A 53,255-nucleotide genomic window follows, 5' to 3' on the forward strand; every position below is an offset into this window, starting at 1 on the left:
ACGGTGAATGGCAGCTTGTGCTCCCACACGTGCTCAAGGCACCTCCGGCATTCAGCTTGCCATTCACCGCTCTCACTCCAGATTCTAATCCCCTCTCAAGACACAAGCGGCCTTGCGTCGCGATTGGGCTGCAAAGCAGCCCCAGCAATTTCTGCATCTGCGCTGAAACCCCGGGGCTGCTTTGCAGCCCAATCGCGACGCAAGGCCGCTCCCACAAGTACTGCGCATGCCTTCAAGGCAACGCCGGCCAACTGCCCCACCGTTGCCGCCTATTTTCCGTTGCGGGTGTGGCGTGCGAGCAGAATCTTGATGCATACAAGCAGCGGTGCCGCCACAGCAAACAGCACCACCACGGCATTGAACGCCATATCGAAGGCGATGACTGCCGACTGCCCCGATACAGCCCGCCCCAGCAAAGCCACCGAAGCGCGACCCGCAGCCACGGCATCCATGCCCTTGCTCCCCAGCATGGCAGTGATGCTGCCAAGCCGTTCGATGACGGCTGTCGCCCCACCGGTGACATAGGTACCGAGGACTGTCGCGTTGATGACCAGCTGATGGTCGATGAGCGTTTGCAGCCCAGCAACACCCATCAGCCCCCCTAGCTGGCGACCGACATTGAACAAGCCGATCCCGCTGGCCAGGTTCTCCGGCGCCAGCTCAGCAAACGCGATCAAGGTGATGGAGAGAAACAGGAAACCCAGGCCAAGACCGCGTAACAGCACGCCAGCCATCATGTCGTGCGCACCGCTTTCACTGGTCGAGCCCGACAACATCCACATGCCGAGCATGATCAGCAGGATGCCGAACGGCACCGTGGCGAATGGCGCGACGCCACGGGCCTGCATGAGATAAGCCGCCAGCAGCAGCGCACCGACGAACAGCGCACCGCTGGGCAACAGCAAAAAGCCCGCGTCCGTAGGCGTGAAGGCAAGCACTGACAGGGCAAAAGCCGGGATCAGGTATGCGCTGCCGAACAGCGCCGCCCCTGCGACGAAACTGACGATGAAGGCAAACGTGAAATCGCTGGATTTGAACAACGTGAAATCGAGCACACCTGGATTGCGCGCCAGCATCTGATGGCCAAGAAAAAACAGCAGTGCGGCAATGCCCAGCACCGCTCCCACGATAATGTGCGGTTCCTCGAACCAATCCCAGCGGCTGCCCTGGCTCAGCACATACGCAAGGCAGCAAAGACCAGTGAACGCCAACACCAGGCCGACGCCATCGGACCTTCGCGAGGTCGGCATGGCGATCTTGGGCAAGCCTGCAATCAGTAGACAACCCAATGCTGCAAGCGCCAATGGCACGACGCCGAAAAAGATCCAGGTCCAAGACTGACTGTCGATCAACCACCCTTGCAGGGCAGGCGCCAGAGTTGCGGGCGCAACGACCGCGCCCATGGCGAAAAAGGCCTGAAGAATGGGTTGCTGGCCTCGTGGGCAGACAATAAATATCAATACCTGCCCGCTCACCAACAACACGCCGCCCGCCAGCCCCTGGAACACGCGAAGCACGATCAACAGGTCCAGGTTCACCGTGAACGCGGTGACAGCGCAAGCCAGGCCCATGACGAAGGTCGCGGCCATGATCACATCGCGAGGCTGGAAGCGTGCCAGGAACCAGGACGCACTCATGAAGCCTATGAGTTTGCAGGCGGTGTAACCCACATCCAGCCAGGCAAATTCATCTGGCGTTGCATACGTGTCCCCCAGCATGTCGTTGCGGCCGAGCGCCAGCACACTGCTGGCAATGGCTTCGGTCAGGGCGGCGAGGATGATGCCGGCAATCAGCAACACGCCTTGAGCGGAGCGGCCATCAACGGGCACAACGACCTGGGGTTTGGGGACGGCGACATTCACGAGCCACCTCCGACCTCAACCTCGACCCGCGCCGAAAGCCCCGGCACGATGCGCCCAGGCAGCGGGTTCTGTGCCAGGCGGATCTTCACCGGCACCCGTTGCACTACCCGCACGAAGTTGCCCGTTGCATTGTCTAGCGGCAGCAAGCTGAACGCTGCCCCGCTGCCCGGTGCGAAACTGTCGACCACCCCTTCGAGCACGTCATCCGGATAACCGTCGATCATCACCTGTACCCGCTGCCCCGGCTGGATATGTTCGACCTGGGTTTCCTTGAAGTTTGCCACGATCCATACATTGTCGACCGGCACGACATCCAGCAATGTTCCACCCGGCGTAACGAACCGACCGACACGTACCTGCCGGTTGCCGACGATACCCGATACCGGGGCACGCACGACCGTGTGCTCCAACTCGATCCGGGCAAGGTCACGTGCGGCGTGCGCCTGGGCGATTGCCGCCACGGCCGACTCACGCTGGGCCATCAACACGGCAATACGCTGTTGCTGGGCGTCGAGCGTGGCCGACGCGGCTGCTACCGTCGCCTGGGCGCTGGTGCGGGCGGCGTCGGTCTGGTCGACCACCGACTGGCTGACAGCGCTGAACACGATCAACTTGCGGCTGCGCTCATGGGTTTTGTTAGCGAGGCTGCGCTGTGCGACCGCTGATTGCACGCCGGCCGCAGCCTCGCGAATCTGCGCGCGTTGCAACTGGGCTTCGGCCTCGATGTTGGCCAGGCCGGCTTCAGCCGCCTTGACGTTGGCCTCGGCTTGAGCCAACTGTGCCCGGTAGTCCCGGTCATCGATCCGAAACAGCACATCCCCCGCCTGTACGCGTTGATTGTCCTCGACTTCTACGGCAACCACGTAACCCGCCACTTTCGCAGCAAGCGAAGTGACATCCCCTCGTACATAGGCATTGTCGGTAAAGGTTGCGTTGCTCGACCGGGCAATGACCCAGCCAGCGACAAGGACTGCCAGAGCGACCAGGCACAGCAGAATTCCAATCCGCTTTCTGCTGTTGGGCCTCGCCACTAAAGCCCCGGTAGCCCCGGTGCTGTCGCCCGTAGCGACAGTATCCTCGAGCGTATTCATGTGCTGCAGTCCTGCTTTGTGCGCCTGGTGGTCGTCACCCGCCAGGCGCCGTGGATTGAGACGTCGCTCATTTCGCGCTGGGGGTGACCAGTTCCGTTTCGGTGCTGTCGAGCACGAACACAGCCATCAGCCGAGCGGGCTTGGTATCGCTGGCATTGGCGCTCACGGCGTGAAATGCGCCAGGTGCCTCATACCAGTTCTCCCCTGCTTTGTAGGTTTTCTCCGGCTCCCCATTGACGCTGCTACGCACCTCTCCCTCCAGCACGGTCGCGTAGATGAACGCAGACTTCGGATGGCGGTGGGACGGCGACGCCGCACCCGGGGCATAGTCGACGATCACACCTCGCATGCTCTTGCCAGGCACGTTCGGCAATGGGTGGTCAAACACGATCGAGACCTTGCTTGCCGGGCGCTCATCGGCCGACACCGAAGCGATGGAGAGGGCCGCGATCGCCGCGGCGCAGAGAATTCGAGTGAACATGGCGTACTCCTTGTGGAGAATGTTTCGATTGGGGGCAGATGCTTGGTCAGGACTGTGCGAGCCAATCCTCGAAGTGAACACGGCCGAGACGCGCGTCACTACCGGGCGTCAGCGACCTGTCATCAAGCTCGGCACCGAAGTAACGGGCGTGCACGTCAGGGACGACCTTGCGCGTATCGCCTGTCAGCCTCAGGAAGCGTCGGACCAGTTCGTCCAGTGGCATGGCCTCGGGGCCAGCCACTTCAAGCGTGCCGTTGGCCGGCGTTGCAAGCACCACATCGACCAGCGCTGCCGCCACGTCGACCGAGGCCATGGGTTGGATCAGCGCTGGCGAAAGCTGAACTTCGTCGCCGACGGTGGCCGCCTGGGCAATGCCGCCGACAAATTCGAAGAACTGCGTGGCACGCAGCAGGGTGTAAGGAATGGCAGACGCCTTTATCAGCGCCTCTTGTGCGACCTTGGCACGGAAGTAGCCGTTTTCCGGCAGGCGCTCGCAGCCGACGATCGACAGCGCGACATGGTGGCGAACACCAGCCGCAGCCTCGGCGGCCAACAGGTTGCGGGTGGCGGTCTGGAAAAACTCCAGCACGGCCTGGTCCTCCCAGGACGGTGCGTTGGCGACATCGACGACCACATCCGCACCGTCCATCACCGCTGCGAGCCCTTCACGAGTAATACTATTGACGCCTGTGCTGGGCGCTGCGGCTACGGCCTCATGGCCGCGCTCACGCAGGTCTTTGACAAGTTTTGAGCCAATGAGGCCTGTGCCTCCGATGACGACGATCTTCATGGGGTCTCTCCTCTTCTCGACCGCAACCATTGCCGTCGACGTAGGAGAACAATGCGCCCATGCCTGCTGTAAGTCCTTGCAGGGGGATTGGATTTACCTTCAGGAAGGCTTGGATTTGCGTCCAACCCGCACAGCGGGCGGCCCATGGGCCGTGCAGCCCGTATCACGCTGCCGTATCATCAACAGCGGACACTATTTAGCAATCGCCTCGGACACGATGCCTAAGGCGCTCGGCCAGAGGACAAGACGTTGCAATTCGTGTTTGAGGATTATGTGCTCGATCAACAGCGCCGGGAATTAACCTTGCGTGGGCAGGCCGTGACCATCGGTCCGCAAGTCTTCGACCTGCTGCTTCAACTGGTCAGCAATCATGATCGAGTGATGAGCAAGGATGAGTTGCTGCAAACAGTGTGGGGCGGGCGGGTCGTCTCCGAGTCGACAGTCACCAGCCATATCAATGCGGTTCGCAAGGCCATTGGCGACTCCGGAGAGGAGCAACGCCTGTTACGCACAGTCGCCCGCAAGGGGTACCGCTTCGTTGGCATGATCCAGGAGGTGAAGGAACTCGACTGGCCTCTCGTCGAAGCATCCGCAGCGGCGGAAAGCGAAAAAGCCAATGAGCCAGCCCTCGCGCTTCCGGACAAGCCGTCCATCACCGTCCTGCCCTTCCAGAACCTCAGCGGCGACCCTGAGCAGGACTATTTTGCCGACGGTGTTGTCGAAGACATCATCGTTGCCCTCTCCAGAATCCGTTGGTTGTTCGTGATCGCCCGCAATTCCAGCTTTGCCTTCAAGGACCGTCGCGTTGACATCAAGGATGTGGGCCGGGAGTTAGGCGTGCGTTATGTACTGGAAGGTAGCGTGCGCAAGGTCGGTAACCGGGTACGCATCACTGGCCAACTGATCGACGTCACCAGCGGCGCACACATTTGGGCAGAGCGCTTCGAAGGCATGCTGGACGACATTTTCGAGCTTCAGGACCAGGTTGCAGCAAGCGTGGTAGGCGCCATCGCGCCGCAGCTTGAGCGTGCGGAGATCGAACGCGCGAAGCGCAAGCCTACCGAAAGCCTATGCGCCTACGACTATTACCTGCGCGGCACCGCGAAGCTACATAACGGCACTCGCGAGGCAGTGGAAGAAGCGCTATCGCTATTCTACAAAGCCATTGAACTCGATGCAGAGTTCGCGTCGGCCTATGGCATGGCTGCGTGGTGCCATTTCTGGCGCAAACTGAATGGCTGGATGCTTGATCGCCCGCGGGAGATTGCCGAGGGCGCGCGCTTGGCGAGATTGGCGGTGACGCTCGGCCGCGATGATGCCGTGGCCCTGACGCGGCCCGGGCATGCATTGGGTCATCTGGCCGGAGATCTCGATGGCGGGATTGCCCTGCTCGACAGGGCACGGCTGCTTAACCCCAATCTCGCCCCTGCCTGGTACCTTGGGGGCATACTGCGGGCTCTACGCGGCGAGGTAGAAGTCGCGATAGAAAACCTGACCCATGCCGCCCGCTTGAGCCCTCTAGACCCAGAAATGTTCAGGATGCAGGTCGGGATGGCGCTTGCGCACTTTTTTGCCGAACGCTTCGACTGTGCGCTGAGCTGGGCTGAAAAGGCCTTGGGGAACCTGCCCAGCTTGCTTGCCGCGAGTGTATTGATTACAGCCAGCCATGCCCTCAGCGGGCGGCAGGACGAGGCTAGCCAGGCACTGGTACAGCTGCAACAGTTGGACCCAAACCTGCGGATATCCCAACTGAGAGACTGGCTACCCATCCAACGAGACGAAGACCTTGCCCGACTTGCTGACGGGCTTCGGCTGGCAGGTCTAGCGGAATAAAGGCGCCCGCCCCAAACGGCCTGAGGGCGCAGAACCGGGTTAATGATGAAGCCTAGCCAAGACTTGATGCCAGTCAGTCAAGACTGCTCCCACCCCTATTGCACTGAATTCAAGCCGTGCGCCCTATCTGTGAGAGTTGGCTTGACGGCGATGGCATCACGGAGGCGTGTGCCGAGCACTACGCCTTGTGTTTTGAGGCTATGCAGCAAGGCAGCGCCCTGGGATTCGATGGCAAGCTGTTCGATACCTGCAATTTCCGCGAGGGCGTTGAGGTGCTCGTGCCCGGTGAGCGACTGTTGTTGCAACGACACCACCAGGGCATAAGCCAAGGGGGCAAGGCGCGAGAAGTGGATGTTCAGATCTGCGCCGCGGCGGGCCAGTAATAACGTAGGCTCGACGGGTGCTTGCAGCGGTATGTGGTCGGGGCCGATATGGCTGACCGGCCAGGCATATGCCAATGGCACGGCGAGGCTGGACAGCACCGGTATGCCATCAAGTAAATCGCCCTCTGGATCATGAGGCAGCTCGGCACTGTCGCTGAGCAGTAGTACGCTCTCGATCCATTCGTAATGGGCCAACTCGGCAACCCAACCGGGCAGATCGACGCGGGCCTCCAGATAATTGACCCACTCCCCGGCCACCTCAGTGAACAGGGGGGTCTTGCAGCGATGGAAGGCGTAAAAATCTGAAGTAAGCGACTGCCATTGCTGCTTCGCCAAGCTGGCGCATAACACCGGGAATCCGCCGGCCAACAGCGATTGCACGTTACCCAGGAACAATTGCCGATACACCGCCAGACGCCGGGTTTCGATACCGGGTGGCGGCGCGTTGGCGCTCGGGTCGCGAATGTAGCGGGTCATGCATAATTGCTGCTCTCGCAAGGTCTCATCCATAACGCACCTCCTGCGATCGGGCAGTCGCTTGCACGTCACGAATGTATTGCACTTCACCGAGCAACTCGGCCAGTGGCGGGAAGTTGAAGTCGCGCTCCAGCAAGGTCGGCACCGGGCCCACGTGCTGATAAACGCTGGCCAACAGGCGCCAGACATCATCTTCCACAGCCGCACCATGCGTATCGATTTTCAGGTCCGGTGCTTCGTCGTAATGCCCGGCCACATGCACGCACACCACACGCTCGGCCGGCACGCGCGCAAGGAACGCAGCAGCGTCATAGCCATGGTTGCAAGCGTTGACGACCAGGTTGTTGACATCCAGCAGCAGGTCGCAGTCAGCCTCATCCAGCACCGCACGCAGGAAGTCGATCTCGCTCATCGCCTGGTACGGCGCCGCGTAATAGGAGATGTTTTCCACGGCGATGCGCCGACCCAAGGCGTCCTGTACCTCACGGATGCGTCCGGCGGTATGACGCACGGCCTCGTCGGTGAACGGCATGGGAATCAGATCATACAAATGACCGTCATCGGAGCAGTAGCTCAGGTGCTCGCTGAACAACGGTACATCGTACCGGCCGAGAAACGCGCGGATACGCTTTAGAAATACGTGATCCAACGGCTCGGGGCCACCAAGGGACAGTGACAGGCCGTGACAGGACAACGGGAAACGCTCGGCCAGGCGAGCCAGGTTTTCGCCATAGCTGCCACCAACGCCGATCCAGTTGTCCGGCGCACATTCGAGGAAATCCACTGCTCCTGCATCCATCTTCAGCAGCTCTGGCAGCAATGAACGACGCAAACCGAGCCCTGCGCCCTGCAGGGTAAGTAAAGTACTCATAGGTGCCCTCCCTAGGGCCATGTTCCCTCCCCGGCCAACGACACGGGGAGGACATCGGCGATGGTCAGTTCTTGGCCTGGCTCAACTTGCCGTACAGGTCGGAAGGGAATGGCTTGCCGTTTGCGTCGAATTGATTTTTGCGGAACTGATAGACCTCGCCCTCGGAAAGGAAACCGTCGTGATTGGCATCGATGGCCTCGAACTCGGCATTGGCCTTCGGGGCTACGGCCAGCAACTCTGTGCGCGAGACACGACCATCATGGTCGGCGTCAGTACGGGCGAAGGAGGCGTCGCCGCATTTGCCCTCACCGCACTTGCCTTCGGACTGGGTCGCTTTGGCTTGGGCGCCTTTGGCGCCGCACTTGCCCTCACCGCACTTACCTTCGGACTGGGTCGCTTTGGCCTGGGCGCCTTTGGCGCCGCACTTGCCCTCACCACATTTGCCCTCGCCGGCCTTTTCTGCGGAAGCGAGCTGGTAGCCTTGGGGGAGCGCTTCGACGGCAAAGGCTGCAGAGGTCATGTTGATACCACCGACCAAGGCTACAGTGAGCAGGCCGAGACGGGTCTTATTGGGGAACTGGAAACGAGACATAGTGCTTCTCCGGATATCAATACGATTGGGCCTCAGGGCCGAAAGAGCCAGGGAACGAGGCCCATGGGCCGTTTCGTTCGGGCCGGTTCATTTGGCCCCAGGCATGTATCCGAGAAGTATCCGGAGAGAGAGGCAATTGTAAGCAAAGGCCGAGAAGCGAGCAGCGAGATACAGAGGGATACATTCGACACACGGGAAACATCTGCCGCGACGGCCATATGACCCGGGGCATTACCGTATTGCCAGTAGCCTTGACTGACTGGCATTCGGCCTTGCCGGTAAAGCGATGCCCACTGTTCTCGGCTTACCTGTGCCTGAGCACCGGCAACCGCACCAACGACCACCCCGCTTCGGACTCCGCCAACGCCAGGCGAATACCATCGCGCGGCAAAGTGTTCAACAACGCATGCGCCAAGTCACCGACCATCCAATTGGCCGTGTTCGAGGCTATTACCCGCCCGTCCGCGGAAATCAGCACCGCCTCATGCTCCAGGCGCATGAGGCTGCGTACCAGCAGGCGCTCGACATTGTGCAACGACAGGTCCAGCCCGGCGACACCGATGAACCGGCCTTGCACCTCGATCGGCATGGTGAAGGTCAGCACGTACATGTTGGTGCCGTACAGGTCCACGTAAGGCCCTTCGACCACGCTCTTACCAGTCTTCATCGGCCGGCTGTACCAGGGCATTTCGGTGTAGTCGTAGTAGTTTTCGCGGCGCCGGTCGAAGTTCGGCCGTAGCGGCAGGGTCTTGCCGCCGTCGGCCAGGTACCACCATTCCAGGTGCATCTCGCGGTCGGCCAGGCCGTTGGGCTCGACGATGATGCCGCCGCCGCAGCCAAAGGCACCGGTGGTTAGCAACTGCTGGTCGATGGCCGGGCGCAGGGTCGCCAGGTCCTTGGCACTCGGCTGGCGGCCTTCGGCCAACACCCGCTCCCATAACGCTCGGGTTTCTTCCACCAGCTGGCGGACCTGGCCGAAGATGGTTCCCAGGGTGTGGTCCAGCTGCTGGGCACAGGCTGACAGCGGGTCGTTGTCGCTCAGGGCAAACATGGCATTACCTCACGCAGGTACAGCTTTGTTGTTATGTACGGCTCAGTCCTGCCCGTCGGCCAGCAGCTCCAGACGCAGGCTGATCAGGCGCTTGATGCCACGGCTGACATGGGCTTCGGCCAAGGCGCCCGCCAGCACCGCATCGCCAGCGACCAGCGCCTCCAGAATCGCCCGGTGCTCGTGCTCGACCACCGTCACGTCACCGCCGCCAGCGGCCTCCATCCACAGCAATTCGCCAACTTCCGACTGCAGGCGCATTTCTGCGCTGGTTAGCCGTAGCGACTGGGCGGCGGCGGCCACTTCGATATGAAAACGCGCATCGGCGCGGTGCCGGGCCAGGCGCGAACTGGCCTGGCTGAGGGTTTCGATATGCTGGGCGATGCGCGCCTGCTGCTCCGGCGAGCTGCGCTTGGCGGCCAGGCGCGCCGCAGTACCGGAAATTGCGGTCTGTTCATCACCCAGGTCACGCAGGTCGGGGCCGCTCATGTCGCGCAGGCGCTGCAGCAGCAATGCTTCGGGCAGCTCCACCGGAGTGCAGACAAAGCTGCCGCCATTGCGCCCACGGCGGGTCTCGATCAAGCCACGCTGGCGCAGCACCACCAGCGCTTCACGCAGGGTCACCGTGGCCACGCCCAATTGCAGGGCCAGTTCCGATTCACTGGGCAGTTGCTGCCCTTCAGCGAACATCCCCAGCTCGATCGCTTCCACCAGGCGGCGCGCCACTTCATCGGTCCGCCCTTCCTGGCGCAACCGGATGAAGGCGGTGTTACGAGCACTATTCAGGGCAGTCATTGCCTCTCCCTATCGAGCATTGCCAGGCTTGGCGCGGGCCTGGGCTAAAAGGTTCAGTTTCGCATCTTATAGTGAACGGGCCAGCGCCCGATACCGATTGACGGGCCATTCTACCGCCTGGAAGTGGCTTTTCGCAGTGGTTGGCAAACTAAAAATATTAAGATATGGTTTCATAGGTTTAGATTTCTACCAATAAGACCGACCAAGGAATCCGCCATGCAAACCAAACTCCTGATCAACGGCCAGTTGGTCGACGGGCAAGGCAGCCCGTACGCCGTGTACAACCCGTCCGAAGGCACCGTGCTGGTGAATATCGCCGAAGCCAGCGCTGCCCAGGTGGATGCCGCGGTGCAGGCCGCCGACCAGGCCTTCGCCGGCTGGTCGCAGACCGCACCCAAGGATCGCGCCCAGCTGCTGCTCAAGCTGGCCGACCGCATCGAAGCCGAAGCCGCCACCCTCGCCCGCCTGGAGTCGCAGAACTGTGGCAAGCCGTACCAGGCAGCACTGAACGACGAAATCCCGGCCATCGCCGACGTGTTCCGCTTCTTTGCCGGCGCCAGCCGTTGCCTGTCGGGCTCGGCCGGTGGCGAGTACCTGCCGGGCCACACCTCGATGATCCGCCGTGACCCACTCGGCGTGGTCGCCTCCATCGCGCCGTGGAACTACCCGCTGATGATGGTGGCCTGGAAACTCGCCCCCGCGCTGGCCGCCGGCAACTGCGTGGTGCTCAAGCCTTCCGAGCAAACCCCGATGACCGCCCTGGCGCTGGGCGAGATCATGGCCGAGCTGTTCCCTGCCGGCGTGGTCAACATCCTCTTCGGCCGCGGCCCGAGCGTTGGCGAGCCGCTGGTCAACCACCCTAAGGTGCGCCTGGTGTCGCTGACAGGTTCCGTGGCCACCGGTGCACGGATCATCGCCAGCACCGCCAGCAGTGTGAAGCGCACCCACATGGAACTGGGTGGCAAAGCCCCGGTACTGATCTTCGACGATGCCGACATCGACGCCGCGGTCGAGGGTATCCGTGCGTTCGGCTTCTACAACGCCGGCCAGGACTGCACCGCGGCTTGCCGCCTGTATGTCCAGCAAGGTGTCTACGAGCAGTTCGTGAGCAAACTGGGCGAAGCGGTGGCCAGCCTGCGCATGGGCCTGCAAGACGACCCGGAAACCGAACTCGGCCCGCTGATCACCCGCGAGCACCTGGAGCGCGTCGAAGGTTTCGTCGAACGCGCCAAGGCCCAGCCGCACATCCGCCTGGTCACCGGTGGCCATCGAGGCGCAGGCGACGGTTACTTCTTCGCGCCGACCGTGCTGGCCGATGCCCGCCAGGACGACGAGATCGTCCAGCGCGAAGTGTTCGGCCCGGTGGTCAGCGTCACCCCGTTCACCGACGAAGCCCAGGCCCTGGCCTACGCCAACGACTCCGACTACGGCCTCGCCTCTTCGGTGTGGACCCGCGACGTCGGCCGCGCCAACCGCCTCGCTGCGCGCCTGCAATATGGCTGCACCTGGGTCAACACGCATTTCATGCTGGTCAGCGAAATGCCCCACGGCGGCATGAAGCAGTCGGGCTATGGCAAGGACATGTCCATGTACGGCCTTGAGGACTACACCTGCGTGCGCCATGTGATGTTCAAGCACTGATTGTCGACTTTGGTCATAAAACATATAAAACCATAGGCAATATGGCATGGGTTCTGCTTTCACCCGTGCCCAAGCCTGAAACCAGCCGTCAACGTTACCTTCCGGCACAAGCCGGGGGTTCGGGCTTACGAGGTGTGTCACCATGCTTATCACCGGCATCAAAAGCCGCCCGGTCTATGACCAGCTGCGGCCCATGGCAGGCGGCCTGCGCCACCTGATCGCGGGCCAGGGCAGCGGCGGCGCGGCCATGCTGCGCCTGATCGCGGACATGTCCACTGCGCAGCGCGCGCACAGCACCCTGCTCTACTCCACCGAGTCGTTCTCCGGGCACGACCACCTGCAGGCCCTGCAAGCCGCAGAAGCGGCCGGGCTGGAAGTGTTCCCCAGCAACCAGGCGTTGATCGCCGCCCTGCGCGAACGGCTGGGCCTGGCCCACATGGGCACCCGCCTGTACCTCAGTGGCTCGGAAAGCTTCATCGGCACTGCCATGCAGGCCGCCAATGCGGTCGACCTGAACCGCGACGAAGTGCTGCGCGAGCACAGCGGCACCCTGGTCCGCCGCGTATGGTGCGCGCACTGCGACACCTACACCGAGAACGTCACCCAGCGCGTGTTCACCTGCCCCGGTTGCCAGCTCGACCTGGTGGTGCGCGACCACTATTCCCGCCGCCTGGCCGCCTTCCAGGGCATCAAGGCCGATGGCGAAGTCCCGGGCGAACTGCCAGCAGCCGAGGAGCTCGACACATGAATACCCATAACGGCACCCTCAGCGTGCGCGTCGCCCGTATCGAAGCGCTCACCCCGGAAATCACCCGCTTCACCCTGGTCGACCCGGCCGGCAAGCACCTGCCGGCGTTTTCCGGCGGCAGCCACGTGGTGGTGGTGGTCGAAGACGGCGACAAAACCCACCGCAACGCCTACTCGCTGATGAGCTCGCCCTACGACTCCAGCGCCTACCAGATCGCCGTACGCCGGGTCAGCGATGGCCGTGGCGGCTCGCGCTACCTGCATGACCGGGTAGCTGAAGGCGACCTGCTGCAGATCCTGCAGCCAGCCAACCTGTTCCCGCTGGCCAAGCATGCCCGCCAGCACGTGTTCATTGCCGGCGGTGTCGGCATTACCCCGGTGTACTCGCAACTGGAAGAGTTGCAGCTCAAGCAGTCCACCTTCGAGCTGCACCTGGCCGTGCGCGGCCCAGAACACACGGCCCTCGGCCTGGAACTACAGGCACGTTACGGCGAGCGCGTGCACCTTTACGTGCAAGGCGTGGATGCGCGCATGGACATCCGCCACATCCTCGAAGGCCGCCCACTGGGCAGCCACGTGTATGTCTGCGGCCCGGACAGCATGATCGACGACACCCTCGACAGCGCCCACGCCCTTGGCTGGACCGACAGCCACATCCACTACGAGCGTTTTGTCGAGCAGGGCTCCAGCGGCCAGCCATTCAGCGTCACCCTGGCGCGCCAGGGCGTAACCATCGAGGTGCCGGCCGAACAGTCGCTGCTCGAAGCCGCCGAACAGGCCGGCTACAAGGTGCCCTACCTGTGCCGCGGCGGAGCCTGCGGCTACTGCGAAACCGAAGTACTGGACATCGATGGCGAACTCGACCATCGCGATGACTGGCTCAGCGAGGAAGACAAACTGAGCAAGCGCAAATTCATGCCCTGCGTATCCCGCGCCAACTGCAGCCGCCTGGTCGTAGACCTCTGAGACAGGAAAACAACATGACCGTATTCAAGCCGATCGAGACCTACGCCGACGCAGGCCAGGGGCACACCTACAAGAACAGCCGCGAAGCCGTGCTGCGCCTGCCCTTCCCCTATCCGGAAGACCAGTACATGTACTCGATGAACGTCGAGCCGCACGTGCCGTTCGGCACTGGCGCACTGCGCGGGCAGTTCGACATCGACGAACACTACATCTCCGAATGCCACCACCGCGCGCACACCCTCGACAGCCAGCCGGGCGTGCACTACGCCGCCCTGCCGCACATGATGGAAGCCCAGTGGGACCTGCTGGAGCTGCTGATGGAGTCGTACTCGCGCGACTACCCCGAGCACTTCACCCTGGAGAAGAAAGGCAGCCAGTGGCACTGGATCAACCGCCCGCTGCAGATCGACCAGACCTTCACCTTTGGCGACGCCAGCACCCTGCCGATGGAGCCGATGGAATACATCACCCGTCAGGCCCAGGGCGAATTCATTCTCCTCGAAGAGCGTGACGACACGCTGGTGATGGGCGCCGGCATGGCTACCCAGCGCGCCGACTACTCGCTGCGCTTCAACCTCGGCATGAGTTTCATGGAGTTCCATGGCCCGGTGCCCAAGCTGCATGAGATGGGCATTCTGCAACGGGCGCTGAAGTTCCTTCTGCGCCTGCGCCCTGGCCACCCGGTACGTCGCACCAACTGGTCGATCACCGTCAACCCGCGCCTCGAAACCTCCGCCGAAACCCTGCCCGACTGGGCGCCGGAGCGCACCACCGTCACCGCCGAGAACGCCGGCCAACTGGTCAACCTGCGCATCGAGCTGCAGCCCCTGCACCGCCTGCCGCGCAGCAACGCCGTGCTGTTCCCGGTGCGCACCTACCTGGTCAGCCTGCAGGAACTGGCCGAGTTCGCGCCACAGTGGGCCAAGCGCATGCACCGGGTGATCCGCGACCTCGACCAGGAACTGGTCGACTACAAGGGCTTTACCCGCTACCGCGATGCCATGGTCAGCTGGTTGTCGCAGTACGACGACGGCACCCCGGTCGACGAAAGCCAGCAGTAACCCGTACCCTGCGCGCGCCGGCCACCGGCGCGCGCCTACCCAACGCTGTGCATGCCATTCAGGGGTTACCCCAATGAAAACAATAAAACACTGCTTGCCCGAGAGCTGGAACCTGGTGTTCTCCGCCGCCGCATCTGCCTACGGCGTCGGCCTGCTCGGGCTGTGGGCCTTGCCGTACCTGATCAGCGCCATCATTCACGATTTGCAACTCAACGAAGCCCAGGCCGGGCTGCTGATGTCGGCCGAGTTCGGCTTCACCATGCTCGCCTCACTGCTGGTCGCCCCGTTCATGGGCCGCGCACCACGGCGCACCTTGGCACTGGCCGGCACCCTGCTGGCGATTGCCGCCAACCTGCTCAGCGCCAACATCGACAGCCTCTATGCTCTCGCGGCAGTACGCTGTGTTGCGGGTATTGGCGCCGGTCTGGCGCTGGCGTGTGGCAACGCCGCCGTGTCCAGCGCCAAACACCCCGACCGGGTCGCCGGGCACATGAACGTGCTGTCGGTGGTGCTGATGATCGTGGTGATGTTGGGTTACGCCAAGGTCATGGCCAGCCATGGCCTGCACGGTTTGTATTACGCGATGGCGGCGACCATGGCCGTGATGCTGCTGGCGATCCCGGCGATGGCGCAACGCGCGCCGAATGCCGAGCCTTCACCGCAGGCGCCTGCCGGCAAGCAAGCGTCGGGCAATATATTGCTGAGCCTGCCTGCCGTCTGCATGATGCTGGCGATGTTCGTGTTCCAGGCCCGCGACACCATGGGCTGGGCCTTCGTCGAACGGATCGGCACCATGGTCGGCTACAGCGGCGATGAGCTGGGTGTGCTGCTGTCGTTCCAGTCGTTTGTGGGCCTGATCGGGCCGCTGATCGCAGCCATGGTCGGCAAGCGTTTCGGCATGAGCACGCCGGTGATCCTCGCCATCCTGCTGACCGGCGCAACCAGCCTCAGCTATGTGCTGGGCGAGCACTCCAAGACCCTGTACACCGCCGGGGTGATGACCATCTGCATCACCTACTTCTATGCCCTCAGCTACCTGACCGGCCTGGCCGCCGCCCTGGACCGCGAAGGCCGCGTGGTGGCTGCTGCCGGCAGCTTCCTCAGCCTTGGGCTAGCGGTAGGCCCGGCAATTTCGGGCGGGTTGATTTCTGTGGGTGGTTTTACGCTGGCCGCCTGGGGCATCGCCGTGACTGTGGTGCTCACTCTGCTGCTGGTAGCCGTACCGTTGGCGAGCATCCGCCGTCATCACGGCTCAATGCCATCGAATTTAGTCAACCAGGCAACTGTTGATGGCGCCCCTGCGAACTGAATGATCGAGGGTGTTTGAGGGAGGTACGGCGTACCTCCCTTGGGCAAACAAATCGGTAGGAGTGGTGATGACAAGTCAAATTGAAAAAGAAACTAACGGCTGGTTATTTCTATCGAGGGTGCTTTTAAGCGTGCTGGCAAACCGCGCGCTAGCCTTTTGATATTTTTCAAGTCGCGCGGTGGCCACAGTTAGCTTCCGACTGAGCCTCGGAGGCCCCGCGCATACCTTGAAGGCAACGCCGCCCAACTGGCAGCCCCCGCCCTGCTCAAACCTCAAAGACAAGCACCATCCATGTGGCAGCGGTTTCACCCGCGAACACCGGCAAAGCCGGTGCCAACCACCGCGTTACCTCCATGGCATCAACTGCCGTGCATCACCCTTCAAGCCACACGGTCTCTTTGTGGGAGCAACTGTCTTGCTCAATTTCTAAAAGCTGGCGCGATCCCTGTGGGAGCGGCCTTGCGTCGCGAAAGGGCTGCAACGCAGCCCCATGGCCCCAACCAACAACCACTTTCCCAAGCCCTACTCCGCCTCACCCTGCGACGGCCCCCAACAAACCCTCACTCACAAATGATGTCCATTTGCCTCGAATAATCAGAATTTAACGCTTTCTTGTAGGGCATTTCCCAAAGATACTGTTGCCGCCTATTTTCCGTTGCGGGTGCCCAATTGGGCCTCTAGTCTGGGCCTGTCGCTGCATATCAGTGACACGGCTTTGACGGGCCGCGATGGTTTTGAGTTATGGCACACCTATTATGGTGGCTGTACGTGCGGGCACGCTTGCGTGCGCCGGAGCTTCTCAATTCCGCCGGTCCGTCAACCCACGTACAGCTGCCACCCTTTTGCTTGACGGCTGAAAGGCGGCAGCACCAAATAGGAATTGAACAATGCTGAAGATGGTCCCCGACCCACCCCACACCCTCCACTCCCTTGAAGACACCATCGTCCAAGCCGCGGAGTATGCCGTCTGCGCGCTAGCCATTTCGCAACAAGCGATGCTGCTGCAGCCCAAATCACCTGCAGCGATCCTGATGATGGCAACGACACATGAACTTGAGTCCCTGCGCTTGTTGCTTGAGTCCGCATTGATTCAGGCACAAATGCCTAACGAGCCGCGAACGCTGCACTAAGCCGCAAGCCATGTGTTACTTGGGCTGGCCCTGTTGCCAGCGAAGGTGCTCGCCCAGGTTTTAGACGATCAGGGAGATGGACCAATGACTACCGATGAATCGAACGAGAAAACCACTGTAGGCAAGACCACGTTCTACCAAGGGGAAAACCAGACCCATCCACTGTTTCGCATCGAAGCCGGCATTCCCTGCAAAAGCGCTCGGGAGCAGTCTTCGGAATTGATGGGGTATGTGCGGGAGCTGACGATTATCGGGTTGATGGAAGAGAAACCGATGATGATCTGGGCTGCGCATTATCTGAGTGCGCTGGCCAAGGCGCTGATGGATGATGCTGAGTTGGGCATGATGGGCTAGCTGGTTTCCCAGCAAGTCAGAAACCAAGGCTCTCGCCTTGGCTTTGAAAAGAGCAGCGTTCACCAAACTTCAGAAACGCAAAAACCCCGATTAATCGGGGCTTTTGCTAAAAAGTATGGCGGACGCATAAAGATTCGAACTCTAGGAGAGTTACCCATCGCCGGCTTTCATTTAAAATCAATGATATAGCCAATTTTACGCTCCACATCTCACCAAAGCTGAACGGGCTGAAGCCCTACCGTTATAAGGGTTGCATTTTCAATTTCGGAACTGATTTTGAGTCGCAGACTAAAGACTTTCTCAGTGGAGAAACGGAGCTGTGCCGCCGAGGGCGCCTAGCTAATAGGCCTGAATAGCCTCGGAGGATGACATTTGATATCTGTGACCGACAGAAGCCGGCCAACAGTGGTGATTGAGATGTACCTACGAAGTCAGTGGCAACTGAGAGCCTGGTGCTTGGTGTATAACCACGCTCGCGTTGCATTTTTGCGAATTCACGTACTGGGCTGACCAATTAAACAGTGTCATTAAAGAGAGATACTGAGCGACGGAACCCAATAACGGGAGTGCTTCCATCGCACAAAGTTAGGCTTTTAAAGGTGCTAATTAGCGAAAGCGCAGTCTTAGAAGACCCAGAGATTTTACCTCTGAGTCCCGCGAATTAGCGCCGGAACTGCGTCCACTCGATGCCGTCCCGCTTGCCGGGTGGCGGCATGTGCTTGCCGTTGATCTTGACGATCTTGATCACAGTATAACGACCACCCCATTGCTTGATGTGATGCGGCGACCGGCAGAGCACCGCGTCCTTGACGTAGCCTAGCTGTATATCTTGTGCCTTTGGAAGCCGGTCGGCCAGTCTGATCCATTTCTGAGCCTCGGCCTCGTCCTTCAGGCTGTTACGATGCTGGATGATTGCGACTATGAAGAAAACTACGACCCCGAGCAGAGGAGCGGCGTAAATGCCGTAGCCAAAGTTGTCTTCTACCCAGCCATTTGGAGTCAAACTGGTATTACTCAAGTACATCGCTGTAATCATACCGGCCATCAGAAGAAGTGCGCAGAGTGCTATCGAGCCCATGGCCTTGCTCTTGTTCTGGCTAGCCGCGCTGTACTGCTGCCGATGCACCGGGTCGGTTAAAACGGCATTCAGCGCCTTTCGATTCAGGTATGTACTGGCTAGCCCGGCTGCTTTGAGAACCTTGTTGCATTGGAGGCTGTGCCACACCCAGACAGACACGGCCACTAGTTCGAAAAGCAAAGTTGCGACAAGGGCGAGCATGGCTAGCTTATCAACGGGGAAAAAAACCTCTGTATTCGGGGTGCTGCTGAAGGCAATCATGCCTGCTACACAGGCCGTGTAAGCGTTGCTGGCCACTAAGGAAAGCAAATCCATCAAGCGGAAAACGTGGTACTGGCGAATCTTGGGCATGCTGCCTCCATTTATCTGATCTTCCTATAGCTTGCAGATGGAGCAGGCGACTACACAAGTATTTGCAACGCAAAAAGTCTTGAGCCGATTTCGGGCACCCTCAAAAGAATCTAATTCGCGCGCTACACATGAAAACGTGCCCCGGGGTATCTTAGGCTCTGTACGAAATCCCGAGAAATTCAATCGCCGCGCCTTGAACGCTGAGATTTTGTAGAGTCCCCCGCCGTCAACGGAAAGGAATTCTGTGATGGCAAAGCGTTACGAACTCTCGGACGAGGCCTGGGGTTTGGTCTCCGATCTCTTTATCGAAACCCATGGCCGAGGGCGCCCGCGCCTTAGCGACCGACTGATGCTCGATGGCGTGCTCTGGGTACTTTGCTCAGCTGCAGCGAGGCGAGATATACCAGAGCGCTTCGGCCCATGGTCAGTGGTGTATCAACGGTTTCGGGGTTGGCGGAATCAGGGCACATTCGATCAGATGCTCAAACGCTTGCACCTGAGAATGAATGAGCAAGGCTTGATCGATCTGCAATCCTGGATGATCGACTCAACAGCAGTGGGCGCAACCCGAGCCTCATCTGGCGCTCGGAAAAAAGGGGCCTGACGAGCCTGCCGATCACGCTCTAGGCCACAGTCGCGATAGCCTGACAACCAAAAACTACATGCTCTGCGACGCCAACGGCGCACCGTTGCGCTTCCTTCTCTCTGGCGGTCAAGCCAGTGACATCAGTTACGCCCAGCCACTGCTGGACGAAATCAGCATTCCATCAAGCCAACGCGGCCGCCCGCGCATACGCTGTAAATGGTTGCTTGCCGACAAGGGCTACGGCGCCGACGCGCTACGCCGCTACTGCGACCAATATCGAATGCAACCAGTCATCCCGCTGCGCTCGATGAAGCGCAAGCCTATTCCTGATTTACCCAGACTCTTTGATCGACCCAATTACCGACAGCGCCACATCATCGAGCGCATGTTTAGCTGGCTGAAAGAGAACCGCAGGATCGTGACACGCGTCGACAAGCTCGCGAAAAGCTACGCCGCCATAGTCTCACTGGCTTGTTCCATGCGGTGTTTGCGACATCTCTTTTCGTACAGAGCCTAGGTCACCGTGGGAATCGTGTAACCAATTGTCCGACCCGACGAGCTTCGTGGTGGTGAGCCGCTTAGGTGAAGGCAACCGCTCAGCGGAAACTCTGCTGAGACCCATTGAAAGCCAGAAGCCAAAGGATGGGCTGAAGGATGGTCTGAGGAACTACAGACATAAAAAAACCCTGAAAAATCAGGGTTTTAATAGGAATTAGTGGCGGAAGCGTAGAGATTCGAACTCTAGGATAGTTGCCCATCGACGGTTTTCAAGACCGTGGTACAAGCGCCCGATCCATGCGGCGTAGACGGAGAAATCGATTCCAAAACAAAGACGAAACGGCACGGCTACAGGCGGCATACTGCGAGGGCCGCCTTGCTAGTTTTGGAATCGATTTTCGGCCTGCACCGCGTTACTCTGAACGTGCGCTGTGAGACAGCCATCAACCTTAGCCGAGATGAGAAAAATGGATTTTGAAAAGATTTTGACAATGATACAAAAGGAGTGGAACACGATATCTCAAGCGCCTTTGACTTTTCTCCTACTCACCGTAGCCGCGTTCAGCTTGGCTTATTACGTTTCGAAATGGCGTTATGCGGGAGTAACTGAAAATCTTAGAGAGCAAATAGCCACTTTAAATCAGAGACTTATCTCGAAAACCGAGCAGAGTGAAGGTTACAAAGAGCGCGCACTCAAGTTTGACGAGCTAAGCAGCAAAGTCGTTGAATACGATGCAGAAGAGTTACGCACCAAAACTATAAACTTTGTTGCTCGCATGCGCGCATTCATCGAGCGAAGAAAAAATAGGCAATATGAAGGCATGCGCCGTAGACCAGTTGCTACGGAAGAGGAGCGAGATCGCGAGTGGGAACGGTCGACGGCCGCTATGCTCCAGGACTCTAATGACACGGCAGCAGAATGGGATCGGGAATTTAAGGTGGATGCGATGCTGCTTAGAGATGAATTGCGAAGCCGAGTACAGGTTACTGACCAAGAAAGCAAAGACCATTTCTACGAACATCCAACGAATTTCTTCGGGTACGACGAGGTTGCTAGCGATCTAGAGGCTCTCGCCAAGCGCCTACAAGCTTAGCGTCACATCCACTCCTGTACCCTGATACTGCAGCAGTAGTGTGAGAAGCGATCCTCAGGCCGCGATTTCAGCGGCCTGCGCATCGAGCCTGTCTAAAATGGTTTGGCCAGTTTCCGCGACTTTCGTCCAGTAAAACCGAGAAGCTTTCTAGCGGTTTTAGACAGCCAAAACACCTTCCTCCGGCGTCCTGCCGGCCGCCCGCCTACTCTTCCACAGGCGGAGCTTTTCCCACTCCCTTGATGATCTGCCCGCCCCAATCCGGCAATGGCTCGTGATACTTGAACAGGCCGCACGCATACATCTCCTCGTGCTCGCTCAGGCCGAACAGGCGCGCCGAATCGACGAACTCCAGCATTTCACACAACTGATCGGCATCAACCTCCCGGCGCCGATGTGCGGCCATGGCCATCTCGCTGAGGACAGCAGCCCGACCTTCGGGATCAGTGGCCAGTTCAAATTCATCGTTGAGCTCATCCAGCCAGGCTCGTGGTAGTTGGCTCATCATTCTGCCCTGCACCACCAGGACTGCGCGTACAGCACGCCGTCGATTTCCTCCACCCCGTTGATGTTGATGCCGAGCTGGGCCATGCCGTTGACCTTGGCGTCGTGCAGGCGCGGGATGATGTCGGGCCCAGGCGTCGGGTTGAACACCCAGGCCTGTGTCGATACCCGACCCAGTGGCTCGCTGTGGTGGTCGCCGATGTGCACATCAGCGCGAAGGGGCTGGATCTTCCTGAGCTGATCGGAAGGGATGGCCACGCCATGCTCGCGGCGTCGAACGAGGAGGAAATACATGCGGTACCGATACTGTATAAAAACACAGTATCGTATAGATGCGCATCGCTGCAGGCAAATGCCGATCAGTGGAGCGGCGGCAGATCCTTGCCACGCGCCTTGGCCACGACACGAAGCTGGTAGTCGGATACCGCCTGGAAGAGTGACTCGGCAAGCAGGCGCAGGCGCTCCACCTCCTCCACTCGCGCGCCGCCATCTTGGGCCTGGTGATACTCATGCATAGCGCCGATGTGATGCTGGCTCAGCGGCTCTCCTGCGTCTACTATCCATACCTAAGCGCACCTACCTGATTCCTTCTAACCGCTGACTATCCATTAGTAAAGAACCACTACCAAGGAAGAGAACCATGTTTAAAAACAACAAGATCAACATAGGATCAGTAATCGATTGCGGCACAGTCGTTAAAGCATCCGGGGAAATCGAAGGCAACGAGTTCACATTCAGGACAGTCCAGAATTGCAATGAAGTATTTGCAATTGATGAAGGCCGATCGATACAGCAACAACTGGGACTCCCACCAGAAACCGACATCGAATCAATTAGAGAAGCCATTGCAGTCCTGAAAGGCCAGAAAGATAAATCAATACCAGAAAAACAGGAATCAATGAAAGAACTTTCAATCTGGTCTTACTTAGAACGATCAGACAACATTGCCAACATCATCATTAAACTAACTGACCTCTGCAACTCTCCGCTTGCCTCAAGATTACTCCTCCCGTAACAGTACTTCAGACTAACTGCCATACATAACATACAAGATCCATTAATGCGCTTCCCAACATATTAACCATGTTAAGTAATTGCATCGGTCGCCCGTCATTTGCACGCCGCGACCGATGCCTCCAATTGCTTCTCGTAGCCGATCCGCTGCCGACGCTCAGCTAGAAGCGCTCGCACCTTAACCTCCAAGCTGTCGGTCTTTCGTATGCCAGCTGCAGCCCATGGCGGCACATCCACTTCAGGCGTCCGGCACGGCACCTGCACCGGCACCTCGACGCGCACGTACTGCACTTGCGGCTCAGTGCGACCGCCGCAACCAGCCAGCGCCAGAGCGCACAAAATCAGCAGCATCCTCATAACCCAAGCTCCTTGTCGATGATCGAAGTGGCGGCCGCGCACTGATCGCCGCCGGTACGCTCTTGCTGCAGACGGTTCGCTGCGGCGTAGTCGAGATCTGCGCCGGCCTTGGCTTCGCTCACTGCCTGCTCAGCCCTGGCCTGACGCTCATTCGCGGCCAGGGTCAGGTCGCCCAGCGCCTTGCCCTGCTCCTGTGCCAGGCCTGCCAGGTTGTCGCGGGCGGTCGTGCACGCAGAAACCCGGTCCTGTGCCTCATCGAGTACCGGGCGGAAGTGGCTGATGGTTAACCAGGCGCCCACCCCGATGCCGAGCAGGATCAGCAGGCCGGCACCAGCGGCCCGCAGCACCCAGGCATTCACGCAGCCCCCAGGAACAGTTCCCGCTCGGCGGCACGCCGACGAGTTAGGCCGGCCAGTACTTGCCCGCCAGCCTTGTTCCAGCGCGGGAACTGTTCAGCTGCGCCCTGATAGTCGCCAGCATTCAGCAGCCGGCGAAGCGTCGATGACTCGAGGTTTGCCGACCCAAGGTTGTAGGTGAAGCTGAGCAGCGCGTCCCACTGGTTCTGGCTCAGCGGCGCAGTGATCAGGCGCTGCACCTCTGGCTCGAAGCGTTGCACGTCGTTCAGCAGCATGCGCTCGGCCTGCTCCTTGCTGATCTTCATGCCGGCTTTCACGCCACGAGTGGTCCCGTAGCCAATCGTCCAGACGCCTACCGAATCTTGATACGCCTGCAGGCGCAGGCCCTCAAACGACTTGATGAGGCTCAAGCCGCGTTGCGATGTACGCATGGGTTTTCTCCAGACACAAAAAAGCCCGCGCTCGGCGGGCCTCGAGAACAAGCTTAAAAATGATTCTGAATGGCTACACAGTGAGGCCCTTGGATGACGCATAGCCCCTTGCCCAGGCAGCAACACTATCAAGCTCTGTGCCACTGAGAACCCTGGAATAGATCATAGCCAGCAGGATCTCGGCAGATGAGACGGCCGAACCGTTACCGATTCGATACGGCACCGAGCTAACTGCACGAGCGCCTGAAATGGTGGACGTTACGGAGCCGCCAACCGACCGATCATCCAACACATGTAGACTGGCGGAACTGGTCCTGGCACATAAGATGTGCATGTTGCCCGCCACACCGGTGCCCAGTGCAATGCTGTCCGCGTCCCCGCCCTTAGCTGCACGGGAGTTCAGCGCTGTGTCTGTGGACTGGAACAAACGTGAACCCACTGTGGGGGATGATAGAGTATCGATGAAGTGCGCCGCGCTTCCAGCAGGTACTCCGACCGCGCGGCGCCCCACTACAATCAGAGTCTGGGCTGCCGTTTCTTGAATGTCGGTCTCGTAATAAGCTCCGCCGCCCATCTTCACGAAGTTCGTGCTGAATACTGGCACACCCCTGACGATTGCATCGTTTTTGCCGGGCGCATAGTTTTTTGCCCCGTCCGCAACTCCGTCGCCGTAGAGGAAAGCCCCCTCCAGGCCGAGCGTTACCGGGATCTGTAGGCCGAAGAGATTCAGGTACCCATCACCAGGAAGAGTAACGCTACCCAAGTTCAGTGCATTGGACATTTTTCTTACCTCAAAGCATCAAGAATTTTTTGCCGAGCTCGACCGAGAGTCGGTATGCACCGGCGTTGTTCAGGTGAAAGCTATCTGCAAACTGGTTATTTGCGTTCTCGGCAGTGTAAGTACCCCAGTAGTCATGCATGTTGTAGAACTCCCTCCCCGCCTGAAGGCACATCTGATACATGGCGTCGCGGTATTCCACCTGGGGATTTACAACCACGCCGTCCGTACGAGCCGGGTGCACGAATATCACGCCGGTGCGCGGATTGCTCGCAGCCAGCTTGTCTGACAAAGCTCGCAGCGATGAAGCGAACTGCGCGGGAGAGTTGCCCGCGCGGCGATAGTCGTTGGTGCCCAAGATGACAATAAGTAAGTCGAGATTCACATCAGACATGATCGACCCATCGAATCCGATGTACTTGTTCAATCCGGTTGAATCGAGCCCCGCGTTGCCCATACGGCTTACCTCCACGCCGGCAATGCCTGCGCGGGTGGTATAGAAGCCGTATATCGCCACGGTGCCGGTGTTGTCGGCAGTGTCGATCTCCACGGTGTGGACCGCATCCGTCAGGCCCGAGATTGCCACCCGTCCGGCTGTACCGGTGGCACCTGTGCCAGTAACCGAAGTCCACGCGCCGCCGTCCACGCGCCACCGGAATGTCCCCGTGCCGTTGTAGAAGTAGATGGTAATGTCAGTTGCACGGATCTCACCGAGAGACATGGTCGCAGTATTGCTGGTGCTGTACTGGCACATACCGTCAGGCCCCGCGCCGTACGGCATGGAAACTGCTGCATCGGCGTCGAGGAATGTCCAGCCATTCAGGGTGAGCGTGCTGCCGCTGCGGATGATGGTGGAAACACTCTGCCAGCCGTCTCCCGCGTCTCCCAAAGCGGCGCCAAGGTAAGCCCGCAGTCGAACCGGGATCGGTAGCAACTCGCACCAAGAGTCACCCATAAGGCCGACCTTGAACTTCTGAGGCTGACCACCCACCAGGTGCGTACCCAGCTTCGCGCGCCACGAGGTCAGCGTACGCCCATCAGTGAAGCCCGGCAGACTGTCAGAAAACGGGATGTCGCGGGGTGCAGTCTCAACAGTCACAACTGATGCGACGGACTCTGCGAGGGCGTCAGTCAGGCCGCGCGCGCCGAGCTTTCCATCCTCTAGCCACACCGCTACCTGATTACCTGCAACCGCGACGGGATAGATGCTGCCGGTCGGCGTCGAGCTTGCAATTCGCCCTGAAAAAATCTCTGCATCCAGCCCTTCGGATATTCCGCGAGCAGCCAGCTTTCCATCCTCTAGCCACACGACGACCTTGCCTGAATCCGTCACCGCAACGGGCACGATGGATCCGCTAACCCCGGAGATAGCGACTGCACGTGCGGCTACAGCCTCCACGAGCGAAGCGCTGGATATACGGTTGACCTGCACCGCCACCCCGGCATCGTTGCGGTAACGGGTTTCCGCCACGTTTCCTGCTTCAGGGACATTGAAGAATCGATTATTAGTTCCTGTGCCACTGGTATTGGCCAGCCCTTCAGCGACAGTAGGGAAAGATCCCATACTGGCTAGAAAATCGGCATAGATCTTCCGAAGAGTTGGTTTCTGGATGCCATTGATCATGACGAAGTCAGCATCAGACAGGAACAGCGCGTTAGCATTGGACACAAGTTGGTTGAAAAGCTGAACGTCGGTGGCTCCGCTCATAAAAACTCCAGGCAAAAAAAATACCCGCGTTCAGCGGGCAGGGATTCAGGTCAGCTTGGCGCTGGGCCAAGACTTGGTGTACCAACGCTGTAGCTCGGCACTGATTGCAGCGTTCATCAGCGGGACAGGCATGCCCAGCAGCAGATCAAGAAAGGTGGCTTCATCCGGCACAGGGAGATCGAACAGCTCGAGCTCTGCCGTGTATCGCCAGAACCGGCCACTGACCAGCGAAGGGCCGGTGTAGATGTCCACGAACTGCGCCCTGGTCATCTTGAGCCCCATCGGGCTCTTGATTGGACAGAGGAACCAGTCCACGGCGTTGATACCCCAGCGGTACCAGCCCTCGAACAGCTGGCCCTGCTGATCCGTCAGCAACCAGGTCACGCTGACCCGGCTGGGGGTGCTCCGGTAGATCCGGCGCCGGCGCGATCTGCCGGTGATCATCTGCGTACTGGAAACCGGGCTCACCGGGGTAAGCCCGTACCCCTCCATCAGCGGGAGAGGCAGGCCGTCTGGGATCGTCAACATTGGGCATTCCTGTACGGCCCCTATTCCGGGGCCATGGCATTGTCGTAGGTGTAAACCCGGCCGTCGTATGGCATGCCCTTCATCGCGGTGCTGCCACCGGACGAGTCAGAGCTTGTCACCAATACGGGGTAGGCCCATTTCGACCATGGGCCGAACAGCAGGTGTGGTGGTTCCAGGTCCCAGCTAACGTCCGGCTCGAAGTCCAGTTCGGCAATCCGCACGCGGACATCGTCGATCTGGGTTGCGGGGTAAGGGCCCGAGAGGGTGCCGTCCTGCCGGCGCACGCCGATGCGGTGATCGCCGCCCGCAGACCAGTCCAACGGCTCGGACGACTCAAGCACGACACCAAGGTCGTCGCGGACAAAGTCCACAAGCAGCGAGCTCTGGCAGCGCCCAGGCGAATCCGCTGCTACCGCACAGAAGCCCAGATAGCCCGAGTTTCGGCCGTCCAGCTCAGTTGCCCAGTCGTAGGTGTCCAGCCTGAACTTCTGGTGGCCACGACGGCGCATGCCAAAGCGGTACGCGCGATCCCGGTCACCGCATCCGGGTAGCCTGACGATTTCGACCTTGATGCCTTCATCACCTGGCCATCGGCAAGGGACTGTTTCCCAAGCCCAGGTTCGATTGGAGAAGTACTCCACGTCGACGCCGTCGTAGTCGTTGATGGAGGGCAGAGGCCCCTGGATGGACAAGGCCTTGGTCATGTTCTGCGGCGAATAGGTCTGGGTCTTCGGCCCGTACTCGCGATCAAACGCCGCCCGCGGCACATCCTGCACCGGCCTGATCTTTCCGTTGACCACCACCAGCTCGGCCCAGCCGCAGGCCAAGGCGTTGTTCAGCGCATCTTTCAAGGTCATCGACTCGTCGATAGTCTCGTCGTAGAACTGCCCTGCGGCGGTCCAGATAAGGTCGAGGCGATCAAACTCCTCCATGTCGATGTCGCTGTCCTTGTAGCCAACTGCTTTAAGTCGGCTCAGGCACCAGGGTGCAATCCCGCGAGTTGCCACGGCAGCCTGCCAGGCCCCTGCGGATCTAACCGGCAGCACCCGTGTGGCCTCGACGCTGATGTCACTCTCCGACTGCGCCGATATCCGGTCACCACCGCGGATACGCACCGCCATGGTGGTCATGCCCGGATAGGTTGCGGGGCGTGTCTGCCGTAGCCCGTACAGCGAGTACCAGCTCGATTCGTCGTTGGCCTCAGCGTTGGCGCGGCCAGGCAGAGCAACCCAGCGTTTTTTGATCCTTGCCTCGGCCCGCATCGGATATGGGAGGTTCACTCTATGTGTGAAGCCCAGAGCATCGCGCGTGTCGCCGACATGGCCGCCCTCGACCACCGTCCACTCACCTGCGATATCCATGTCACGGTATTCGAACGTGTGGAACGATTGGGTCTGGTAGACCTGCCCTTCCCGTCCAAGGCCGAATAGCCCGTTGGCGTAGAAGACGGAGTACTCGATTGCCGTGACCTTCTGCCCTTCGGGCTGACAGGCGTAAGGCCCGCGATAGCCGCCTTCAAGATTGGAGGCGTCCAGCGTGATGACCGCGTTCACCGTGTTCAGCAAATCGAAGCCTGGCCAATCATCGTCCACCGCCCCAGACGCCGTTAGGCGCTCCAGTGTCATGAGCGAGGTGTTGTAGGACGTGATCCTGTAACGCATGCCGCGCGGGCCAATGGCAGCCATGCCGGCACCTGCGGCGAGGCTATTTACCGGGACACCACCGTCGAAGTTCAGCGTCATCTGCGCAGGCTGCTCGGGCGTTCCGCTGGTGGTAGCCGTACCAGTGACGCCCACCGGGGCCGATCCAAGTATGGTGGCAGCGCCGGTGGCGGTGACGGTCTGGCCGGCAAACGGCGTCACTTCAACGAACCGAACTCGCCCGCTGCTCTGCTGGGCCTGCAGCGGCGTGCCGGTCAGCTTGGAATTCAGCGCCGACACCAGGCCGGCCAGGTCCGTGGCGGCGGCGTTCAGCGTGATCGGATACGTCGACGAGCCGCGCGCCAGCGTAAAGCTCAGCGGGGTGACGTTGAAGTCATATCGGGTAGGCGCTGCCGAGCCGGTCAACGTCGAGGCCGTGCCTGGGCTTGCCGGTACGGCGGGACTGTATGGTGTGTAGCTGTCCACCACGTAATCGCCAGCGTTCACCCCCTGGACCTCGATGGGCATGCCCACATAGGGATTCAGCATCCCCAGCGGCCCCTGGACAATGTCCCGGTCGCCGCCACCATCGATCACGGTGTACTGGTAATAGGGCAGAACCCTGATCACCAGCCCGCTTTCCCAGTCCGTCGGCAGCTGGCCGGCGCCGGTGGGCACCGATACAGATTCGCCATTGAACTGGTAGGCGGAGGCCGTTGCCGAGCGGGTGATGGTGGTGGCCACCGTGAGTTCAAGGCCCGCGTTGCCGCTGGAACTGGACCCGACTTCGGTCACGTTGTACCAGAGCATGGAGGCCGGATCGCCCAGTACGCTCTCGCCAGGCCCGTAAACCGCAACCTGGGCGTCGGCGCCGAGAGAGATCAGCGGCGTGTCGCCGACCTTCATCTTGCTCAGCGGGGCATCGACCTGGCCCTTGGAGATGTACAGGAACAGCTCAACCCATTGTTCGCGCGGCGACACAAAGTAACGCCGCGGCTCAGCCAGGTACGACGGGTAAACACGCTGCCACCCAGCAATCTCGCGAATCCGGTCACCGAGCTTGACCTTGTTGCCCTTGGCGCTTGCCTCGTTGATCGGATCGCCAGAGGTGGTATTGATCGAAGGCATGCCAGGCATTTTCGGCTGGAGTGCCTTGAACACTGCCTTGGCGCCCTTGAACAGCGCGTAGGTAATGGTGAAAGGGTCTGTGCCCTTTGGCTCGAAGTAGATCTCGACCTGGTCAGCCGGTTTGAACTTCACCTTGTGCCATAGGTGGTGATCGATGATCTCGTCGTTCAGCACCACGCTGAATGGTGGGATTTCCCGGCGTTCGTAGGACGGGGCCATGGACTTCAGCCACGCCTCGATGGTCATGCGGCGATCCGTCATCCAGGTGCCGATCGGCGCGGCGTTGCTCATCTTGTTGGGATAGAACGCGATCACGGTAGAAAACCACCCTTGGGTAAGCGTCTCGGAAATCTTGAATGGTGCTGAGGCGTGGCCCGCCGGGATTGGTGTCAAGCACCTTCAGCCGGCCCTCAACCTCCACCACAACACCGACATGTAGGCAGAGCGCGCCGCGGAATACGGCAGCAATGGCGCCGGGCTGCGGCTGGCACTCGTCCATCCCCTGGCGTAGATCGTGATAGGCCGCTGTGTTCTCCCGAACTCGGTCTTTACCCACCGCCCCAAGGCTTGGCAGGAGCGGCAGCCCGAACACCTGATGCCGGACATGGATACACAACCCCCAGCAGTCGAACGCGAGGGGGCCCCGCGCACCTTCTCGGTAGGGCGCGGAGAGGAACTTATTCAAGGTCATAGGAACATGATGCCCGGGGCGATATTGGTGGTCAGAACGTCACGGTTGAAGATCGTGTTCAGCAGGTCGAAGAACCCGCAGGTGAAGCGCGCCACGTTGTTCGAATACTCACGGCTGAGCACGGTCATGTAGAAAACGTTGGCCGGATACGTCAGGTCGCTCAGCAGGTACTCGCGGTAGATGATGTCGATCCGCTTACCGGCCGCCTTGTAGCCTTCGACGATCTCCTGGACATCGCCCATCGTGTTGTCTAGGGCAATGTCCAGGCTCTGGTAGGCGCTGTTGTCGTTCTTCGGAAGCGCCTCCTCCATGGCGAGAGCGGTGAACGTCAGGGTTCTGCCGTCCTCGGTGCTGCACGTCGTGTCGTCGAAGCCTTGGCAGAACAGCAGCGAGGCTTCTTCGCCCTCTGCCCGAGCCTCGACGGTTTTGATCAGCAGATCACCGCCCGAGGCGAAGGCTCTTTCAATCGGATTCATTGAGCCTCCTCAGCTGCCCACAGTTTTAAGCCCGTACTTCGAAGCGTTGGCGTCGTGAATGCGGCCGTCCTGGCTGACGTTCGCGACATAGATGTCGATGACATCCTCGGCGGTGAGCTGCTGCCGATTTACCTGGCCAGCCTTGGAGGCGTCTTCATGGATGTTGACGGTCATCGCTCGACTCGACTGACCCTGGCCCTGCTGGATTGAATTGAGGGTTCGGTCCAGCTTGGCGCTGGTCTTCTCGGTGGTTACCCGCTCGCCCTTTTTAAGGTTCCAGGTACCGTCAGCTGGGACATAGTCGATACCGTCATGCGCCTGGCCATCCAGCGCCGAGCCAACCGCGGTCATGAGTACGCCGGCAGCACCCGCAGCGGCGATTGCCGCTCCTGGCGCAATGGCCGGGCCGATGAATGGAACGCCAATCATTGCGGTGAATGCGCTCAATGCCGCCATGGCCACCTGCGCGGCAGCGTAGGACAACAGCGCATGGCCGATTGACTGCATGAAGGTGGCCGCGAAGCCCTTGACGTTCATCTTGCCGGTCTCAGCCCACTCCGTGACCATGTCGGTCAACGAACTGAAGGCATCGGCACCGACGTTCTGCATGTTGCTGTAGAGGTCCATCGCCGCATCGGCCTGGCTCGCGAAGCCGCTGATGAAGCCGGCACCGGCGTTCTGCTGCAGCTGGTCGATGTCCTGGTAGTACTTCTCCTGCATGGCCCGGCGCTTTTCGAGCGCATCATTGAGGATCTCCGTCTCGCGTTCGTAGGCCGAATCGGACACATCGCCAGCCTCATGCCGCTGTCTCAGGTCCTCAAGCTGATCCTGATAGTCCTGCTCGATCGCCAGCAGTTCGAGGGCTCGCTCCTTCACCTTGTCGGTGTCATAGGCGTTGAGCAGGGGAGCGTCCAGGGCGCGCTGGTCAATGGTCAGCTGCCGGTCGACGCTGGCACCGAAGGCCGCGACGGCCTTGTCATCCTCCTTGGCCTGTTTCAGCTTTTTCAGCTGGTCCAGTTCGGCGGCCAAGCCTTTCAAACGTTCCTGCTGCTTGGCGCTCAACCCTGTGAGATTTCCCGACTCCAGTTCGAACTGCAGCTTGGCGACCTCGGTGGCCTCCTTGCGCTTGTCGGTCTCGGTGTTGATCAGCGCAATCTGTCGCTTGTAGCCCTCTTCGGCGGTGTCGAACTGGCTCTGTAGCTTTTTCGCCGCGGCCTCGGCCGCCTTGGCTGCTTCCTGTTGGGCCGGCGTAGTCGGCGTGAACGTGCCTGGAGGAGTGATAGTACCGAGCTCTGCGGCTGCCTTCTTCGCATCTATCACATACTGACGGATGGTGTCGCCAGACCAAGGTTTATCAAACTCTTTCATCAAATCTATGACAATAGAGTTAGCCGTCGTCATGTTAATGACAGCATCATTGGTTAACTTGGCAGCATCCTGCTTGAAGCTTTTCGACATCTCCCCAAATGTAATTGTTCCAAGTATCTTGCTACCCGCAGCCCCTAATTGCTGCATGTAGCTCACCGTAGTTGCAAACCCGGAGGCAATTACTCCGGCGACCACTGTGAAAGTTCTTCCCAACCCATCAACAAGAGTCGCAGTAACAGCTGCAGCTTCGACCAGATCATCTGCTAGCTCTTTAACTTTCCCTCGCAATCCCCCAGCTTTTTCAGTTGTATCGGTGAGGTCCTTAGAGAACTGAGCGAGAACCGGCATCAGTTCAGCAGCTAAGGCGGTCCTAACCGAACCGAGGTACGTACCAAGCACGGTAAGTTCGGTACTGAATTGCTTTGCGGCGAGAATCGTAGTTTCGTCCATCACGGCGCCAGCCGCTTCAGCCGCATCACCGTACCGTTTGAAGCCTTCGGCATTATTTCTTAGCAGTGGCAGAAGGGCTGTTGCATCGCTGGCAATCGCTTCCAGATAGAAGGTCATGTCCGACTGGCTAACCTTTGCCTTTTCGAGACTGGAGACGTAAAGCCCAAGGGCCTGGCTACCGCTTAGGTTTTTAAACTGATCTGCTGTGACGCCGACTTTAGGGGCAATCTGCTCAAAAAAGTCAGCCATTCCACCGCCGCCGGTGTTCAGAAAATCACCGACCTTGTCATTCACATCCTTGAGAATGTCAGCAAGCTTATCTTGCTCGACCCCTACGGTCTTGGCTCCCACAGCCATCTTCTGGAAGTCAGTGACACTGACGTTTGCAACGGCAGCAAGGTTAGATATCTCAGATGCCGAATTAACCGCTGACACCATCATCGTCGTAAACGCTGTAACAGCAGTCGCGACACCGGCGCCTACAGCGGTACCGACCGCCTTTGCGCTTTTTTCAACCTCCTTTCGCCACTTGGCGGAACTGCGTTCCGCCTTGTCCATGCCGGCTACAAAACCGCCTACCTGTGCAATGACGTCCAGAGTCAAAGTGCCTAATGATCTTGAGGCCATCTTTTTCTCCGGGCAAAAAAAAGCCCGCATAGCGGGCGGATTAACAGGTGGATGGCTACCTACTGAGGATCTTGGCTTTCTCCGCTTCAAACTCTTCAGCGGTGAGAAGTCCCCGATCTCTCAGTTCGGCTAACTTTTCGAGCTTGTGATATGGGTCTTCCGCTTCAGCCCGGCTCGCTGCTGGACTAGTCAATTCGACTGGAGTCCGCCTTCTTATCGAAGAGGCGGACCAAATCAAAGCCGCAAGCCAGCCGATGCCGGTCCATCCAAGAAACAGGTTCAGTAGAAAGACAGGTACTTTGTTGTGATGGCCTCGCAGCCAGGCAACGATAAACGGCAGAAAGTACAACGCTACCACCATGCCCTTCATTACGTTGCTCTGTAATGCGCCTGCATCGACAACCATGATCCGGTACTCCCTGTAAAACTGGACAATCTACCATATCGTCCAAGTGGGAAGCCTTCTGCAGGATCCAAGCCTATGCCCAGGAAGCCATGGCCTCCTCAAGGGAGATCGGCGCGTCCTCATCCTCATGCAGAGCGAAGTCCTTCCAGGTGTAGGGCGTTGGTCGTTTCTGCGGATCCCGGTGCAGGTTGGCCGTCAGCGCCGCCAGCATGGCCACCGAGCGCTCCACCCGCATGCCAAGGTGAAGCGTGCCGCGGCGCTTTCGGTACTTCACCCAGGACCTGAACTCACTCAGGCTGAGGTTTTCCTTGGCTTGCGCGATCGTCGAGCCCCCGACGCCGGAGAGGACGAGTTCGTGCCAGACTTCGTCGCGCTCGGTGAGCTCTTCGTCTTTCCCAGGTCGTTGACCTCCTGGATAGCGAACAGCAGAGCGACGGACAGGTTGCCATCAAGGGATCCCAGGCGCTTCTGGCTCTCCGGGTCCTTTTCAAGCTCTACTGGATCGAGCGGGCCGTGAGTGATGTCCAACGAGCTGCTGAACACTGGATAGCCGTGCTCGTCGCAGATAGACGCAGCAATGCGGCCGGCAATGCTGTCTTGCTTGCTACTGACCGAGAGTACATCGCTCACTGCCGTCTGGTAGCCCATCGGGCGGACGTAGACAGTGGCGGTGTAATCGTTGCCGCCCTGGCGCCACTTGATTTCCTTTTCCACCGGTCGCCCAGTGAATGACCCTACGCCCTTGAGCGCGTCGAGTGTCAGTTTCATGCGTTACCTCACACGTTGGTAGTCTTACGAATCCAGGCGGAGCCGCCGGAGCGCTGAATGGTGGCCGCCGTGGTAACCGCAGCGTTGGCGGCAAAGTCGAACGGGAAGTCGGAGACATAGCCGTCGAACAGGAACCAAGTACGGGTCGAAGGCAGCACGAAGTCTTCCGCGTCACCCAGGATTGCCGAAGCGGTTGCGCCGGTACCCGCGCCACCGGTCAGGGTAACGGTTGGCTTGCTGGTGTAGCCGGTGCCGGCGTTGGTGATGCTGAACCCAACCACCTTGCCGTCCTCGATGATCGCGATGGCCGCAGCACCGGTACCGCCGCCACCCGAAAACGCAACGGTCGGGGCGGAGGTGTAGCCAGTACCGCCATTGGTCAACTCGATCGCCGCCAGCGCGCCGGTAACGCCGACCGTTGGCTTGATGTCCTTGCCGTCAGACCAGCCAACCACCCAGCGGATGCTCTCGATGGTGTCGTCTTCCGAGATCTGGTGCAGGCGTACGTGGGAGGCGTTGCGTGGGTCGACGTTAAGGGTCAGGGACGCTTGGCCGGGGGTGCGCAGGCCGCGCAGGTATTTGCGGACGGTGTCGCTGAGGCAGGTAACCTCAACCTGGTCAGCCGGGTTGCCACCAGGGTTGAACGCCGTTGCGCACTCGATCTCGATGACCTCGAACTCGGACGGGTTACCAACTTTGGGCACCAGGGCATAGATCTGAGTGCCTTGAGCGAGAATCGCCATGGGTTTCTCCAATTGCGGGCAAAAGAAAACCCGCACTGAGCGGGCTATTGGGTTTGGTTGCAGCTCTACCGGCGGACCATCCAGTCCACGTCGAAGCTGGCACGGTAGTTTTTGGTTTCGGGATCTCGTCCTTCGGCGCCCCAGCGGGTGACGTAGGCGTCCAACTCGACCGCATCACGTATGGCATCCCGAACCTTTCGGGCCGAATCGCCAGTAACGGCGTAAACATCGACCTGCAGGGTGACGCTGTCGAGATCCGGGCGACCGGCCAGGTAATTCTCGGGGCTTCCGCTGACGATCTGCCAGACAGCGTATGGCTTGGCCACGCCCTGCTCCGCCTCCCCGAACGAGTAGAGACGCATGGATGTTCCAGTGCCGAGCAGAGCCGTTACAGCAGCGCTCTGCAAGCAGGCCTGTACGATCGGTGGTGTCATGAGGATGTCGCCTTTTTCGCTGCGCGCCGAATGGCACGGTCGATTGCCTTCTCGTACTCGGTGACGAAGGTGTTGGTCACTAGGCTGATGTTGTCGGCCAGGGCTGGACGCATGAACGGTGCAGCCGCGATCTTCTCGGTACCGAACTCGATCAGGCGCCAATGGGGTGTAGGGGCATTGGTGGCGGTGTCGACGGCCTCGCCCTTCTTGGCCAGCACAGCGCCGTGTTGCACGCCGATACGAAAGCCAAGGTCACCCGTGCGCTTGAACAGGCGACCGTTCCAGCGCAGCGCGATGTTGTCCGAGATCGACCGGCCTGTGGCCTTGTCGTCGATGCGCTCGGCGCCCTCCTTGGCTTTCTGCACCACCACTTGCGCCGCCTTGCGAAGCGCGGCGCGGCCACCCTTGCGGCGAACGTCAACGCTCACCTCCGCCAATTTTCCCAGCAGGCTGCCCAGGCCAAGAATGCTGAACTCTACGCCATCAGCCATCCTTCACCCCCTTCGAGACCAGGATCGTCAGATACTCCAGACCAGACTTGGTGTCCTCCAGCGGTGGGCCTTCGATGCTGTATACCTCGCCTCGGTGGACGATGCGCATGGTCGACAGCACGCCTGACCGGTACCTGATCACCATGCGGGCGGTGGCTTCGGACTGGGCAGCCTGCGCTGCGATCAAGTCCCGGGCAGACAGCGGCGAGACCTCAGCGTACACCTGGGCGAACTTCTGCCAGGCCGGCTCCCCAAACTCCAAGGTGACCGGGTCTCGGGCCTTCACCAGGTGTTCAATGGTGATGAGGTGGTTCAGCCGGCCGAGTCTCATGGCACACCCGGAACGCAGTAGGGCGACAGCAGCGCCTCGACACCCATAGGCAAATCCGTGGCAATAGTGCCGGTGACCACCTGCTCGCGGTTCTGGTCCAGGTGACCAACCAGTAGCAGGATCGCGGCCACGATGTCCTCCGGCACAGCTGCATACCCGGCGGTGAAGTCGATCTGCACCGACATGGCCTGCTTGCGTGTCGCCGGCCAGGCCTGCCCCTGCGCAAGCGATACGCGCCCCAGAATCTCAAACGGATTGACGATGTAACCTGACGCGTCCAGCGTTTGAACAGACCCGACAGAATCGGTGTAGCTGACAGCCTCGACGGTCTGCAGGGGCGGCCTTGGGATCAACACCGCACCGCAAGGGAAACCATCCAGATGAAGCCGCCAGCGCTGCGGGCAAAGCGATCGCTGAGTGATCCGCTCTGCCCAGGCTGTTGCCGCACGCACGATACGCGCCACCTCGTCGTCCTGGTCGGTATCGTCAGGGGCAATACGCAAGTGCTTCTTGGCCACCTCAAGCGATACGGCCTGGGCCGTGGGCGCTTCCAGCAGTTGCAGCCCCATAGGATCAGCCCTCTTCCGCCGCCTCTGGCGCATCGGCCGGCGAATGCTCGACCAGATTGAAACCCGCCGCCTTGCATGCGGCCAAGGCATCCTTGCCGGGGTCGACCGCGCCCATGCCCTTCAATTGCTCAACCTGCTCGGCTGGGAAGCCAACCAGCTGGCCAGGCTTGTACTCGCGCCCCTCAAGCGGGAAACCGCACAGCACACGCACCTGCACCAAATCTTTCTTTGCAGCCATGGTTCATGTCCTCTGGATAGGGGATGGCGGGCCGCAGCCCGCCAGGCGCCTCAGGTCGCCGAGTGCTGGTAGTGCTTCACGGCATCGGAGTCGGTCAGGTTGCCGCCGCTGCGCATGAAGGCCAGGAAGCCGACCTGCCCTTTGGAAGCGAAGGCGCTGTCGTCGAAGCGCATCAGGTTGACCTGCATGGCATCGCGGATCATGTACTTCGACAGGTCGCCGTAGATGATCGACTTGGCGTTCGCCGCCGGCGCCGGCATGTCGTTGTTCAGCGCCACTTCCTTGCCCAGCAGCAGGTCCGGGGCGCCGGCGGTGATGCCAGCCTCGTAGCCTGGGGTCCAGATCGGGCGACCTGCGGTGTCCTTCAGCTTGCGCAGCAGTTTGCGCACGGTCTGGGCGAACATGAACTTACAGCTGCCAGCCAGCTGATAGGCCTCGTCCACCGATTCCAGCAGGTCGACCAGGTCGTCGTAACCCACGGTCAGGGTCTGGCCGGTGGTGCCGATCTTGCCGGAAGAGGATGCGGTCACGATGCCGCGCGGCTGGCCAGTGCCGGTACCGGTGGTGAAGTGGCGGTTGGTGATACGACCGACACGCTCGATGATGCGCTTGCGAATGAACGCCTCGATATCGATCGAACTGTCCTGCAGCAGCTCGATCGGCACCGCGATGATCTTGGAGCTGTACTTGAACACGTTCAGGCTGACAGTGCCGAACGCCGGATCGAGCGCGCTGGCCTGGGCGTTCTCGGCCAGGATCTCACCCTCTTCGCTGGTTCCATTCGAAGATGGGAAGCTCAGCGGGTTGCCCTGGGCAGTGTTCAGGATCTCGGCCACCGCGCGCATGCCGCCGAACAGCTTCAGGGAGTCGATCAGGCTGGACGCCACAGCGGACGGGACGGTGTAGCCACCCTCGGAGCCGGTGGTGGTGCTCATGGTGTTGAAGAACTTGGCGGCCTGCTCGTTGGTGAAGCCGCGCTCACCGCGACGGGTCCAGGTGTCGAAGATACCGATATCCGAGAGCAGGTCTTCGGTATCGCGCTTGCCAGGCTTCTTGTTGCCATCGCCACCCTTGTTGAAATGCTGCTCGGCGGCGAGGTCCAACACCTTTTGCTCACGCTCGATCCGGCCATCGAGATCGGAGATATCACCGGTGAGGGTGTCGTACTTGGTCTGGTGCTCGGGCGTCCAGGGTTTATCCTTGGTCTCGTCCAGCAGCTTGCGGGCTTCGATGGCCAAGCCATTACGGCGCTCGCGCATTGCTTGAATGGTCATAACTTTTCTCCAGATGCAAAAAAGCCCGCACTGGGCGGGCTGGATTTACGCGACGGCGCGAGGCCTACGGCGCGATTTTTTCCAACAGCGAAAGGCGGCGTTCAAGGGCTTCGCGATTGACTGTTGGCTCGGGGCGCTCAGTCAGCGCCTTGGGTGCATTGCCGTAGGCGGCAAGGTTCCAGTGGTTCTGTGTGGCGGTTTTGCCTTCGGCCAGGCGATCAACAAATCCGCCTTCCAGCGCCTCCGCCGCGGTCATCCAGGTGGTGGCCGCCATCAAGGCCAGGACTTCCTCGGCGGACTTACCGGTCTTGCGCTCGTAGTCGGCGCTGATGCTGGCATCGACCTTGTCCAGCAGGTCGGCCTGATCGCGGAAATCCTTGGCATTGCCCATCTGGATGGTCCAGGCGTTGTGGATCATGAAGAAACCGCCTTCGGCAATTTCCACTTCATCCGCTGCCACCGCCACATAGGTGGCTGCCGAAACGGCCTGGCCATCGATGTGGGCGATTACCTTGGCCGGGTGCGACTTGATTGCCTGGGCCATCGCGCGGGCGTCGAACACATCCCCGCCGGGGCTATTGATCCGCAGGTGAATAGTGTCAACGTCGAGCGCGGCCAGTTGCGGCACGAAGTCTTTGGCTGCCACGCCGCCGTACCAGTCCTCGCCGATGATGTCGTAGAGGTAGATGGTCGCCTCCCGGGCCTCGCTGACGATCCGAAACTCGCGCTTGGCCGCCTGGTTATTCTTGAACAGTTGGATCAGGTTCATCGGGCTGAGCCTCTGGGGGTTTGGCCGGCTTCTGGCTGGCAGTCGAAAAGTAGAGTTTGTCGCCGCCCGGGACTGGAGGCAGGTTCTTGATGGCCCGCACTTCGTCAACGGTCATCCAGCCTTGGGCGCCTGGCCCGCCAAGCGCCTTGCCGAGCACATCAGATTCGGTCTTGCTGTCACCGGCGAGCAGGCCTTCACGGTTGAACTCGGTGAAGAAGCGGGTCGAGCGCGGCCACAGCTTGCGGTTCAGCTCCTGCTCGATGCGGCGCAAGTGCGGCCCCAGCGTGTAGCGGACGAAGCCGATCGACATCTGCTCGATGCCAGTGCCCCAGCTCGTTGATGCGGAGGTTTCGCCGATCATGTGCGGCGGCGCGCCAAATGCTCGAGCAATCTCGATCACCTGAAACTTGCGGGTTTCCAGTAGCTGGGCATCCTCGGCAGTGAGGCTCACGGGCTTGATATCACCCCCGTTCACCAGCAGCATCGGCTTATGGTGGTTGGTGCGACCCGTGTACTTCTCAGTGAACTGCTGACGCAGGTAGTCCTGTTGTTCTGTCCCGGGTGATACGCCTGCCGGATAGGTGATGGCTATGCTCGGGCTTGCACCGTTGCTGAAGAACTCGCCGGCATACTCGTCGGCGGCCAGGGCAGCACCCACGGCCTGGCGGGCGGCGTAGCGAATCACCGACTCGCCCTTGGTGCCGTCGAACCCAAAGCCGGGAAAGTGCAAGACATCCTCCGACTCCAAGCCGAAGTACTTGCCGTCATCATTCACGTAGTAGTGCAGCGTGTCGCCAACCCGCACGATCGATACACATTCCCGGGGAAGCGGCATGAGCCGCACAGGCTTGCCGGAACGATCGCGGACGATTTGAGCGAGGCCATCGCCACGCAGAAGCATGGACGACAACATCCACTCCCAGAACGAACAGGCCGTCAGGGTCGGATAAGGCGATTCGTTCAGCAGCCACCAGAGGTCGTGATTCGCTCTCGCCCGCCCGCCATTCTGCGTGCGCTCGTAGATTGGCAGCGGCAGCAAAGCCACTGCGCCGGCGATGAGGCGGCAGCAGGCATAAACAGCGGCACTGCGCTTGGCGGTCTCGGTGGTGACAACCACGCCGGCCGAGGAAGGCACGGCGCCAAAGAAGTCAGCCCACTGGGAGCGGTCCATTTCGTTCCAGGTGAGCTCTTTGTTCTTGAGCTCGCCCAGCTCCTCGCGCATAGCGGCAAGGTCCTGTTCCAGCTTCTTTGTTTTCCCAAAGTTGAACATCACAGCACCACGCATAGGTCAGTTATGGGCTGCTCTTGCCCTGCCTTAGAAACGCCCACAGCCATAAGCAGAGCGGTCATGTCGTCGATCTTGTCCGCCGAACGCTTCTTGTCCGGGGCCATGTTCATGTTGTCGTCGCGCCGGGCGATGAGGTTGGAGGCGCACCAGTTCAGCAGCATGTCGCCACCGTGCACCAACTTGCCGGAGATATAGGCCAGTTCCAGGGTCTGCATCGCCGGGTGGTAAGACTTCGGCCCCTGAATGAACTCGACCATCGGGAGCTCGGCAGCAACCAGTCGGTTCACCAGGTCGGTGGCGTTCCACCGGTCATAGCCGATGGCCTGCACATTGAAGCGCTCGCAAACCGCTTTCACGTCGGCCTCGATCACCGCGTAATCGGTAACGTCGCCCTCGGTCTGCTTGAGCAGGCCCGATTCAACCCAGGCGGCATACGGCACGGTGCCCCGCTCGGTGCGGTAAGCCACCGCGCTCTCCGGCGCCCAGCGCCACCCGTAGGTGTACAGAACGCCGTCGACATCCCACACAAGGCGGAACGACGTGAGGTCACGGGTGGACGCCAAGTCCAGCCCACCCCAGCACGGGTACTGCGCGAGCCAGTCCAGGTCAATCTCGCCGCCGCACTGCTGCCACTTGTTCAGGTCAACCCAGCCGTCAGCTGTCGAGGCCGGCCGGTTCAGGCGCTTGATGCGAAACTCGGCCATCTTGGATGGCATCTGCTTCGCTTCGATGGCTTCCTTCTGGATCGCCGCCATCAAGTGCGGGTTTACGTCCATCAACGGGTTGGCCTTGATCCAGGCTTTCTCGTCGAAGTCCTCATCGGCCTTGATGCCGAGACTCTTGTCCTCGTCATCCACCGCATAGAACACCACCAGGTAGTGGTCAGCGGTGGTGCCGAACAGCCCGCCCAGCAACTTCTTGGCGAACATCCGTATTTCCGCCCACGGCCCGGGGTTGGTGTAGCCCTCGGTGGTCGTGAACAGCCACAGCGGGTTACCCCGGGCACCAGCTGCTGACTGCAGAACGTTCAGCAGGTCGGCGGTCTTGTGGGCATGGATCTCGTCCAGGCCGACGTGTGATGGGTTCAGGCCATCCTGTGTCGATGCCTTGGCGTGAATCGGCTTGAAGCTGGCACCGGTCTGAACGCGGCTGATGGACTTGGCCCAGACCTCAAGCCCGAAGTACTCGCGCAGGTCGGCGTTCTTCTCGGTCATCCGCTTGGCGGCGTTGAAGATGATCGACGCCTGCGGGAAGGTGGTGGCCGCACTGATGATCTGGGCGCCCTCTTCGGGCTCGCAGCATTCGCAGTACAGCAGGATGGCCGAGGACAGCGTGCTCTTGGCGTTCTTTCGGGCCACCGCGAATAACGCTGAGGTGAACCGTCGCGGGTGAAACTTCCCGTCGTCGCCCCAGCCTTCGGTGAACACCCACTGTCGTTTGCGGAACCCGAACAGCTGGACCACAAAGAAGATGTGGGACGGGTGCATCACGATGGTCGGCTTTTCCCACTTACCCTCAACGTGGTGCAGCTTCTCGATGAAGTCGCACGGGTCGTTCGCATGCCAGGGGTCGAAGATAAAGGGGCAGTCCTTCTTCTTGGCACGCTTCAGGTCATCCAGAAACCGCTGGGCGGCCTGGCGGATCAGCTTGCCGTGGCGCTTCCGCTTTTTGTCGGCGACAGCGCCCTTCGCGTAGTCGGTAGCGATCTTGACGAAGTCACGCATTCTTCCGCCCGTTACCCGCGAACGTGTTGCCCTTCTTCTGCTCCCCGCCCGACGAGACTTTGCGGCGACTTGCCGGCGTCATACCGAACTCAGAGAACAGCGCCTTCAACGCCGTGGTCTCTGCCGCCGTGGCCTCCATGTCGGCCTTGGCCTTTTTGCGGAAGCACTGCCAGGCAAAGCACAGCTGCTCCAGTGAATACAGGTCGACCACCTGGAGTACCTTGGCGGCAACCAGCTGCCGGCCCAGGCTCTCCCACATCTCGGCGCCGTCTCGATTCAGGTGCTGAGGTGCGTCTGGGAAGTCATCAATCAGGTCGAACTCTGGCGCGTCCTTCTCCTCGCGATCCGGGCGAGTGGTACCGGCCAGAACCTTGAGGTTGGGCGCCGTGGGCTTCCGTCCTCGGGTCATTTGTCAACCTTCAATTTCAAAAAGCTAATTTTGACGGCGCGAAAAAACGACTCCGGGCGCGGTCTAGAAGCAAAATGCCCCAGACTTTTTCCCTCCCCCCGCCCAAACGTCGAGAAATATTCTCATTTCACCGTTTTTGGCGAATTTCTCAGGCCTGCGCGTGCGGTTTCGATCAGCCGCGACGGGCGTTGCCGAAGCCGCCGTCCTCTGCTGCCGTCTTGCGTGAGTGATGCGTCCGGCAGAGGCCCTGCCAGTTCGATCTGGACCAGAACAGGTCTTTGTCACCACGGTGAGGGACGATGTGGTCCAACTCAGTGGCTGGCTCTACCCTTCCCTCGCGCTGGCAGTGCACGCAAAGCGGATGCTTGCGCAGGTAGCCAGCTCGAGCCTGCTGCCACCTGTAGCCATAGCCGCGCTCGGTGCTGGTCTGTCGCGTCTCTGGTGGCTTGTGCTTAGCAGTGACTGCGCCAGGTGGTTTGTGCGTGCCAGGCCTTAACGGCATGGCGTGCCGTCCAGGTAGGTCCGTGGCTCATCGTCTGGATCAGGCTCATCACCTTGATCGTCTGCCAGAGCCTGGATGAAGCTGGCCAGCAACTCATTGGTCTTGGCCTGCTCGGCCAGTATCTGCTTGAAGATCGACAGGAACGCCTGCTGGTTCTGCTGGATCATCGCCATCTGTTCCGGCGTCACCTTGACCTCGGCCAGGGTTACCGTCGAAGAGTGTTCTGGCCCGCTCATACGCCACCTTTTTCCACTTGTTGATCCATTCGCGCCGGGCGGCGCATCCGCTACAGGCTACCACCTTCAACTCGCCGCGATGCAGTGCGGTCGTAGTATCCGCGCACCTTCTCGACGCCAAGGAAGCCGACGGCACCACCAGCAAATGTGGCCATGCTTTGTGGAAGGCCAAGCCACTCCAGAAGTGGTACCAGCGACAGCGTTACAAGTCCGCACAATGCGCCTTCGAGGTACATCTGCCGACGGGTACCGCCGCCGTACACCACCCTGAGGACGGCTATCGCGACAGACAGGCCAGCGGCATACAGCTGAGGCTGATGGGCGAACACCCAGGCGAGCACAGCGGCCCACAGGCCAGGATCCTTCTCGGGCATGTTTGGCATCTCGGTTCCTCCCTTGTGGGGAGCGGAATAGATTCGACCCCAACAGCACTCCCAGCTCGGAGCGATGGGTGTGGTGGAGCCGAAAACGAAAAAGCCCCGGCAAAATGCCGAGGCTCTAGAGGGGTTGCTGGTGATGGCGAGTTTGCTCTCGCGCACCTACCGCAAAGTAACACGAAAGATAAGGGTGAGGACCGGGGATGTCAAGCGGCTTCACGTCGAATGTCGATCGCACCGTCGATCCAAGCAACTCCGGCCTTCCACAGCTGGCGGGTCTTCTCCTCTCCAAACCCCAGCTTTTTCCCCACAACCAGGAGCGACGTGTCGCGGGAGGTGTAGTACTTGATGATGACCTGGCCGCACTCGGGGTAGCGCTTGCTCAGCCGACCGACCAGGCGATCAATGAACAGAGCATCGTCGTCCGTGATCATTGGATCGAGAATGGTGTTCTCTCGCGATGCACAGCAGGAGACCCCTGATCCCAGCACAACCCAGCGGCCCCAGTGCTCCAGCAGATACTCGGCCGACTTCTCTACGTTGCTCATGTCCTTCCCCCTCAATCCCCGGTGTAGTTGGTGCCGCCAGCGCCGCGCTGGTTGCTTCCTTGATATGTCGCCTCAGGCCCGGATGCCTGAGGGTTCTTCAACTGCTCGATCTGCCGGTGCGCGGCCTGCAGCGCCATGCTGAGCTGGGTCACCAGTTCATCCAGGGCCAAGGCCTCGCCTGTTGCAGCCACCACAAAGCCAGAGGCGTTGCAGTGGTCGCATGGCAGTTCGTAGAACACACCCCTGGTGACCGCTCTCCCACGGCACAAAGGGCACTGAGCCAACTTGATCACAGCCTTCTTGAAGGCAGGGCCATGGCTCTTCCCTGTCACTTTGAATCCTCGCTTATGGTGGATACCGGAAGTCCGGCGAACCCCGCGCGCTCTGCGGCCCGCGAGAGAATCCCTGAATCAACGGATCTATCACCGGTCAAGCCGTGAACCGACTCGAAACCCTTCTGATCAAGGTGTGCGTGCCACTTCTCCAGCGCCTCACGCTTGCGGCCCATGATGTCGGACTGGACGTACACCTTCACGTTGTGGCCCATGGCATGGTTGATCAGCAGCTCACCCACCAGGTGGTCGACGCCCAGGTCAGCCCAGCCGGTGCGGGCCAGCTTGCGCAGGTCGTGGCTGGTCCACTCGCCCTGCCCCATGACGGTAAACACAGCGGACGCCTTGGCCTCGCTCATCGGCTTGCCCTGGCGCCCCGGGAACAGGAACTCGCCGTCGTAGCCTTCGTTGCGCTGGATCTCGCGGTAGGCCATCAGCAGGAATCGCACCTGGTCGGTCAGTGGCAGGCGGTGCTGCACGCTGGTCTTGGTGTGCTCGGCCGGAATGAACCACTCCCGCTCCGCCAGGCTGATGTGGCTCCAGCGGGCCAGCCGGGTCTCGCCCAGTCGGGTGCCGTGGCACAGCATCATCAGGGCCAGCACGCCATGCTGCGGGCGGTGCGCCAGGGTGCTCTTCATGCGGACCATCAGATCTTCAAGGTGCACGCCGCGAAGCCGCGACGGCTTGACCGTGACCTTGGCCTTGGAGAAGTCACCAAAACGGATACCGGCCATGGGGTTGGAGCTGATCAGGCCCAGCTTGAAGGCCTGGCGGAACGACAGGGCCAACAGCTGGAACACTAGGCGCACGTAGTCGATCGACAGCGTCTCTTGCAGCGGCCACATCAGCTCGCGGTCGAGCAGCGCCTTGTCGATCTGGGCCAGCGGGATCTGGCCAAGGCGCGGCACCAGGTGCTGCTTGATCGCCGACGCTGCCGTGCTCTTGCGCTTTGCCGACAGGTTACGATCGCGGGACATGCGCTCAGCGAACCAGGCCAGCAGCTCACCGGTCAGCACCCAGCTCGACAGGCTCGACCCCTCGCCCGCCTCCAGGCGCAGGCGGATATCCGGCAGCGCGGCGGCCACCTTGGCGGCGCTCAGCTCGGGGTAGGAGCCAATCAGGTTCCACTTGCCCTTGTGGATCAGGTACCAGGATCCGCGCTCCCGAGACCGGTGGAACCGGAAGTACAGGCCGTGATTGCCCAGTGCGCGCAGGTCACGCACCTGGCCGGCGGCCTGCCGGCGAATCTCTGCATCGCTGATTTTCACAGCGGCGGTGTTGGTCATGCTGAAACCTCCGTTTTTGGCAGGGCCAGGTACGCCCTCAGGCACTCCATGGCGTCGAAATGCCCCTGACACACAACGGCCAGGTAGCCTTGGTCGTTCAGTCGGCGAATGCATGCTTTCTGACTGAATGAGACGGGCGCCGGATCAACCGTCGCCTTGAACTCGATGTACAGGCCGAAGTACCCGCCGCGGGCCATGGTCAGCACCAAGTCGGGGATGCCGGCCTTCACGCCCTGGGCCTTGAGCTTGAGCGCCACGCCCTTGTGCCGGTGGCCGCCATTCGGGACGTGGTAGATCAGCTCGAACACTTCGGGGTAGCGCAGCTGGATCTCTTCGAGCAGGGCAGCCTGCTCCTGCCCTTCCCGGTCGACCGGTTTGGCGCGGGCCGGCCTGGCCTTGAACGGTCGAATGGCGGGCGCATTCATGCGATCAGCACCCCTTCGTGGAGCAGTAGCGCCTGGGTGCGCATGACGCCCTCGGCGTGATACTGGCGGGCGGTATCGCGATCCACGGCGCGGCTACGCCCGTCACAGGCATCGTGGCAGGCGCTGCAGGACCAGGCGCCTTGCAAGTCATGAGGCTTCTTCCCGACGCCGCAGGTGCCAGCCAGGCGGTAATGTGCGAGCACGGTGGTCTCCGGATTACCGTTGCAAACGCCTGGGATGCGCACTTGGCACTCCCGGCCGCGCGCGGCCTTGGTCAGCTTGGACTGTCGCATCAGATCCCCTCCCGGCCGCGGTGGGATGCCCAGTCGAACGGCAGGACGATGCCCCCGCCCTCCCGCAGCCGGTCGGCCGATCGCTCGCCCATCGCTACCGGGAGCTCTTTCGCACCGAGGTTGGAAATCACGATGGTCGGCAGCATCCGCTCGTAGCGACCGTTGATGATTGAGAACAGCCGGCTTAGCTCGAAATCACTCGGGGCTTCCTTGCTCGCTCCCACCTCATCCAGAACCAACAGTGATGGGCGAATCAACGCGTCGAGGATGCTCCCCTCGGTCTGGCCGGAGCTGCCATCAAACGTTGCGCGAATGGCCTGCAAGATTCCGCCGAGAGTCCGATAGGCAGCCGTGTGCGCGGAGGTGGCCATGACTGCCTGGGCGATCGACACGCCCAGATGCGTTTTGCCGGTACCGGGGTTGCCCACCAGGATCAGGCAGCGGCCCGATGCCAGGTTGGCTTCGAACTCGGCGGCGTACCGCTCGCAGCGTGCTTTGGCCTTGTGCTGGCCTTCGCAGCTCACCGCGTAGCTGTCGAAAGTTTTGTCCTTGAAGCGCTTTGGAATCAGCGAGTCGCCTAGCTTGTAGGCCAGATCCACGCGCTGACGCTTGGTGTCTTCGGCCTGGGTTTTGGCGACCTGCGTCGCCTTGCAGCCTGGGCACGGCGAGCGGAATGTGTGGCTGAGCACCTGGTGGGTGGTCGCCTCATACGGGCCATGCTCTTCGCATATGGCCATGGAGGTCACCTGCGGGCCGGCAATACTGGACAGGTGGACCACTTTTTCAGAACGCATAGGAGCCATCCTCCCGTGGAATGAGGCCATCGTGGTAATCGCGGTCGTTGAAGCCGTGATGACGGCTGTTGGGCTTGCCCTGGGCGGGCGATTGGGATGCAAAACGCTTGGTGACCCACTCCACCTCGAAGCCCTGCCACCCGCTCTCGATGGCGATCTCCATCGCCCTGCAGGGCTGAACACCGAAGGCCTTGCACTGCTCGAGCTTGGAGTTCAGCGCCGACCAGATGCGAGCAGTCAGCGGCGCACGCTTGGCCTTGCGGATAGCCAAGTAATCAGCGATCAGCGCCTCGCTCAGGCCGTGCGGGTTTTCGGCCAGCATCGCGACCCTGCCGAAGGGAGCCTTGCGCTCAGCCTTCGCCGGAGCCTGGCCCGATTCACTGGGGGGGCATGTAACATCTTCCGAAGGAAGATTTACATAGGGGGTTTCTTTCTTAGAATAAAGAAGGGAGTCGGCGGTTTTGGTCTGTTTCGACTCTTCGCCGATTCGGACCACTTCAGCCGAATCAGACGTTTTGGTCTGTTTCGGATCAACCACGTATACCCAGTCTTTCGGGTCATTCACGCCGATGTCACCCCGGGCACCACCCTCGCGGAACAGCACGCGACGGCGCAGCAGGCTGGAAACCGCCTTCGACACGGTGTCAGGGTGAGCGTGGATAGCTTTCGCGATGTCGGTAGCCGGGATGCGCTGAGCGCCCGCCCCGAAGTTGATAGTGGCCTTGGCCACGTACAGCACAATCTTCATCTCCCGGGCCGGGAGATCGATAGCCAGCAGGCCATCCATGAGCTGGTTGTCCATCCGGGTGAACCCCCTGGACTTGTCAAGTGGGACGATGTTTGTCATGCTTGAATCTCGTTTTGAAGCTGTAGAGAAAGCCGCCCTGCCAGGCGGTTTTTTTTCGTCCTCAATTCATCAACTGGATGAATGAACAGCAGGACCGTGACACTACTGGCGCAAAGCCAGCGGGGTGATAATTCAGGTCATCAGGCGACGTCTTCCCAGGGGAACGCCGGACACAAATCCTCTTTCTTGAATTTGCCACCGGTAAGCCGATCAGCCCGCTTCGCAACTACTGGAGACATCCCGTGCTTTCCTCGCACCCATCCGGAGACAGTGCTTTGGTCAACTCCGAGCTTCTCGGCGGTAACCTCTTGCGTCCCGAAGAAGGCAACGAGGTCCTTAAAGATGGCGTTCATGCTGCCTCTCCATATGTGAATACCCATATCCTAGGCTATAGGGACACCCATTTGCAACAATATGGGCAGCCCCGTAATAATCAGCAGATGGAATATAAAGACCGCGTTAAAGCAGCTCGAAAGCATGCCCGGCTGACCCAGGTTGAATTGGCCAAGGCCGTGGGCATCGATCAGGCCTCTATCTCCGACCTGGAGAGAGGCCGATCTGGGCGCTCCTCCTACAATGCATCCATTGCAAAAGCGTGCGGAGTTTCAGCGCTTTGGCTGGAGAAAGGCGCTGGCGAAATGCTGGATGCATCCTCTGGCGAAGCATCGAACGTAGCGACCATAGATCAACCCTCTTTTCGATATCCAGTCATCAGCTGGGTAGCTGCCGGTGCCTGGGCGGAGGCAGTGGAGCCATTCCCTCCCGGGTTTTCCGATCGTTACGAAGTTTCTGACTACGACTCGAAAGGGGCTGCTTTCTGGCTTGAGGTCAAGGGTGACTCCATGACATCTCCGGTGGGGACAAGCATCACGGAGGGAATGATGATCTTGGTTGACACCGAAGCAGACGCAACCTCTGGAAAACTGGTTGTCGCCAAGCTTGCAGACAGCAATGAAGCCACCTTCAAAAAGCTTGTGGAGGACGGCGGTCGTCGGTTCCTTAAGCCTTTGAACCCAGCCTATCCAGTAGAGATGTGTGCCGAAGGTTGTCGCATTGTTGGCGTCGTTGTGAGAGCGATGATGAAGCTCTGACCCCTCAGCACCAATAAAGCCCGGCTTGTTCCGGGCTTTTTTCTGCGCGCGATGTTCTAATCATGCTCGTTTCATTGTCGTGTAAAGAGACATTACATGTCTTCCTCTCTTGTAAAAGCGGCCAAGACCATATAACTGTATACATGTACAGTACATGGAGTCCCGCATGCCTTTCCTAGCCTTCACCCAGTCCCCATCCTTGTCTTATGAGCGCCTCGGATACCGAATCCAGGGGCTCATCTCATCGCCGCACGTCCAAAAAAGGCAGTATGTGGATGTGAAGCCCGCGCCTGAAGAATCAGACGCTGACTGGGCACGCTTGCTTGATGCGCTGGAGGACACGAACGGCATCAGAATAGAGCGCATTGATCGCGGGCTAATCCGAATTGCCTGGCGAGAATACGTCGATTTGGTTTGAGTGAAGCCCGCCGAGCGCGGGCTTTTTATCGCCCACACATAAAATTATGTGTTTACCCATAGACAGAAAATATGTGTTCCCCTATATTTGCCTCAACGCCGGATAACCATCGGCCAGATACGCAGGCAGCTTCGGCAGCCACCGCTCTTTAAAAACCAACAGATGAGCCACCAGGCGCCGAGTGAATCCGGCAATTGAGTTCTGGTGGCCGTTACGCAACGCAGCAAGCTTCCTCGCTCGACATGTCGGCCCGCAGGTTTGCTGAGCAACACCGATTTCACTGGCTGGCCTTGGCGACAGGGCCAGACGGGAAATCAACCCCACGGAGCAACACCCCATGCTTGGAAAACTGTTCGGCAAGAAAGGTCGTGAAGCCCGCGCTGCGATGCAGGTGGTTCAGAACCGCGACCTGATGCAGGCGATCGTGTACGGCGCGTTCTACGTCGCTGCAGCCGACGGCGATATCGGCGAGGACGAGATCAAGAAGACCGAGAAGCTGATCGCCAATACGCCTCAGCTCAAAGGCTTCGGCCCGGAACTGTCCAACACCATGGACCGCGCCGAGAAGGACTTCCACGACGGCGGCCACCGCATCCTGCGCATGAACGCCGAGAAGGAACTGAAGGACCTGGCGCACTCGCCCGAAGAGGCCGCCATCGTGCTCAACGTCATGCTGACCATCGCCGAAGCCTCTGGCGACATCGACGACAAGGAAATGGCTGTCCTTGAGAAGTCGGCGAAGCTCATGGGCCTCAGCCTGAAGGACTACCTGTGATCCGAATCGGATCGTTCGTGATCATGGCCATCGCCGTCGTCTGGCTGGTCATGCGCGGCATCGATTACGGGACCTGCGCCTGGTATGGCCATCAGACAGAGCGCGACACCCGCTATGCCGCATTCATCGGCTGCATGGTCAAGACCAGCAGCGGATGGGTGCCACGTAACGAACTGCGCACCCAGCAGTAGCACTGCGTCAGCCTGACGATAACTGCCCGATTCACCTGGTCCCCCATCACCAGGCTGCATCGGTCGTGACGTTCGCCCTCCCCTGGTCCGGGAGGTAAACGGCAGCGAGCGTCACGACCAATGCAGCCAGCCCGCGAGAGCAAATCATGGACACGATCACTATCGGCGCATGGATAGGCCATCTCGGCCGAGGCCTGGCGCCTCGCGAATTGCAATGCCTTCTGGAGGTGGCCCAGGGCTTCACCACGAAGGAGATCGCCAAGCACTTCGGCATCAGCGAAAGCGGCGTAGAGAAGCGCATCGGCGATGCAATGCTGAAGCTCAAGGTGGCCAGGCGCGCAGCCATGGTCGCCGAGGCCATGCGCCGCCAGATCATTAGCCCGCTCTGCATCGCCCTCGCCGGCCTCATCGCCATGCATGCGGTGATCAACGACAGCGACCCGATGCGCCGCGACCGCCGCGCGCCTGAGCGCCGCACCGCCCAAGTTCGAATCGTTCGCAAGGCCGAGGCCCTGGAACTTCACGCCTGACCCACCTGAGGATCACCCCATGCAGACAGCAATGCACCCCGCATTCGCGGAGAAACGCGCTGTGCTCGCGGCCCTGCTCGAGCGCAGCAAGTCAGCCAGGATCGAGGCGCACGCCAAGGTCGGCCAGCGAGCCCCGCGCTACCAGGCATCAGGCAAGGGTGGCATGTGGGATGTGGTCGAGATCGCCACCGGCGCTGTCCAGGGCTTCGCCTACAGCTACAAAACGGCGATGCGCTTCGTGGATGCCTTCGAAGCCGGGGCGGCGAGCAAGCAAGGCGGCCTGCAATGAGCAAGCGCAAGCCCCACAACATGCGGGCACGCCTTGAGCGGACCTGCCGAGCCCTGGTGTCGGCCAACCATGCAGCCGTGGTGAATATCGACCCCAGCGGCCAGCAGGTGCTACTCAACTGGAAGAACCTCAAGCAGATCCGGGTGCGCCAGGTCGTCGACGCCGTCTGCGACATCCCGCATCGCTGGACCATCTACCTCAGCGTGCTGTGCAGGACGGAGTTCGGCGAGCGGTACCACAAATCGATCGAGGTCGCGCCACAGGGCAACTACCGGACCGAGCACCTGACCGATGTGATCGAGGCTACCTACACCGACCTGCGGGCCACAGCCAATCCCAAACACCTGGTGGCGGCCGGCTGGATCGCCATTCCTACCGACACAACGCTCGACGAAGCAGAGGCAGCCCAGATCTTTGCCATCGTCGGCGCCTGGAATCAGCAGAAAGCAGCATGAAACGCATCACCGCCCGCGTCCGGCACGGCCGACGCCAGCAGCACATCAATCTGCCGCCCAGCGGCTTGGGAGGTATCAGCGATGGCGAAGTCGCCAACCCAGCGCAAGCAAGAACAGCGCGAGAGGGACAAGATGACTGCGGAGCAGCGCGAAGCCCGTCTATTGTCACTATGACATTTGTTTATCGTCTAAAGGTGCCACCTGCTTTGACCCAAAAAAACAAATCTCAGACCCGAATCATTAGCCCTCCTGGCTCTAGATTGTTAAAGTCGGGGATCTTATTCAGCTCATCGATAATCTGATTCGCCTCTTTGTGAATTAGGCCGATATCAACAGCCCACTTCATATTATAGAATTTCCTCTCAGAGGACACATACAATCTAATTGGATAAATTCTAGGCTCAGTGACCTCCCAATGAGAGATAACCATATTGTACGCTGCCATGGTTCCAAGATCGGGTTTTCTAGATAGATCGTAGTTAGCCTCATCTAGATACTCATCAAAGTGCTCTAGAGTGTTTCTAACTTTGTGATTGAAAATTTCGGTGAGCTCAAGAGGAGCAAGCGCTTGAGCAAGCTCGCGAGCCCTATCCTTTCTTAATTTGAATCGAACCGCATTCTCGCCCTTTAACTTGACACCCTGCGTCTGAATCAACTTCTTGATGTTTGCCGCATCTGACAATACGGACGCAATCTTCGAGTGCACCTCAGGGTCAACTTGGATCATGTACCCTTGCTCGGGAACACTAGCCTTTGAAAAAATCTCTTCGCACTTCCTAACTATAGAGTGAGATAGCCACAACATCTCATGATAAAACAATGTAGCCAATTTTGTTTCTGCTAGTTCCATCAGCTAACTCTCCGGCTTGGTGACTGCACAATAGCCACTGCGCCTCAGTTGTGCAATTTCTCCTTCGCGCTGCCCGCCAGCGCCTTCCCCTATTCAACGATAACGCCTCCCCGGCGAGGGCGGCGCCTGCACGCAAGGACAATGACATGACCGAACAACAGCACGACGAGAGCAAGCTCGAGCGGGTCATCCGCAAGATCAAGCGCTGCCTGGCCCTTTCCAAAAGCTCGAACGAGCACGAAGCCGCCACCGCAATGCGCCAAGCCCAGGCACTCATGCGTGAGTATCGCCTCACCGAGCTGGATGTGCGGCTGAGCGATGTGGATGAGGTCCAGTCGGAGAAGTCCAGGGCGAACCGGCGACCAACTTGGGATCGGCACCTCAGCGGGATCGTGGCCAGGGTGTTTGGTTGCCGACCGCTCTCGTATAGGCACTGGTGCAAAACCTCCGGGCGAATGGTTGAACGCGCCTTGTTCGTCGG

66 protein-coding genes and 2 pseudogenes (1 of these 68 running past the window's edge) are annotated in these 53,255 nt (G+C 60.2%); 19 read left to right on the forward strand and 49 right to left on the reverse strand.

The window, feature by feature from the left end; translation table 11 throughout:
• Positions 1-269: 269 nt before the first annotated feature.
• The 4 genes from ABE456_RS03895 to ABE456_RS03910 form a co-directional block, all read right to left on the reverse strand.
• Positions 270-1,862: a DHA2 family efflux MFS transporter permease subunit gene (locus ABE456_RS03895; RefSeq protein WP_346642793.1), complete on the reverse strand. Its 1,593-nt coding sequence runs from the start codon at positions 1,860-1,862 to the stop codon at positions 270-272.
• The gene (locus ABE456_RS03900; RefSeq protein ID WP_346642794.1) at positions 1,859-2,953 is read right to left on the reverse strand and encodes an HlyD family secretion protein; all 1,095 of its coding nucleotides are present in this window, start codon (positions 2,951-2,953) and stop codon (positions 1,859-1,861) included. Before ABE456_RS03900 ends, ABE456_RS03895 begins: the two co-directional genes overlap by 4 nt.
• 67 nt (positions 2,954-3,020) lie before the next feature.
• Positions 3,021-3,434 (reverse strand): cupin domain-containing protein, encoded by a 414-nt coding sequence (locus tag ABE456_RS03905; RefSeq protein WP_346642795.1) that lies wholly within the window; start codon positions 3,432-3,434, stop codon positions 3,021-3,023.
• Between the two features lie 46 nt (positions 3,435-3,480).
• Complete coding sequence (locus tag ABE456_RS03910; RefSeq protein WP_346642796.1) at positions 3,481-4,224, reverse strand: SDR family oxidoreductase; 744 nt, start codon at positions 4,222-4,224, stop codon at positions 3,481-3,483.
• A 249-nt stretch (positions 4,225-4,473) separates the two neighbouring features.
• Between ABE456_RS03910 and ABE456_RS03915 the strand changes: the two genes are divergently transcribed.
• The gene (locus ABE456_RS03915; protein ID WP_346642797.1) at positions 4,474-6,057 is read left to right on the forward strand and encodes a winged helix-turn-helix domain-containing protein; all 1,584 of its coding nucleotides are present in this window, start codon (positions 4,474-4,476) and stop codon (positions 6,055-6,057) included.
• Between the two features lie 95 nt (positions 6,058-6,152).
• Here the strand turns inward: ABE456_RS03915 and ABE456_RS03920 are convergent, their stop codons facing one another.
• From ABE456_RS03920 to ABE456_RS03940, 5 genes are all read right to left on the reverse strand, one after another.
• Positions 6,153-6,950, reverse strand: coding sequence for a putative DNA-binding domain-containing protein (locus ABE456_RS03920; protein WP_346642798.1), 798 nt, complete (start codon positions 6,948-6,950; stop codon positions 6,153-6,155).
• On the reverse strand, positions 6,943-7,788 hold the full coding sequence (locus ABE456_RS03925; RefSeq protein ID WP_346642799.1) for a DUF692 domain-containing protein: 846 nt from the start codon (positions 7,786-7,788) through the stop codon (positions 6,943-6,945). Before ABE456_RS03925 ends, ABE456_RS03920 begins: the two co-directional genes overlap by 8 nt.
• A 64-nt stretch (positions 7,789-7,852) precedes the next feature.
• Positions 7,853-8,380 (reverse strand): hypothetical protein, encoded by a 528-nt coding sequence (locus tag ABE456_RS03930; RefSeq protein WP_346642800.1) that lies wholly within the window; start codon positions 8,378-8,380, stop codon positions 7,853-7,855.
• A gap of 304 nt (positions 8,381-8,684) precedes the next feature.
• Positions 8,685-9,431, reverse strand: coding sequence for a cache domain-containing protein (locus ABE456_RS03935; protein ID WP_346642801.1), 747 nt, complete (start codon positions 9,429-9,431; stop codon positions 8,685-8,687).
• A 42-nt stretch (positions 9,432-9,473) separates the two neighbouring features.
• Positions 9,474-10,223, reverse strand: a complete 750-nt coding sequence (locus ABE456_RS03940; protein ID WP_346642802.1) for an FCD domain-containing protein — start codon at positions 10,221-10,223, stop codon at positions 9,474-9,476.
• A gap of 216 nt (positions 10,224-10,439) precedes the next feature.
• On the opposite strand from ABE456_RS03940, the gene ABE456_RS03945 reads away from it, so the two are divergent.
• From ABE456_RS03945 to ABE456_RS03975, 7 genes are all read left to right on the forward strand, one after another.
• The gene (locus ABE456_RS03945) at positions 10,440-11,864 is read left to right on the forward strand and encodes a gamma-aminobutyraldehyde dehydrogenase (RefSeq protein ID WP_346642803.1); all 1,425 of its coding nucleotides are present in this window, start codon (positions 10,440-10,442) and stop codon (positions 11,862-11,864) included.
• Positions 11,865-12,006: 142 nt separating this feature from the next.
• Complete coding sequence (locus ABE456_RS03950; RefSeq protein WP_346642804.1) at positions 12,007-12,612, forward strand: dimethylamine monooxygenase subunit DmmA family protein; 606 nt, start codon at positions 12,007-12,009, stop codon at positions 12,610-12,612.
• Positions 12,609-13,577, forward strand: a complete 969-nt coding sequence (locus tag ABE456_RS03955; protein WP_346642805.1) for a PDR/VanB family oxidoreductase — start codon at positions 12,609-12,611, stop codon at positions 13,575-13,577. The genes ABE456_RS03950 and ABE456_RS03955 overlap by 4 nt, the downstream gene beginning before the upstream one ends.
• A 14-nt stretch (positions 13,578-13,591) precedes the next feature.
• Positions 13,592-14,638 carry a DUF3445 domain-containing protein gene (locus tag ABE456_RS03960; protein WP_346642806.1) on the forward strand — a complete coding sequence of 349 codons (1,047 nt, stop codon included), beginning with the start codon at positions 13,592-13,594 and terminating at the stop codon, positions 14,636-14,638.
• 73 nt (positions 14,639-14,711) lie between these two features.
• On the forward strand, positions 14,712-15,947 hold the full coding sequence (locus ABE456_RS03965) for an MFS transporter (protein WP_346642807.1): 1,236 nt from the start codon (positions 14,712-14,714) through the stop codon (positions 15,945-15,947).
• Positions 15,948-16,834: 887 nt separating this feature from the next.
• Positions 16,835-17,077: a hypothetical protein gene (locus ABE456_RS03970; RefSeq protein WP_346642808.1), complete on the forward strand. Its 243-nt coding sequence runs from the start codon at positions 16,835-16,837 to the stop codon at positions 17,075-17,077.
• A gap of 84 nt (positions 17,078-17,161) precedes the next feature.
• The gene (locus tag ABE456_RS03975; RefSeq protein ID WP_346642809.1) at positions 17,162-17,431 is read left to right on the forward strand and encodes a DUF3077 domain-containing protein; all 270 of its coding nucleotides are present in this window, start codon (positions 17,162-17,164) and stop codon (positions 17,429-17,431) included.
• A 661-nt stretch (positions 17,432-18,092) separates the two neighbouring features.
• Here the strand turns inward: ABE456_RS03975 and ABE456_RS03980 are convergent.
• Positions 18,093-18,860, reverse strand: a complete 768-nt coding sequence (locus tag ABE456_RS03980) for a hypothetical protein (protein ID WP_346642810.1) — start codon at positions 18,858-18,860, stop codon at positions 18,093-18,095.
• A gap of 247 nt (positions 18,861-19,107) precedes the next feature.
• Here ABE456_RS03980 and ABE456_RS03985 point away from each other — a divergent pair.
• A protein-coding gene (locus tag ABE456_RS03985) for an IS5 family transposase (RefSeq protein ID WP_346642811.1) occupies positions 19,108-19,963 on the forward strand; the annotation gives its coding sequence in 2 pieces (ribosomal slippage) (positions 19,108-19,446 and positions 19,448-19,963; 855 coding nt in all).
• Between the two features lie 448 nt (positions 19,964-20,411).
• A complete protein-coding gene (locus ABE456_RS03990) occupies positions 20,412-21,038 on the forward strand; it encodes a hypothetical protein (protein ID WP_346642812.1) in 627 nt (208 codons plus the stop codon).
• A gap of 202 nt (positions 21,039-21,240) precedes the next feature.
• On the opposite strand, the gene ABE456_RS03995 is transcribed toward ABE456_RS03990, so the two are convergent.
• Both ABE456_RS03995 and ABE456_RS04000 read right to left on the reverse strand, forming a co-directional pair.
• Positions 21,241-21,543 carry a hypothetical protein gene (locus tag ABE456_RS03995; protein ID WP_346642813.1) on the reverse strand — a complete coding sequence of 101 codons (303 nt, stop codon included), beginning with the start codon at positions 21,541-21,543 and terminating at the stop codon, positions 21,241-21,243.
• Positions 21,540-21,833: a hypothetical protein gene (locus tag ABE456_RS04000; RefSeq protein ID WP_346642814.1), complete on the reverse strand. Its 294-nt coding sequence runs from the start codon at positions 21,831-21,833 to the stop codon at positions 21,540-21,542. The genes ABE456_RS03995 and ABE456_RS04000 overlap by 4 nt, the downstream gene beginning before the upstream one ends.
• Positions 21,834-22,179: 346 nt before the next feature.
• Between ABE456_RS04000 and ABE456_RS04005 the strand changes: the two genes are divergently transcribed.
• Positions 22,180-22,554 (forward strand): hypothetical protein, encoded by a 375-nt coding sequence (locus tag ABE456_RS04005; RefSeq protein WP_346642815.1) that lies wholly within the window; start codon positions 22,180-22,182, stop codon positions 22,552-22,554.
• Between the two features lie 95 nt (positions 22,555-22,649).
• On the opposite strand, the gene ABE456_RS04010 is transcribed toward ABE456_RS04005, so the two are convergent.
• The 36 genes and pseudogenes from ABE456_RS04010 to ABE456_RS04185 form a co-directional block, all read right to left on the reverse strand.
• Positions 22,650-22,910, reverse strand: a complete 261-nt coding sequence (locus ABE456_RS04010; RefSeq protein ID WP_346642816.1) for a hypothetical protein — start codon at positions 22,908-22,910, stop codon at positions 22,650-22,652.
• Entirely contained in the window at positions 22,907-23,269 is a 363-nt protein-coding gene (locus ABE456_RS04015; protein WP_346642817.1) for a hypothetical protein, read from the reverse strand. The genes ABE456_RS04010 and ABE456_RS04015 overlap by 4 nt, the downstream gene beginning before the upstream one ends.
• Positions 23,266-23,697: a lysozyme gene (locus ABE456_RS04020; protein WP_346642818.1), complete on the reverse strand. Its 432-nt coding sequence runs from the start codon at positions 23,695-23,697 to the stop codon at positions 23,266-23,268. Before ABE456_RS04020 ends, ABE456_RS04015 begins: the two co-directional genes overlap by 4 nt.
• Positions 23,698-23,770: 73 nt before the next feature.
• Complete coding sequence (locus tag ABE456_RS04025) at positions 23,771-24,478, reverse strand: hypothetical protein (RefSeq protein WP_346642819.1); 708 nt, start codon at positions 24,476-24,478, stop codon at positions 23,771-23,773.
• A 10-nt stretch (positions 24,479-24,488) separates the two neighbouring features.
• Positions 24,489-26,183 carry an SGNH/GDSL hydrolase family protein gene (locus ABE456_RS04030; protein WP_346642820.1) on the reverse strand — a complete coding sequence of 565 codons (1,695 nt, stop codon included), beginning with the start codon at positions 26,181-26,183 and terminating at the stop codon, positions 24,489-24,491.
• Positions 26,184-26,228: 45 nt separating this feature from the next.
• The gene (locus ABE456_RS04035) at positions 26,229-26,711 is read right to left on the reverse strand and encodes a hypothetical protein (protein WP_346642821.1); all 483 of its coding nucleotides are present in this window, start codon (positions 26,709-26,711) and stop codon (positions 26,229-26,231) included.
• Positions 26,712-26,731: 20 nt separating this feature from the next.
• Positions 26,732-29,794, reverse strand: a complete 3,063-nt coding sequence (locus tag ABE456_RS04040) for a host specificity factor TipJ family phage tail protein (RefSeq protein WP_346642822.1) — start codon at positions 29,792-29,794, stop codon at positions 26,732-26,734.
• Positions 29,793-30,170, reverse strand: a pseudogene (locus ABE456_RS04045) (hypothetical protein); the annotation flags it as partial. The pseudogene ABE456_RS04045 and the gene ABE456_RS04040, both read right to left, overlap by 2 nt.
• Entirely contained in the window at positions 30,167-30,646 is a 480-nt protein-coding gene (locus tag ABE456_RS04050; protein WP_346642823.1) for a DUF1833 family protein, read from the reverse strand. The gene ABE456_RS04050 and the pseudogene ABE456_RS04045, both read right to left, overlap by 4 nt.
• 9 nt (positions 30,647-30,655) lie before the next feature.
• The gene (locus tag ABE456_RS04055; RefSeq protein WP_346642824.1) at positions 30,656-33,091 is read right to left on the reverse strand and encodes a phage tail tape measure protein; all 2,436 of its coding nucleotides are present in this window, start codon (positions 33,089-33,091) and stop codon (positions 30,656-30,658) included.
• 55 nt (positions 33,092-33,146) lie between these two features.
• Positions 33,147-33,497, reverse strand: a complete 351-nt coding sequence (locus tag ABE456_RS04060; RefSeq protein ID WP_346642825.1) for a superinfection immunity protein — start codon at positions 33,495-33,497, stop codon at positions 33,147-33,149.
• A gap of 73 nt (positions 33,498-33,570) precedes the next feature.
• Entirely contained in the window at positions 33,571-33,771 is a 201-nt protein-coding gene (locus ABE456_RS04065) for a hypothetical protein (protein WP_346642826.1), read from the reverse strand.
• 17 nt (positions 33,772-33,788) lie between these two features.
• Positions 33,789-34,265: a phage tail assembly chaperone family protein, TAC gene (locus ABE456_RS04070; protein ID WP_346642827.1), complete on the reverse strand. Its 477-nt coding sequence runs from the start codon at positions 34,263-34,265 to the stop codon at positions 33,789-33,791.
• Positions 34,266-34,273: 8 nt separating this feature from the next.
• Positions 34,274-34,546 (reverse strand): phage tail tube protein, encoded by a 273-nt coding sequence (locus ABE456_RS04075; RefSeq protein WP_346642909.1) that lies wholly within the window; start codon positions 34,544-34,546, stop codon positions 34,274-34,276.
• 132 nt (positions 34,547-34,678) lie between these two features.
• Positions 34,679-35,008: pseudogene (locus ABE456_RS04080) on the reverse strand (phage tail tube protein); the annotation flags it as partial.
• 65 nt (positions 35,009-35,073) lie between these two features.
• Positions 35,074-35,442 (reverse strand): DUF3168 domain-containing protein, encoded by a 369-nt coding sequence (locus ABE456_RS04085; RefSeq protein WP_346642828.1) that lies wholly within the window; start codon positions 35,440-35,442, stop codon positions 35,074-35,076.
• The gene (locus tag ABE456_RS04090; RefSeq protein ID WP_346642829.1) at positions 35,439-35,933 is read right to left on the reverse strand and encodes an HK97-gp10 family putative phage morphogenesis protein; all 495 of its coding nucleotides are present in this window, start codon (positions 35,931-35,933) and stop codon (positions 35,439-35,441) included. Before ABE456_RS04090 ends, ABE456_RS04085 begins: the two co-directional genes overlap by 4 nt.
• Positions 35,926-36,264 (reverse strand): phage head closure protein, encoded by a 339-nt coding sequence (locus ABE456_RS04095; RefSeq protein ID WP_346642830.1) that lies wholly within the window; start codon positions 36,262-36,264, stop codon positions 35,926-35,928. Before ABE456_RS04095 ends, ABE456_RS04090 begins: the two co-directional genes overlap by 8 nt.
• A complete protein-coding gene (locus ABE456_RS04100) occupies positions 36,261-36,833 on the reverse strand; it encodes a head-tail connector protein (protein WP_346642831.1) in 573 nt (190 codons plus the stop codon). Before ABE456_RS04100 ends, ABE456_RS04095 begins: the two co-directional genes overlap by 4 nt.
• A 4-nt stretch (positions 36,834-36,837) precedes the next feature.
• Positions 36,838-37,071, reverse strand: coding sequence for a hypothetical protein (locus tag ABE456_RS04105; protein ID WP_346642832.1), 234 nt, complete (start codon positions 37,069-37,071; stop codon positions 36,838-36,840).
• 50 nt (positions 37,072-37,121) lie between these two features.
• Complete coding sequence (locus ABE456_RS04110) at positions 37,122-38,345, reverse strand: phage major capsid protein (protein WP_346642833.1); 1,224 nt, start codon at positions 38,343-38,345, stop codon at positions 37,122-37,124.
• A 64-nt stretch (positions 38,346-38,409) separates the two neighbouring features.
• The gene (locus ABE456_RS04115) at positions 38,410-39,114 is read right to left on the reverse strand and encodes a head maturation protease, ClpP-related (protein ID WP_186703027.1); all 705 of its coding nucleotides are present in this window, start codon (positions 39,112-39,114) and stop codon (positions 38,410-38,412) included.
• The gene (locus ABE456_RS04120) at positions 39,086-40,384 is read right to left on the reverse strand and encodes a phage portal protein (RefSeq protein WP_346642834.1); all 1,299 of its coding nucleotides are present in this window, start codon (positions 40,382-40,384) and stop codon (positions 39,086-39,088) included. The genes ABE456_RS04115 and ABE456_RS04120 overlap by 29 nt, the downstream gene beginning before the upstream one ends.
• The gene (locus ABE456_RS04125) at positions 40,384-42,126 is read right to left on the reverse strand and encodes a terminase TerL endonuclease subunit (protein ID WP_346642835.1); all 1,743 of its coding nucleotides are present in this window, start codon (positions 42,124-42,126) and stop codon (positions 40,384-40,386) included. Before ABE456_RS04125 ends, ABE456_RS04120 begins: the two co-directional genes overlap by 1 nt.
• The gene (locus ABE456_RS04130; RefSeq protein ID WP_277836235.1) at positions 42,119-42,535 is read right to left on the reverse strand and encodes a hypothetical protein; all 417 of its coding nucleotides are present in this window, start codon (positions 42,533-42,535) and stop codon (positions 42,119-42,121) included. The genes ABE456_RS04125 and ABE456_RS04130 overlap by 8 nt, the downstream gene beginning before the upstream one ends.
• A gap of 172 nt (positions 42,536-42,707) precedes the next feature.
• Positions 42,708-43,037, reverse strand: coding sequence for an HNH endonuclease signature motif containing protein (locus ABE456_RS04135; RefSeq protein ID WP_346642836.1), 330 nt, complete (start codon positions 43,035-43,037; stop codon positions 42,708-42,710).
• Positions 43,028-43,273 (reverse strand): hypothetical protein, encoded by a 246-nt coding sequence (locus ABE456_RS04140; protein WP_346642837.1) that lies wholly within the window; start codon positions 43,271-43,273, stop codon positions 43,028-43,030. The genes ABE456_RS04135 and ABE456_RS04140 overlap by 10 nt, the downstream gene beginning before the upstream one ends.
• 50 nt (positions 43,274-43,323) lie before the next feature.
• Entirely contained in the window at positions 43,324-43,656 is a 333-nt protein-coding gene (locus ABE456_RS04145; protein WP_346642838.1) for a phage holin, lambda family, read from the reverse strand.
• A 200-nt stretch (positions 43,657-43,856) separates the two neighbouring features.
• Positions 43,857-44,198 carry an antiterminator Q family protein gene (locus ABE456_RS04150; RefSeq protein ID WP_346642839.1) on the reverse strand — a complete coding sequence of 114 codons (342 nt, stop codon included), beginning with the start codon at positions 44,196-44,198 and terminating at the stop codon, positions 43,857-43,859.
• An 11-nt stretch (positions 44,199-44,209) separates the two neighbouring features.
• Positions 44,210-44,530, reverse strand: a complete 321-nt coding sequence (locus tag ABE456_RS04155; RefSeq protein WP_346642840.1) for a hypothetical protein — start codon at positions 44,528-44,530, stop codon at positions 44,210-44,212.
• Complete coding sequence (locus ABE456_RS04160) at positions 44,527-45,816, reverse strand: site-specific integrase (protein WP_346642841.1); 1,290 nt, start codon at positions 45,814-45,816, stop codon at positions 44,527-44,529. The genes ABE456_RS04155 and ABE456_RS04160 overlap by 4 nt, the downstream gene beginning before the upstream one ends.
• A complete protein-coding gene (locus ABE456_RS04165) occupies positions 45,813-46,241 on the reverse strand; it encodes a VRR-NUC domain-containing protein (protein ID WP_346642842.1) in 429 nt (142 codons plus the stop codon). The genes ABE456_RS04160 and ABE456_RS04165 overlap by 4 nt, the downstream gene beginning before the upstream one ends.
• Positions 46,238-46,534, reverse strand: coding sequence for a DUF1364 domain-containing protein (locus ABE456_RS04170; protein ID WP_346642843.1), 297 nt, complete (start codon positions 46,532-46,534; stop codon positions 46,238-46,240). Before ABE456_RS04170 ends, ABE456_RS04165 begins: the two co-directional genes overlap by 4 nt.
• Positions 46,534-47,328, reverse strand: coding sequence for an ATP-binding protein (locus ABE456_RS04175; protein WP_346642844.1), 795 nt, complete (start codon positions 47,326-47,328; stop codon positions 46,534-46,536). The genes ABE456_RS04170 and ABE456_RS04175 overlap by 1 nt, the downstream gene beginning before the upstream one ends.
• Entirely contained in the window at positions 47,318-48,175 is an 858-nt protein-coding gene (locus ABE456_RS04180; protein WP_346642845.1) for a replication protein, read from the reverse strand. Before ABE456_RS04180 ends, ABE456_RS04175 begins: the two co-directional genes overlap by 11 nt.
• Before the next feature lie 140 nt (positions 48,176-48,315).
• On the reverse strand, positions 48,316-48,555 hold the full coding sequence (locus ABE456_RS04185; protein WP_346642846.1) for a YdaS family helix-turn-helix protein: 240 nt from the start codon (positions 48,553-48,555) through the stop codon (positions 48,316-48,318).
• Positions 48,556-48,615: 60 nt separating this feature from the next.
• Here ABE456_RS04185 and ABE456_RS04190 point away from each other — a divergent pair, with 60 nt between their 5' ends.
• The 7 genes from ABE456_RS04190 (at position 48,616) to ABE456_RS04220 (ending at position 51,924) form a co-directional block, all read left to right on the forward strand.
• Positions 48,616-49,266 carry a S24 family peptidase gene (locus ABE456_RS04190; RefSeq protein ID WP_346642847.1) on the forward strand — a complete coding sequence of 217 codons (651 nt, stop codon included), beginning with the start codon at positions 48,616-48,618 and terminating at the stop codon, positions 49,264-49,266.
• Between the two features lie 166 nt (positions 49,267-49,432).
• Positions 49,433-49,684 (forward strand): DUF1654 domain-containing protein, encoded by a 252-nt coding sequence (locus ABE456_RS04195; RefSeq protein ID WP_346642848.1) that lies wholly within the window; start codon positions 49,433-49,435, stop codon positions 49,682-49,684.
• Positions 49,685-50,021: 337 nt separating this feature from the next.
• A complete protein-coding gene (locus ABE456_RS04200) occupies positions 50,022-50,459 on the forward strand; it encodes a tellurite resistance TerB family protein (RefSeq protein ID WP_085664697.1) in 438 nt (145 codons plus the stop codon).
• Positions 50,456-50,650: a hypothetical protein gene (locus ABE456_RS04205; RefSeq protein WP_346642849.1), complete on the forward strand. Its 195-nt coding sequence runs from the start codon at positions 50,456-50,458 to the stop codon at positions 50,648-50,650. The genes ABE456_RS04200 and ABE456_RS04205 overlap by 4 nt, the downstream gene beginning before the upstream one ends.
• A 146-nt stretch (positions 50,651-50,796) precedes the next feature.
• Positions 50,797-51,180: a helix-turn-helix transcriptional regulator gene (locus ABE456_RS04210; protein WP_346642850.1), complete on the forward strand. Its 384-nt coding sequence runs from the start codon at positions 50,797-50,799 to the stop codon at positions 51,178-51,180.
• Positions 51,181-51,199: 19 nt separating this feature from the next.
• Entirely contained in the window at positions 51,200-51,469 is a 270-nt protein-coding gene (locus ABE456_RS04215) for a hypothetical protein (protein WP_346642851.1), read from the forward strand.
• Positions 51,466-51,924 carry a hypothetical protein gene (locus tag ABE456_RS04220; protein WP_346642852.1) on the forward strand — a complete coding sequence of 153 codons (459 nt, stop codon included), beginning with the start codon at positions 51,466-51,468 and terminating at the stop codon, positions 51,922-51,924. Before ABE456_RS04215 ends, ABE456_RS04220 begins: the two co-directional genes overlap by 4 nt.
• 226 nt (positions 51,925-52,150) lie before the next feature.
• On the opposite strand, the gene ABE456_RS04225 is transcribed toward ABE456_RS04220, so the two are convergent.
• On the reverse strand, positions 52,151-52,774 hold the full coding sequence (locus ABE456_RS04225) for a hypothetical protein (protein WP_346642853.1): 624 nt from the start codon (positions 52,772-52,774) through the stop codon (positions 52,151-52,153).
• 146 nt (positions 52,775-52,920) lie between these two features.
• Here ABE456_RS04225 and ABE456_RS04230 point away from each other — a divergent pair, with 146 nt between their 5' ends.
• On the forward strand, positions 52,921-53,255 hold the 5' portion of the coding sequence (locus ABE456_RS04230) for a DUF2786 domain-containing protein (RefSeq protein ID WP_346642854.1). The gene runs 445 nt beyond the window's last position; 335 of the gene's 780 nt are visible here — the first part of the coding sequence; it begins with the start codon at positions 52,921-52,923; the stop codon falls past the right edge of the window.

It is taken from the genome of Pseudomonas sp. TWI929 (genome assembly GCF_039673335.1).
Taxonomy (GTDB): domain Bacteria; phylum Pseudomonadota; class Gammaproteobacteria; order Pseudomonadales; family Pseudomonadaceae; genus Aquipseudomonas.

Coding starts and splice junctions, on each gene's coding strand:
- ABE456_RS04105 (WP_346642832.1), bottom strand. CDS start 37,071: ATGGCTGCAAAGAAAGATTTGGTGCAGGTGCGTGTGCTGTGCGGTTTC.
- ABE456_RS04150 (WP_346642839.1), bottom strand. CDS start 44,198: ATGAGCAACGTAGAGAAGTCGGCCGAGTATCTGCTGGAGCACTGGGGC.
- ABE456_RS03925 (WP_346642799.1), bottom strand. CDS start 7,788: ATGAGTACTTTACTTACCCTGCAGGGCGCAGGGCTCGGTTTGCGTCGT.
- ABE456_RS03995 (WP_346642813.1), bottom strand. CDS start 21,543: ATGATGAGCCAACTACCACGAGCCTGGCTGGATGAGCTCAACGATGAA.
- ABE456_RS03955 (WP_346642805.1), top strand. CDS start 12,609: ATGAATACCCATAACGGCACCCTCAGCGTGCGCGTCGCCCGTATCGAA.
- ABE456_RS04055 (WP_346642824.1), bottom strand. CDS start 33,091: ATGGCCTCAAGATCATTAGGCACTTTGACTCTGGACGTCATTGCACAG.
- ABE456_RS03980 (WP_346642810.1), bottom strand. CDS start 18,860: ATGCCCAAGATTCGCCAGTACCACGTTTTCCGCTTGATGGATTTGCTT.
- ABE456_RS03945 (WP_346642803.1), top strand. CDS start 10,440: ATGCAAACCAAACTCCTGATCAACGGCCAGTTGGTCGACGGGCAAGGC.
- ABE456_RS04220 (WP_346642852.1), top strand. CDS start 51,466: ATGAGCAAGCGCAAGCCCCACAACATGCGGGCACGCCTTGAGCGGACC.
- ABE456_RS03900 (WP_346642794.1), bottom strand. CDS start 2,953: ATGAATACGCTCGAGGATACTGTCGCTACGGGCGACAGCACCGGGGCT.
- ABE456_RS04090 (WP_346642829.1), bottom strand. CDS start 35,933: ATGGCTGATGGCGTAGAGTTCAGCATTCTTGGCCTGGGCAGCCTGCTG.
- ABE456_RS04010 (WP_346642816.1), bottom strand. CDS start 22,910: ATGAGGATGCTGCTGATTTTGTGCGCTCTGGCGCTGGCTGGTTGCGGC.
- ABE456_RS04190 (WP_346642847.1), top strand. CDS start 48,616: ATGGAATATAAAGACCGCGTTAAAGCAGCTCGAAAGCATGCCCGGCTG.
- ABE456_RS04200 (WP_085664697.1), top strand. CDS start 50,022: ATGCTTGGAAAACTGTTCGGCAAGAAAGGTCGTGAAGCCCGCGCTGCG.
- ABE456_RS04100 (WP_346642831.1), bottom strand. CDS start 36,833: ATGGGGCTGCAACTGCTGGAAGCGCCCACGGCCCAGGCCGTATCGCTT.
- ABE456_RS04060 (WP_346642825.1), bottom strand. CDS start 33,497: ATGGTTGTCGATGCAGGCGCATTACAGAGCAACGTAATGAAGGGCATG.
- ABE456_RS04020 (WP_346642818.1), bottom strand. CDS start 23,697: ATGCGTACATCGCAACGCGGCTTGAGCCTCATCAAGTCGTTTGAGGGC.
- ABE456_RS04025 (WP_346642819.1), bottom strand. CDS start 24,478: ATGTCCAATGCACTGAACTTGGGTAGCGTTACTCTTCCTGGTGATGGG.
- ABE456_RS03990 (WP_346642812.1), top strand. CDS start 20,412: ATGGATTTTGAAAAGATTTTGACAATGATACAAAAGGAGTGGAACACG.
- ABE456_RS04215 (WP_346642851.1), top strand. CDS start 51,200: ATGCAGACAGCAATGCACCCCGCATTCGCGGAGAAACGCGCTGTGCTC.
- ABE456_RS03935 (WP_346642801.1), bottom strand. CDS start 9,431: ATGTTTGCCCTGAGCGACAACGACCCGCTGTCAGCCTGTGCCCAGCAG.
- ABE456_RS03905 (WP_346642795.1), bottom strand. CDS start 3,434: ATGTTCACTCGAATTCTCTGCGCCGCGGCGATCGCGGCCCTCTCCATC.
- ABE456_RS04165 (WP_346642842.1), bottom strand. CDS start 46,241: ATGAATGCGCCCGCCATTCGACCGTTCAAGGCCAGGCCGGCCCGCGCC.
- ABE456_RS04130 (WP_277836235.1), bottom strand. CDS start 42,535: ATGACCCGAGGACGGAAGCCCACGGCGCCCAACCTCAAGGTTCTGGCC.
- ABE456_RS04000 (WP_346642814.1), bottom strand. CDS start 21,833: ATGTATTTCCTCCTCGTTCGACGCCGCGAGCATGGCGTGGCCATCCCT.
- ABE456_RS04195 (WP_346642848.1), top strand. CDS start 49,433: ATGCCTTTCCTAGCCTTCACCCAGTCCCCATCCTTGTCTTATGAGCGC.
- ABE456_RS03950 (WP_346642804.1), top strand. CDS start 12,007: ATGCTTATCACCGGCATCAAAAGCCGCCCGGTCTATGACCAGCTGCGG.
- ABE456_RS03940 (WP_346642802.1), bottom strand. CDS start 10,223: ATGACTGCCCTGAATAGTGCTCGTAACACCGCCTTCATCCGGTTGCGC.
- ABE456_RS04030 (WP_346642820.1), bottom strand. CDS start 26,183: ATGAGCGGAGCCACCGACGTTCAGCTTTTCAACCAACTTGTGTCCAAT.
- ABE456_RS03920 (WP_346642798.1), bottom strand. CDS start 6,950: ATGGATGAGACCTTGCGAGAGCAGCAATTATGCATGACCCGCTACATT.
- ABE456_RS04115 (WP_186703027.1), bottom strand. CDS start 39,114: ATGAACCTGATCCAACTGTTCAAGAATAACCAGGCGGCCAAGCGCGAG.
- ABE456_RS03965 (WP_346642807.1), top strand. CDS start 14,712: ATGAAAACAATAAAACACTGCTTGCCCGAGAGCTGGAACCTGGTGTTC.
- ABE456_RS04140 (WP_346642837.1), bottom strand. CDS start 43,273: ATGAGCGGGCCAGAACACTCTTCGACGGTAACCCTGGCCGAGGTCAAG.
- ABE456_RS04225 (WP_346642853.1), bottom strand. CDS start 52,774: ATGGAACTAGCAGAAACAAAATTGGCTACATTGTTTTATCATGAGATG.
- ABE456_RS04095 (WP_346642830.1), bottom strand. CDS start 36,264: ATGAGACTCGGCCGGCTGAACCACCTCATCACCATTGAACACCTGGTG.
- ABE456_RS04185 (WP_346642846.1), bottom strand. CDS start 48,555: ATGGGTATTCACATATGGAGAGGCAGCATGAACGCCATCTTTAAGGAC.
- ABE456_RS04210 (WP_346642850.1), top strand. CDS start 50,797: ATGGACACGATCACTATCGGCGCATGGATAGGCCATCTCGGCCGAGGC.
- ABE456_RS04035 (WP_346642821.1), bottom strand. CDS start 26,711: ATGTTGACGATCCCAGACGGCCTGCCTCTCCCGCTGATGGAGGGGTAC.
- ABE456_RS03930 (WP_346642800.1), bottom strand. CDS start 8,380: ATGTCTCGTTTCCAGTTCCCCAATAAGACCCGTCTCGGCCTGCTCACT.
- ABE456_RS03960 (WP_346642806.1), top strand. CDS start 13,592: ATGACCGTATTCAAGCCGATCGAGACCTACGCCGACGCAGGCCAGGGG.
- ABE456_RS04085 (WP_346642828.1), bottom strand. CDS start 35,442: ATGACACCACCGATCGTACAGGCCTGCTTGCAGAGCGCTGCTGTAACG.
- ABE456_RS04175 (WP_346642844.1), bottom strand. CDS start 47,328: ATGCGTTCTGAAAAAGTGGTCCACCTGTCCAGTATTGCCGGCCCGCAG.
- ABE456_RS04110 (WP_346642833.1), bottom strand. CDS start 38,345: ATGACCATTCAAGCAATGCGCGAGCGCCGTAATGGCTTGGCCATCGAA.
- ABE456_RS04125 (WP_346642835.1), bottom strand. CDS start 42,126: ATGCGTGACTTCGTCAAGATCGCTACCGACTACGCGAAGGGCGCTGTC.
- ABE456_RS03975 (WP_346642809.1), top strand. CDS start 17,162: ATGACTACCGATGAATCGAACGAGAAAACCACTGTAGGCAAGACCACG.
- ABE456_RS04170 (WP_346642843.1), bottom strand. CDS start 46,534: ATGCGACAGTCCAAGCTGACCAAGGCCGCGCGCGGCCGGGAGTGCCAA.
- ABE456_RS04145 (WP_346642838.1), bottom strand. CDS start 43,656: ATGCCAAACATGCCCGAGAAGGATCCTGGCCTGTGGGCCGCTGTGCTC.
- ABE456_RS04050 (WP_346642823.1), bottom strand. CDS start 30,646: ATGAATCCGATTGAAAGAGCCTTCGCCTCGGGCGGTGATCTGCTGATC.
- ABE456_RS03910 (WP_346642796.1), bottom strand. CDS start 4,224: ATGAAGATCGTCGTCATCGGAGGCACAGGCCTCATTGGCTCAAAACTT.
- ABE456_RS04135 (WP_346642836.1), bottom strand. CDS start 43,037: ATGCCGTTAAGGCCTGGCACGCACAAACCACCTGGCGCAGTCACTGCT.
- ABE456_RS04070 (WP_346642827.1), bottom strand. CDS start 34,265: ATGAAACTGACACTCGACGCGCTCAAGGGCGTAGGGTCATTCACTGGG.
- ABE456_RS03970 (WP_346642808.1), top strand. CDS start 16,835: ATGCTGAAGATGGTCCCCGACCCACCCCACACCCTCCACTCCCTTGAA.
- ABE456_RS04005 (WP_346642815.1), top strand. CDS start 22,180: ATGTTTAAAAACAACAAGATCAACATAGGATCAGTAATCGATTGCGGC.
- ABE456_RS04120 (WP_346642834.1), bottom strand. CDS start 40,384: ATGTTCAACTTTGGGAAAACAAAGAAGCTGGAACAGGACCTTGCCGCT.
- ABE456_RS04180 (WP_346642845.1), bottom strand. CDS start 48,175: ATGACAAACATCGTCCCACTTGACAAGTCCAGGGGGTTCACCCGGATG.
- ABE456_RS04160 (WP_346642841.1), bottom strand. CDS start 45,816: ATGACCAACACCGCCGCTGTGAAAATCAGCGATGCAGAGATTCGCCGG.